Annotated in this window: 51 protein-coding genes, 1 pseudogene and 1 CRISPR repeat array (1 of these 53 only partly in view); of the genes and pseudogenes, 33 read left to right on the plus strand and 19 right to left on the minus strand. The window is 73.7% G+C overall.

From position 1 onward, the window contains the following. Positions 1 to 640 precede the first annotated feature (640 nt). The 8 genes from cas3 to cas2e all read left to right on the plus strand — a co-directional run bounded on the left by cas3 (position 641) and on the right by cas2e (position 10,031). Positions 641 to 3,547, plus strand: coding sequence for a CRISPR-associated helicase Cas3' (gene cas3 / locus ACFQBR_RS16060; protein WP_344179278.1), 2,907 nt, complete (start codon positions 641 to 643; stop codon positions 3,545 to 3,547). A gap of 43 nt (positions 3,548 to 3,590) precedes the next feature. Next, positions 3,591 to 5,252, plus strand: coding sequence for a type I-E CRISPR-associated protein Cse1/CasA (gene casA / locus ACFQBR_RS16065; RefSeq protein ID WP_344179280.1), 1,662 nt, complete (start codon positions 3,591 to 3,593; stop codon positions 5,250 to 5,252). Then, a complete protein-coding gene (casB, locus tag ACFQBR_RS16070; protein WP_344179282.1) occupies positions 5,249 to 5,953 on the plus strand; it encodes a type I-E CRISPR-associated protein Cse2/CasB in 705 nt (234 codons plus the stop codon). The genes casA and casB overlap by 4 nt, the downstream gene beginning before the upstream one ends. 131 nt (positions 5,954 to 6,084) lie before the next feature. Next, complete coding sequence (gene cas7e, locus ACFQBR_RS16075; RefSeq protein WP_344179285.1) at positions 6,085 to 7,272, plus strand: type I-E CRISPR-associated protein Cas7/Cse4/CasC; 1,188 nt, start codon at positions 6,085 to 6,087, stop codon at positions 7,270 to 7,272. Then, positions 7,269 to 7,988: a type I-E CRISPR-associated protein Cas5/CasD gene (gene cas5e, locus ACFQBR_RS16080; RefSeq protein WP_344179288.1), complete on the plus strand. Its 720-nt coding sequence runs from the start codon at positions 7,269 to 7,271 to the stop codon at positions 7,986 to 7,988. The genes cas7e and cas5e overlap by 4 nt, the downstream gene beginning before the upstream one ends. Then, a complete protein-coding gene (gene cas6e / locus ACFQBR_RS16085; protein WP_344179291.1) occupies positions 7,988 to 8,731 on the plus strand; it encodes a type I-E CRISPR-associated protein Cas6/Cse3/CasE in 744 nt (247 codons plus the stop codon). The genes cas5e and cas6e overlap by 1 nt, the downstream gene beginning before the upstream one ends. Beyond that, positions 8,728 to 9,684: a type I-E CRISPR-associated endonuclease Cas1e gene (cas1e, locus tag ACFQBR_RS16090; RefSeq protein WP_344179294.1), complete on the plus strand. Its 957-nt coding sequence runs from the start codon at positions 8,728 to 8,730 to the stop codon at positions 9,682 to 9,684. Before cas6e ends, cas1e begins: the two co-directional genes overlap by 4 nt. Further along, positions 9,681 to 10,031: a type I-E CRISPR-associated endoribonuclease Cas2e gene (gene cas2e / locus ACFQBR_RS16095; protein WP_267945507.1), complete on the plus strand. Its 351-nt coding sequence runs from the start codon at positions 9,681 to 9,683 to the stop codon at positions 10,029 to 10,031. Before cas1e ends, cas2e begins: the two co-directional genes overlap by 4 nt. Positions 10,032 to 10,129: 98 nt before the next feature. Next, a CRISPR array of direct repeats spans positions 10,130 to 11,684; the repeat unit is 29 nt; unit sequence GTGCTCCCCGCGCACGCGGGGATGGACCC. 198 nt (positions 11,685 to 11,882) lie between these two features. On the opposite strand, the gene ACFQBR_RS16100 is transcribed toward cas2e, so the two are convergent. Then, on the minus strand, positions 11,883 to 12,359 hold the full coding sequence (locus tag ACFQBR_RS16100) for a PACE efflux transporter (RefSeq protein WP_344179297.1): 477 nt from the start codon (positions 12,357 to 12,359) through the stop codon (positions 11,883 to 11,885). A gap of 101 nt (positions 12,360 to 12,460) precedes the next feature. On the opposite strand from ACFQBR_RS16100, the gene ACFQBR_RS16105 reads away from it, so the two are divergent. Both ACFQBR_RS16105 and ACFQBR_RS16110 read left to right on the plus strand, forming a co-directional pair. Next, positions 12,461 to 13,402, plus strand: coding sequence for a LysR family transcriptional regulator (locus ACFQBR_RS16105; protein WP_344179299.1), 942 nt, complete (start codon positions 12,461 to 12,463; stop codon positions 13,400 to 13,402). Positions 13,403 to 13,499: 97 nt separating this feature from the next. Beyond that, positions 13,500 to 13,961, plus strand: coding sequence for a PPOX class F420-dependent oxidoreductase (locus tag ACFQBR_RS16110; RefSeq protein WP_267945504.1), 462 nt, complete (start codon positions 13,500 to 13,502; stop codon positions 13,959 to 13,961). Between the two features lie 87 nt (positions 13,962 to 14,048). Here the strand turns inward: ACFQBR_RS16110 and ACFQBR_RS16115 are convergent, their stop codons facing one another. The 6 genes from ACFQBR_RS16115 to ACFQBR_RS16140 form a co-directional block, all read right to left on the minus strand. Next, the gene (locus ACFQBR_RS16115) at positions 14,049 to 14,423 is read right to left on the minus strand and encodes a hypothetical protein (RefSeq protein WP_344179301.1); all 375 of its coding nucleotides are present in this window, start codon (positions 14,421 to 14,423) and stop codon (positions 14,049 to 14,051) included. A gap of 43 nt (positions 14,424 to 14,466) precedes the next feature. Next, complete coding sequence (locus tag ACFQBR_RS16120) at positions 14,467 to 14,868, minus strand: four-helix bundle copper-binding protein (protein ID WP_344179303.1); 402 nt, start codon at positions 14,866 to 14,868, stop codon at positions 14,467 to 14,469. Positions 14,869 to 14,972: 104 nt separating this feature from the next. Then, entirely contained in the window at positions 14,973 to 16,397 is a 1,425-nt protein-coding gene (locus ACFQBR_RS16125) for a cytochrome P450 (protein ID WP_344179306.1), read from the minus strand. An 80-nt stretch (positions 16,398 to 16,477) separates the two neighbouring features. Next, complete coding sequence (locus ACFQBR_RS16130) at positions 16,478 to 18,502, minus strand: CocE/NonD family hydrolase (protein ID WP_344179308.1); 2,025 nt, start codon at positions 18,500 to 18,502, stop codon at positions 16,478 to 16,480. Between the two features lie 12 nt (positions 18,503 to 18,514). Further along, positions 18,515 to 19,831, minus strand: coding sequence for an ATP-grasp domain-containing protein (locus ACFQBR_RS16135; protein WP_344179310.1), 1,317 nt, complete (start codon positions 19,829 to 19,831; stop codon positions 18,515 to 18,517). A gap of 93 nt (positions 19,832 to 19,924) precedes the next feature. Next, the gene (locus ACFQBR_RS16140; RefSeq protein ID WP_344179312.1) at positions 19,925 to 20,920 is read right to left on the minus strand and encodes an aldo/keto reductase; all 996 of its coding nucleotides are present in this window, start codon (positions 20,918 to 20,920) and stop codon (positions 19,925 to 19,927) included. Positions 20,921 to 21,320: 400 nt separating this feature from the next. Between ACFQBR_RS16140 and ACFQBR_RS16145 the strand changes: the two genes are divergently transcribed. The 8 genes from ACFQBR_RS16145 to ACFQBR_RS16180 all read left to right on the plus strand — a co-directional run bounded on the left by ACFQBR_RS16145 (position 21,321) and on the right by ACFQBR_RS16180 (position 27,506). Further along, on the plus strand, positions 21,321 to 21,620 hold the full coding sequence (locus ACFQBR_RS16145) for a hypothetical protein (protein WP_344179314.1): 300 nt from the start codon (positions 21,321 to 21,323) through the stop codon (positions 21,618 to 21,620). A gap of 117 nt (positions 21,621 to 21,737) precedes the next feature. Beyond that, positions 21,738 to 21,986: a hypothetical protein gene (locus tag ACFQBR_RS16150; protein WP_344179316.1), complete on the plus strand. Its 249-nt coding sequence runs from the start codon at positions 21,738 to 21,740 to the stop codon at positions 21,984 to 21,986. Positions 21,987 to 22,260: 274 nt separating this feature from the next. Beyond that, positions 22,261 to 22,908, plus strand: coding sequence for a VOC family protein (locus ACFQBR_RS16155; RefSeq protein ID WP_344179318.1), 648 nt, complete (start codon positions 22,261 to 22,263; stop codon positions 22,906 to 22,908). 210 nt (positions 22,909 to 23,118) lie between these two features. Further along, a complete protein-coding gene (locus ACFQBR_RS16160) occupies positions 23,119 to 23,472 on the plus strand; it encodes a DUF8129 domain-containing protein (RefSeq protein ID WP_344179320.1) in 354 nt (117 codons plus the stop codon). Between the two features lie 235 nt (positions 23,473 to 23,707). Then, the gene (locus ACFQBR_RS16165; protein WP_344179322.1) at positions 23,708 to 24,814 is read left to right on the plus strand and encodes an SDR family NAD(P)-dependent oxidoreductase; all 1,107 of its coding nucleotides are present in this window, start codon (positions 23,708 to 23,710) and stop codon (positions 24,812 to 24,814) included. A 75-nt stretch (positions 24,815 to 24,889) separates the two neighbouring features. After that, positions 24,890 to 25,855: a TIGR03557 family F420-dependent LLM class oxidoreductase gene (locus ACFQBR_RS16170; protein ID WP_344179324.1), complete on the plus strand. Its 966-nt coding sequence runs from the start codon at positions 24,890 to 24,892 to the stop codon at positions 25,853 to 25,855. Positions 25,856 to 25,922: 67 nt separating this feature from the next. Next, positions 25,923 to 26,120 carry a hypothetical protein gene (locus tag ACFQBR_RS16175; protein WP_267945488.1) on the plus strand — a complete coding sequence of 66 codons (198 nt, stop codon included), beginning with the start codon at positions 25,923 to 25,925 and terminating at the stop codon, positions 26,118 to 26,120. A gap of 279 nt (positions 26,121 to 26,399) precedes the next feature. Continuing rightward, a complete protein-coding gene (locus ACFQBR_RS16180; protein ID WP_378553721.1) occupies positions 26,400 to 27,506 on the plus strand; it encodes a glycoside hydrolase family 5 protein in 1,107 nt (368 codons plus the stop codon). A 171-nt stretch (positions 27,507 to 27,677) separates the two neighbouring features. On the opposite strand, the gene ACFQBR_RS16185 is transcribed toward ACFQBR_RS16180, so the two are convergent. The 3 genes from ACFQBR_RS16185 to ACFQBR_RS16195 form a co-directional block, all read right to left on the minus strand. Beyond that, complete coding sequence (locus ACFQBR_RS16185) at positions 27,678 to 30,170, minus strand: ATP-dependent Clp protease ATP-binding subunit (protein ID WP_344179328.1); 2,493 nt, start codon at positions 30,168 to 30,170, stop codon at positions 27,678 to 27,680. Positions 30,171 to 30,357: 187 nt separating this feature from the next. Further along, positions 30,358 to 31,875, minus strand: a complete 1,518-nt coding sequence (locus tag ACFQBR_RS16190; protein ID WP_344179330.1) for an MFS transporter — start codon at positions 31,873 to 31,875, stop codon at positions 30,358 to 30,360. Positions 31,876 to 31,922: 47 nt separating this feature from the next. Next, positions 31,923 to 32,561 carry an NADPH-dependent FMN reductase gene (locus tag ACFQBR_RS16195; protein ID WP_344179332.1) on the minus strand — a complete coding sequence of 213 codons (639 nt, stop codon included), beginning with the start codon at positions 32,559 to 32,561 and terminating at the stop codon, positions 31,923 to 31,925. A 306-nt stretch (positions 32,562 to 32,867) separates the two neighbouring features. Here ACFQBR_RS16195 and ACFQBR_RS16200 point away from each other — a divergent pair, with 306 nt between their 5' ends. From ACFQBR_RS16200 to ACFQBR_RS16250, 11 genes are all read left to right on the plus strand, one after another. Further along, entirely contained in the window at positions 32,868 to 33,017 is a 150-nt protein-coding gene (locus tag ACFQBR_RS16200) for a hypothetical protein (RefSeq protein ID WP_344179335.1), read from the plus strand. 83 nt (positions 33,018 to 33,100) lie between these two features. Continuing rightward, positions 33,101 to 36,391 carry an AfsR/SARP family transcriptional regulator gene (locus tag ACFQBR_RS16205; protein ID WP_378553724.1) on the plus strand — a complete coding sequence of 1,097 codons (3,291 nt, stop codon included), beginning with the start codon at positions 33,101 to 33,103 and terminating at the stop codon, positions 36,389 to 36,391. 391 nt (positions 36,392 to 36,782) lie between these two features. Further along, positions 36,783 to 37,784 (plus strand): substrate-binding domain-containing protein, encoded by a 1,002-nt coding sequence (locus tag ACFQBR_RS16210; protein ID WP_267945484.1) that lies wholly within the window; start codon positions 36,783 to 36,785, stop codon positions 37,782 to 37,784. A 50-nt stretch (positions 37,785 to 37,834) separates the two neighbouring features. After that, positions 37,835 to 39,349, plus strand: a complete 1,515-nt coding sequence (locus ACFQBR_RS16215) for a sugar ABC transporter ATP-binding protein (RefSeq protein WP_344179339.1) — start codon at positions 37,835 to 37,837, stop codon at positions 39,347 to 39,349. 13 nt (positions 39,350 to 39,362) lie between these two features. Further along, the gene (locus ACFQBR_RS16220; RefSeq protein WP_267945482.1) at positions 39,363 to 40,373 is read left to right on the plus strand and encodes an ABC transporter permease; all 1,011 of its coding nucleotides are present in this window, start codon (positions 39,363 to 39,365) and stop codon (positions 40,371 to 40,373) included. 109 nt (positions 40,374 to 40,482) lie between these two features. Continuing rightward, positions 40,483 to 41,568 carry a zinc-dependent alcohol dehydrogenase family protein gene (locus tag ACFQBR_RS16225; RefSeq protein WP_344179341.1) on the plus strand — a complete coding sequence of 362 codons (1,086 nt, stop codon included), beginning with the start codon at positions 40,483 to 40,485 and terminating at the stop codon, positions 41,566 to 41,568. Then, positions 41,565 to 42,797: a hypothetical protein gene (locus ACFQBR_RS16230; RefSeq protein ID WP_344179343.1), complete on the plus strand. Its 1,233-nt coding sequence runs from the start codon at positions 41,565 to 41,567 to the stop codon at positions 42,795 to 42,797. Before ACFQBR_RS16225 ends, ACFQBR_RS16230 begins: the two co-directional genes overlap by 4 nt. Position 42,798: 1 nt before the next feature. After that, on the plus strand, positions 42,799 to 43,554 hold the full coding sequence (locus ACFQBR_RS16235; protein WP_344179346.1) for an SDR family NAD(P)-dependent oxidoreductase: 756 nt from the start codon (positions 42,799 to 42,801) through the stop codon (positions 43,552 to 43,554). A gap of 22 nt (positions 43,555 to 43,576) precedes the next feature. Then, on the plus strand, positions 43,577 to 44,308 hold the full coding sequence (locus ACFQBR_RS16240) for a FadR/GntR family transcriptional regulator (RefSeq protein ID WP_344179348.1): 732 nt from the start codon (positions 43,577 to 43,579) through the stop codon (positions 44,306 to 44,308). Then, positions 44,305 to 45,450, plus strand: a complete 1,146-nt coding sequence (gene dgoD / locus ACFQBR_RS16245; protein ID WP_344179350.1) for a galactonate dehydratase — start codon at positions 44,305 to 44,307, stop codon at positions 45,448 to 45,450. The genes ACFQBR_RS16240 and dgoD overlap by 4 nt, the downstream gene beginning before the upstream one ends. A gap of 8 nt (positions 45,451 to 45,458) precedes the next feature. Continuing rightward, positions 45,459 to 46,328 (plus strand): SMP-30/gluconolactonase/LRE family protein, encoded by an 870-nt coding sequence (locus ACFQBR_RS16250; RefSeq protein ID WP_344179352.1) that lies wholly within the window; start codon positions 45,459 to 45,461, stop codon positions 46,326 to 46,328. Between the two features lie 173 nt (positions 46,329 to 46,501). Here the strand turns inward: ACFQBR_RS16250 and ACFQBR_RS16255 are convergent, their stop codons facing one another. The 3 genes from ACFQBR_RS16255 to ACFQBR_RS16265 are packed head-to-tail and all read right to left on the minus strand — an operon-like array spanning position 46,502 to position 47,536. Beyond that, positions 46,502 to 46,855, minus strand: coding sequence for a DUF1048 domain-containing protein (locus ACFQBR_RS16255; protein WP_344179354.1), 354 nt, complete (start codon positions 46,853 to 46,855; stop codon positions 46,502 to 46,504). Between the two features lies 1 nt (position 46,856). Then, positions 46,857 to 47,213 carry a DUF1048 domain-containing protein gene (locus tag ACFQBR_RS16260; protein ID WP_344179356.1) on the minus strand — a complete coding sequence of 119 codons (357 nt, stop codon included), beginning with the start codon at positions 47,211 to 47,213 and terminating at the stop codon, positions 46,857 to 46,859. Continuing rightward, positions 47,210 to 47,536: a PadR family transcriptional regulator gene (locus ACFQBR_RS16265; protein WP_267950435.1), complete on the minus strand. Its 327-nt coding sequence runs from the start codon at positions 47,534 to 47,536 to the stop codon at positions 47,210 to 47,212. Before ACFQBR_RS16265 ends, ACFQBR_RS16260 begins: the two co-directional genes overlap by 4 nt. A gap of 533 nt (positions 47,537 to 48,069) precedes the next feature. Here ACFQBR_RS16265 and ACFQBR_RS16270 point away from each other — a divergent pair. After that, positions 48,070 to 48,513 (plus strand): hypothetical protein, encoded by a 444-nt coding sequence (locus ACFQBR_RS16270; protein WP_267945473.1) that lies wholly within the window; start codon positions 48,070 to 48,072, stop codon positions 48,511 to 48,513. A 198-nt stretch (positions 48,514 to 48,711) separates the two neighbouring features. Here the strand turns inward: ACFQBR_RS16270 and ACFQBR_RS16275 are convergent, their stop codons facing one another. The 3 genes from ACFQBR_RS16275 to ACFQBR_RS16285 form a co-directional block, all read right to left on the minus strand. Next, positions 48,712 to 49,674: an SDR family NAD(P)-dependent oxidoreductase gene (locus ACFQBR_RS16275; protein WP_344179358.1), complete on the minus strand. Its 963-nt coding sequence runs from the start codon at positions 49,672 to 49,674 to the stop codon at positions 48,712 to 48,714. A 288-nt stretch (positions 49,675 to 49,962) separates the two neighbouring features. After that, complete coding sequence (locus tag ACFQBR_RS16280; protein WP_344179361.1) at positions 49,963 to 50,811, minus strand: NmrA family NAD(P)-binding protein; 849 nt, start codon at positions 50,809 to 50,811, stop codon at positions 49,963 to 49,965. Further along, a complete protein-coding gene (locus tag ACFQBR_RS16285) occupies positions 50,808 to 51,233 on the minus strand; it encodes a nuclear transport factor 2 family protein (protein WP_344179363.1) in 426 nt (141 codons plus the stop codon). The genes ACFQBR_RS16280 and ACFQBR_RS16285 overlap by 4 nt, the downstream gene beginning before the upstream one ends. A gap of 346 nt (positions 51,234 to 51,579) precedes the next feature. Between ACFQBR_RS16285 and ACFQBR_RS16290 the strand changes: the two genes are divergently transcribed. Together ACFQBR_RS16290 and ACFQBR_RS16295 are read left to right on the plus strand one after the other, a co-directional pair. Continuing rightward, entirely contained in the window at positions 51,580 to 52,014 is a 435-nt protein-coding gene (locus ACFQBR_RS16290; protein ID WP_267945469.1) for a hypothetical protein, read from the plus strand. A gap of 323 nt (positions 52,015 to 52,337) precedes the next feature. Continuing rightward, positions 52,338 to 52,610 carry a hypothetical protein gene (locus tag ACFQBR_RS16295; protein ID WP_267945468.1) on the plus strand — a complete coding sequence of 91 codons (273 nt, stop codon included), beginning with the start codon at positions 52,338 to 52,340 and terminating at the stop codon, positions 52,608 to 52,610. A gap of 113 nt (positions 52,611 to 52,723) precedes the next feature. On the opposite strand, the gene ACFQBR_RS16300 is transcribed toward ACFQBR_RS16295, so the two are convergent. The 3 genes and pseudogenes from ACFQBR_RS16300 to ACFQBR_RS16310 form a co-directional block, all read right to left on the minus strand. After that, positions 52,724 to 53,242 (minus strand): hypothetical protein, encoded by a 519-nt coding sequence (locus ACFQBR_RS16300; RefSeq protein ID WP_344179365.1) that lies wholly within the window; start codon positions 53,240 to 53,242, stop codon positions 52,724 to 52,726. A 258-nt stretch (positions 53,243 to 53,500) separates the two neighbouring features. Then, positions 53,501 to 53,685, minus strand: a pseudogene (locus tag ACFQBR_RS16305) (BldC family transcriptional regulator); the annotation flags it as partial. A 216-nt stretch (positions 53,686 to 53,901) separates the two neighbouring features. Beyond that, positions 53,902 to 54,351 (minus strand): ATP-binding protein, encoded by a 450-nt coding sequence (locus ACFQBR_RS16310; protein ID WP_378553732.1) that lies wholly within the window; start codon positions 54,349 to 54,351, stop codon positions 53,902 to 53,904. Positions 54,352 to 54,664: 313 nt separating this feature from the next. Between ACFQBR_RS16310 and ACFQBR_RS16315 the strand changes: the two genes are divergently transcribed. After that, a protein-coding gene (locus tag ACFQBR_RS16315) for a helix-turn-helix domain-containing protein (protein WP_344181818.1) crosses the window boundary here: on the plus strand, positions 54,665 to 55,307 show its 5' portion. The gene runs 164 nt beyond the window's last position; the window shows 643 of its 807 coding nt (coding positions 1-643); its start codon is at positions 54,665 to 54,667; the stop codon falls past the right edge of the window.

Consider the following 55,307-nt stretch of genomic DNA (forward strand, 5'->3'; position numbering starts at 1 on the left):
TCCTGTTCTGCTGCTTCCCGCGCACGCGGGGATGGACCTTGGCCCGGTTCGCGTGTGCGGCCCCCGACTGCCTGCTCCCCGCGCACGCGGGGATGGACCCGTGCCGGTCAGGTGCACGCCCCTCCTGTTCTGCTGCTTCCCGCGCACGCGGGGATGGACCTTGGCCCGGTTCGCGTGTGCGGCCCCCGACTGCCTGCTCCCCGCGCACGCGGGGATGGACCGGACCACGCCTCGGCCGCCATCAGTACACCGGCCTGCTCCCCGCGCACGCGGGGATGGACCCTCGGAGAACGTGAGGTCAGGCGCAGGCATGGTCTGCTTCCCGCGCACGCGGGGATGGACCCGACGCCAAGGCCGCCCGGTCGCGGGACAAGAACTGCTCCGCGCGCATGCGGGGATGGACCTGGCAAAGACCTGTACGCCTGCACTACCCGCGCCTGCTCCCCGCGCACGCGGGGATGGCCCCGTGCCCCCCACCACCCACCCCAGCTACTCCTGCCGCATCCGACAACCACGGGACCAGATACCACAAGAGCCCCGATTCCGTGGCTGAACCCGTGAGTAGCAATTGGCCGAATCTGGTCGGACGAATGTTCGAGAAAGCCCGCGAAACCTCTCGCTGGTTCGGTTCAATACCGGCATGACCCTTCACGGACAGCCCTTGACCTGGGCTGCCATGTTGTCCCCTGCCGCTCGCGCAGTGTGGGCCAAACACGACTTCGAGTCCGACGGCTGGCTTCCGCTGTACCGCCACATGGCCGACAGCGCCGCCGTCGCTACCAAGCTCTGGGACGAGTGGCTTCCCGCCCAGGTGCGCGACCACATCAGCGCCGCGCTTCCGCAGGGCCCCGACGACGCCCGCCTTCTTGCAGTCTGGCTCGCCGCCACCCACGACATCGGCAAGGCCACCCCCGCCTTCGCCTGCCAGGTCGAACACCTCGCGGACGACATGCGCGCGCATGGCCTGGAGATGCCCCTCCAGAAGCAGATGCTCGACCGGAACCTCGCCCCCCACGGCCTCGCCGGTCAACTCATCCTGCGTGACTGGCTCGTGGACCACCACGGCTGGAACCCCCGCGACACCCACCAGCTCACCATCGTCGCCGGCGGCCACCACGGCGTTCAGCCCGGCTACTCGGCCATCGCCGAACTCGACCGGCACCCCCAGCTCCTCCGCACCCCCGGCCACGAAACCGCCTGGTCGACGGCCCAGACCGAACTCCTCGACACCGCCGCCCGGATCACCGGAGTGGACGCCCGCCTCTCCGACTGGAAGTCGCTCAAGCTCCCGCAGACCGTGCAGGTCCTCCTGAGCGCGCTGGTCATCGTCGCGGACTGGATCGCCAGCAATTCCGACTTCTTCCCCTACTTCCCGGGCGAGCGCAGCACCGACCCCGAGCGCACCCGCGAGGCCTGGCGCCTCCTCGACCTCCCCCGGCAGTGGAAGGCCGAGGAACCCGAGGGCACCGCGGCGGAACTCTTCTCTGAACGCTTCGACCTCCCCGAGGGCGCGACCGTCCGCCCCGTCCAGGAGCAGGCTGTCGAGGCCGCTCGGCAGATGTCCGGCCCCGGCCTGATGATCGTCGAGGCGCCCATGGGCGAGGGCAAGACCGAGGCGGCCCTCGCCGTCGCCGAGATCTTCGCGGCCCGGTCCGGAGCGGGCGGCTGCTTCGTCGCCCTGCCGACCATGGCCACCAGCAACGCCATGTTCGAGCGCTACCTCACCTGGCTCGAACGCCTTCCCGGAATGCCGCAGGAAGCCGCCTCGGTGTTCCTCGCCCACTCCAAGGCGTACCTGAACGAGGAGTTCACCCAGCTCATGGGCGGTGGACGCCGCCTGGCCAGCGACACCGACCGCGACGCCGGGGAGAGCGGCTCCGGCAACAAGCCCCACGCCCCTGCGGCCCTGACCGCCCACCGCTGGCTCCGGGGCCGCAAGAAGGGCATGCTCTCCTCCTTCGCCGTCGGCACCGTCGACCAGCTCCTCTTCACCGGCCTCAAGAGCAAGCACCTGGCCCTGCGCCACCTCGCCATGGCGGGCAAGGTCGTCGTCATCGACGAGGCCCACGCCTATGACACGTACATGAACGCGTATCTCGACCGCGCCCTCTCCTGGCTCGGCAGGTACGGCGTCCCTGTCGTCGTCCTCTCCGCGACCCTGCCCGCCCGGCGCAGGCGCGAGCTGGCCGAGGCCTACACCGGCACGTCGGGGGAGGGCTACGACGAGATCGGGAAGGCCCGCGCCTACCCCCTGATCACCACGGCCGAGACTGGTGCCGCGCCCCGCCTGCACACCCCCGCCGCGTCCGGCCGCGCCACCGACGTCGTCGTGGAACCCCTGGCCGACGACCTGGGCGTTCTCACCACACGTCTGGAGGAGGCCCTGTCGGACGGCGGTTGCGCCCTGGTTGTACGCAACACCGTCGCGCGCGTCCACGAGGCCGCCGCGCACCTGCGCGCCCACTTCGGCGACGACACGGTCACCGTCACCCACTCGCGCTTCCTCGCCCTGGACCGCGCCGCCAACGACGACGCCCTGGTGGCCGACTACGGGCCGCCCGCCAAGGTCGCTGACCTCGGCGGGGAGCGCCCCACCCGCCACATCGTGGTCGCCAGCCAGGTCGTGGAGCAGTCCCTGGACGTCGACTTCGACCTCCTAGTCACCGACCTCGCCCCCGTCGACCTCATGCTCCAGCGCATGGGCCGCCTGCACCGCCACCCGCGCGGGCCGGACCAGTCCGACCGGCCCGAACGCGTGCGCTGGGCCCGCTGCCTGGTCACCGGCGTGGACTGGGGAGAGGCGCCGCCCAAGGCGGTCCGGGGCTCGCGGACGGTCTACGGCGAGTACGCCCTCATGCGCGCGCTCGCCGTGCTCCGCACCCGCCTGGAGGCGGAGCCCGCCGACGCTGACACCGCCCGCACCGTCCGCCTCCCCGACGACATCAGCCCCCTGGTCCAGGACGCCTACGGCGACGGGTCGATCGCCCCCGACACCTGGGACGAGGTGATGGCCCAGGCCCTCAGGGCCCACGAGACCGAGCAGGCGCGCAAGGGCGAGAAGGCCCAGACCTTCCTGCTCAAACCGGCCGCCCGGGACGGGCGGGCGCTCATCGGCTGGATCGAGGCCGGGGTCGGCGACGCCGAGGACACCCAGGCCGGCAAGGCCCAGGTCCGCGACACCCGCGACAGCCTGGAGGTCCTGGTCGCCCGCCGTGCCGCCGACGGCACCGTGACCACCGTCCCCTGGCTGGCCGACGGGCGCGGCGGGTTGGACCTGCCCACCGACAGCGCTCCGCCGCCCGCCGCCGCGCGGGCCCTGGCCGCCTCCGCGTTGCGGCTGCCCTACCAGTTCACGTTCCCCAAGGAGCTGGACCGGGCCATCGCCGAACTCGAGACCGACCTCGTCCTCGCCTGGCAGACCAAGGACGCCCACTGGATCGCCGAGGAACTCGTCCTCTTCCTGGACGAGGACGACCGCGCCGAACTCGCCGGATTCCGGCTGCACTACACCCCGACCGACGGACTGGAGGTCCACCGTGCCGACTGACGCCTCCGGGCCAGCGTCACCCTCACCAGACGCGTCCCCGCCGATGCCCCCGCCCTCCTTCGACCTGACCGGCCGTCCCTGGATCCCCGTCCAGCGGCTCGACGGGACCGAGGCCGAACTCTCCCTCACCGAGGTCTTCGAGCAGGCCTCGCAGGTTCGGCGCCTGGTCGGGGACGTGCCCACCCAGGACTTCGCCCTCCTGCGGCTGCTCCTGGCCGTCCTGCACGACGCGATCGACGGCCCGGAGGACATCGACGACTGGGCCGACCTGTGGAACGGCGGCGAGGGCGACCTGCCCGCGGACCGCGTCCGCGACTACCTCGGCGAGCACCGCGACCGCCTCGACCTGCTGCACCCGACCGCGCCCTTCCTCCAGGTCCCGGACCTGCGCACGGCCAAGGGCGAGTACTCCTCGCTGGACCCGATCGTGGCCGACGTGCCCAACAACGCACGCTTCTTCACCATGCGCGCGCACGGTGCCGAACGCCTGGGCTTCGCGGAAGCCGCCCGCTGGCTCCTGCACGCCCACGCCTACGACACCTCGGGGATCAAGTCCGGAGTGGTCGGTGACCCCCGGGTCAAGGGCGGCAAGGTCTACCCGCAGGGCGTGGGCTGGTCCGGGAACCTCGGCGGGGTCTACGTGGAGGGCGACGACCTGCGCGCGACCCTCCTCCTCAACCTGCTGCCCCGCGACACCGACAACCTGCGCTCGCGCCCCGACGACCTCCCGGCCTGGCGCCGGCCTCCGGCCACCGCCGAGGCCCTCGGGGGAGCGGAGGCGCAGACCCGCCCCCACGGCCTGCGCGACCTCTACTCCTGGCAGAGCCGCCGGGTCCGCCTGCACCACGACGGCGAAGCCGTCCACGGCGTCCTGCTCGCCTACGGCGACCCGCTGACCCCGCGCAACAAGCACGACCGCGAGCCCATGACCGCCTGGCGGCGCAGCCCCGCCCAGGAGAAGAAGCTCGGTGAGGAGCAGGTCTACCTGCCCCGGGACCACGACCCGGCCCGCAGTGCCTGGCGCGGTCTCGCCGCTCTGGTCACGGGCCGTGTCCGGGGCGCGGAACAGCGCCGCGAGGCCGCCAAGGTCGTGCGCCCCCGGGTTCTGGACTGGATCGCGCGCCTGACGGTGGAGGGGTTCCTGGACAAGGACTTCCTCATCCGCACGCGCCTGGTCGGTGCGGTCTACGGCACCCAGCAGTCGGTCATCGACGAGATCGTCGACGACACCGTCGCCATGCCCGTGGTCCTGCTGAACGAGCAGGACAGCACCCTCGGTCAGACGGCCGTCGACGCCGTCAACGACGCCGAGGAGGCGGTCATGGTCCTGGGGGACCTGGCCACCGCCCTGGCCGAGGCGGCGGGCGCGGAGGCCGAGGCGCCCCGGGCCACCGCCCGCGACCGGGGGTTCGCCGCGCTGGACGAGCCCTTCCGCAAGTGGCTGCGCGACCTGCGCCCCTCCGACAACCCGCTCTACCCGGCCGAGCAGCGCCGCCAGTGGCAGCTCACGGCACGCCAGATCGTGTCCGGCATCGGTGACGACCTCCTCGACTCCGCCAGCGAGGCCTCCTGGACCGGGCGGGTCGTCGCCGCCAAGAACGGCCCGGTCTGGCTCACCGCCTCCCGCGCCGACCTGCGCTTCCGCTCGGGACTGCGCAGGGCGCTCCCCATGGCCACCCCCGACGACCCGGAGACACAGCAGTGACCACCACCAGCACAACCAGCCCCACACGCAAGGGCGCCGCCGCGAACACGGCCTACGTGCCCGACCTCCGCGAGGTCGGCACGTTCGTGGACGAGCGCGTCCGCGCGCTCCAGGGCGGCTACCTCAAGGACCTCTCCGCGGCCGTCTCCACCCTGGCCAAGCTGCGCCGGGGCGCGGGCAAACCCATCGAAGCGGTTCCGGAGCTGGTGGGGCTGACCCTCGACCACCGCTTCTACGAGACCTTCCCGGTCGAGGACCCCCGCACCGAGGCGGCCGAGGCCGCCGCCCACGAGGCGCTCACCCTCTACGCGCTGCACCAGCAGTCCAAGAGGGAGCGGGGCATGCACAAGCGGGGCAGCGGGCTCGGCGGCGCGGTGCGCCGCCTCATGCCCGGCGGCGACATCGACGAGCCCCTGCGCAAGAGGTTCGTGCAGGCCGGGAGCGCCGCCGACCACGCCACCCGCCTGGACCGGCTCCGCGGCATCGTCAGCCTCCTGCGCACCGAGGACATCCCGCTCGACTACGGGCTCCTCGCCGACCAGCTCCACGACGCCCGCACTCCGGCGGGGGCCGCCCGGGTGCGCCGGGCCTGGGGGCGCGGCTTCCAGGCCCACCGTCCCGAGCGTGCGGACGGCGCCGCCTCGGATGCCGAACCCGGCACCCCGGACGGGGACGGCCCGGACGCCGCCCCGGAGAGCTGAACACCGCCGCCCCCGGCGGACCGCACAGGCCGGGGGCGACCAGTAGATCCCTCGCGCTGCCCCGGCAGCGCTGTCAGCCGACCCCTCCCACGTGCCCTGACGGGCACCGACAAGACGACGAGGACACCACCATGAGCCGCACCATTCTCGACGTGCACGTGTTGCAGACCGTGCCGCCCAGCAACCTCAACAGGGACGACACCGGCGCCCCCAAGACCGCCGTCTACGGCGGGGTCAAGCGCTCCCGCGTCTCCAGCCAGGCGTGGAAGCGCGCCACCCGGCTCGCGTTCGACGCCCTCCTCGACACGCAGGAGCTGGGTACCCGGACCAAGCGCGTCGCCGAGCTGATCGCCGCCCGCATCCGTGAACTCGACCCCTCCGTGGAGGAGGCCGAGGCTCTGGTTCTCGCCGCGGAGACCGTGCAGACGGCCACCGGTTCCAAGATCGAGGTGCCCAAGCGCAAGGCCGACGCCGCGAAGAGGAACGGCACGAAGGAGCCCGCCCCCGAGTCCGCCTACCTGATGTTCCTCAGCGCCCAGCAGCGGGACGGTCTGGCCGCACTCGCGCTGGAGGGCCGCGAGGACATCAAGGCGTTCCTCAAGGAGAAGGAGAACAAGGCGCGCGCCAAGTCCGTCGCCGACACCCGGCACTCGGTAGACATCGCCCTGTTCGGGCGCATGGTCGCGGACGGCGCCGACATCAACGTGGACGCAGCAGCGCAGGTCGCCCACGCCATCAGCGTGCACGCCGTCGAGAACGAGTCCGACTACTACACGGCCGTGGACGACCGGAACCCCGACGAGGAGACCGGCGCCGGCATGATCGGCACCGTCGAGTTCAACTCCGCCACCCTGTACCGGTACGCGGCCGTCGACGTCGACCTGCTCAAGAAGAACCTGGGGGAGGGGCTGCGCGAGGACGAGCCCGTCACCGAACCGCTGCGCCGCGCCGTCGAGGCGTTCGTGCGCGGGTTCGTGGAGTCGCTGCCCACCGGCAAGATCAACACTTTCGGCAACCACACCCTGCCCGACGCGGTTGTCGTCAAGTTGCGCGACTCCCGGCCGATCAGCTTCGTGGGGGCGTTCGAGGAGCCGGTGACGTCCGGGGCCGGACACGTGGCCGAGGCCAGCGCCCGCCTGGCCGACCACGTCTCCCAGGTCGAGCGCGCCTACGGGGCCGAGGACGGCGTGGACACCTGGGTCGTGCACGTGGGGGAGCGCACCGCCAAGCTCTCCGGCCTGGGCTCCGTCGTCTCCCTGCCTGAACTGGTCACCCAGGTCGGCGCGGCCGTCGCGCAGCGTCAGGCGCCGACGGCATGAGTGCCCTGCCCCTCGTCCTGGCCGGCCCCCTCCAGGCGTGGGGGTCGGCGTCCCGGTTCGCCCGCCGGGGCACCGAGAACGCCCCCACCAAGAGCGGGGTCGTCGGCCTGCTCGCCGCCGCCCTCGGACGCGACCGCACCGCCGACCTCTCCGACCTGGCCGCGCTGCGGTTCGGCGTGCGCGTGGACCAGCCCGGCGTGCGCGTGCGCGACTACCAGACCGCCAAACACCTGGTCACCGGGGTCTCCATGCCGGTGTCGGAGCGCTTCTACCTGTCCGACGCGGTGTTCGTGGCAGCGGTCGAGGGCGACCCCGAACTGGTCGCCGACCTGTACCGGGCCGTCCGCGAGCCCGTGTACCTGCCCTACCTGGGCCGGCGCTCGTGCCCGCCCGCGCGGCCCGTGGACCTGGGCGCCCCCGTCGACGGCACGGTCGAGGACGTCCTGGAGCGGACGCCCTGGCAGGCCAGCCGCTGGTTCCAGCAGCAGCGGCGGTGGAAGGGGGAGGAGTTGGTGGAGCTCAGCACCCTCGTCGACGCCGCCCCGGGGCAGACCCGGGCCGACACCCTGCGCGACCTGCCGCTCAGCTTCAACCCCCTGCACCGGCGCTACGCCCTGCGGGCGGTGACCCCGGGGGCGGTCCGCGTGCCGAACCCGCTGGTCCGCCGCGCCGCACCCCCCGACCACGACCCCGTGTCCGCACTGGGAGGCAGCTGATGTACCTCACCCGATTCCGGTTCAACACCAACAGGCCGGGAAGCAGGAAGCTGCTGTCCTCGCCGCAGGCCGTGCACGCCGCCGTGCTGGGCGGCTTCCCGGACCTGCTCCCGGGCGACCCCGGGAACCACGGAACCGTGGGGGAGCCGCGCGTGCTGTGGCGGGTGGACCGCAACGCCAGGGCGGAGGTGCTGCTGTACGTCGTGAGCCCGGCCGCGCCCGACCTGACCCACCTGGTGGAGCAGGCGGGGTGGCCCAAGGCGGAGGGGGACGGATGGCAGACCCACGACTACGGCGGGTTCCTGGGCAGGCTGGAGGCGGGGCAGACGTGGGCGTTCCGGCTCACCGCCAACCCCGTGCACAGCATCCGGCGCAAGGACGGGGAGCCGACCAAGGTCACCGCCCACGTCACCCCCCGTCACCAGGCGGGGTGGCTGCTGCAGCGGCAGGAGGCGAACGGTTTCGAGATCGTGCGCAGGCCGGTCGACCAGCAGTTGATTCCGGGCGAGGACGAACACGAGCTGGTCGTCCACGGGCGTGACACAACAGGGTTCGACAAGGCCAACCCCCGTCCCGAGAAGAAGGGGAGGTCCCGAATGCGCGTCCCCCTGGTGACCGCGACCTTCGACGGCAGGCTGACCGTCACCGACCCGGACGCCCTGCGCCGCGTGCTGTGCGCCGGCCTGGGACGGGCCAAGGCGTACGGCTGCGGCCTGATGACCCTGGCGCAGGTGGGCCGATGACCACGGTGAGCAAGCGGCGCGCCTCCACGCCGCGCGAACTGACCAGGGTCGGCGAACGGCTCTCCTTCGTCTACCTGGAGCGGTGCGTCGTCCACCGCGACGACAACGCGATCACCGCCGAGGACGGCGAGGGCGTGCGGCACATCCCGGGCGCCACCATCGGCACCCTCCTCCTCGGGCCCGGCACGAGGGTGACCCACCAGGCGATGAGCGTCCTGGGTGAGTGCGGGGCCAGCGTCGTGTGGGTGGGCGAGCAGGGGGTGCGCTTCTATGCGGCCGGTCGCGGCCTGACGCGCTCATCGCACCTGGTGGAGGCCCAGGCGAAGGCCTGGGCCAACCGGCAGAGCCGCCTCGACGTCGCGCGGGCGATGTACCGGATGCGGTTCCCCGACCTGGACGTGGAGCGGTTCGGCCGCCAGGAACTCCTCGGAAAGGAGGGAAAGAGGGTCCAGGCGTGCTACCGGGCCGAGGCGGGGCGGACGGGTGTGCCCTGGCACGGGCGGCGCTATACGCCGGGACACCACGACAACTCCGACGCGCCGAACAAGGCGATCACCTCGGCCGCCCAGTGCTTCTACGGGGTGGCGCACGCGGTGGCGACGGCGCTCGGGTGCAGCCCGGGGCTGGGCTTCGTCCACTCGGGGCACGAACGGGGGTTCGTGATGGACGTCGCCGACCTGTACAAGGTGGAGATCGGCATCCCGGTGGCCTTCGACGCGGCGGCGCAGGGCGAGGAGGACGTGGACGGGGTGACGCGTCGGCTGCTGCGGGACCGCATCAACCAGGAGAAGCTGCTGGATCGGTGCGTCGACGACATCAAGAGGCTCCTGCTGGGTCAGGGGCACGACGCGGACGACGGCCAGGAGGATGAGGCGGACGCGGTCGGACTGGTGGGCGACCGGGGCGAGCTGCTCGAAGCCGGGCGCGACTACTCCCACGAGGTGGTCTGGTGACCGTCGTCGTCCTCACCAAGTGCCCGCCGGGGTTGCGGGGGTTCCTCACCCGATGGCTGCTGGAGATCTCGGCCGGGGTGTTCATCGGCAACCCGTCGCGGAGGGTCAGGGAGGCGCTGTGGGCGGAGGTGAAGGAGTACGCGGGGAACGGCAGGGCGCTGCTGGCGTACAGCAACGACTCCGAGCAGGGGTTCACCTTCGAGACCTTCGAGCACCACTGGCAGCCGGTGGACCACGAGGGGCTGACCCTCATTCACCGTCCCCGCAAGGCGGCGGTCGAGGCCGCTCAGGTGCCGAAGACCGGGTGGAGCAAGGCGTCGAAGCGGCGGCGTTTCGGGGGAAGGTGAGCTTTGTGTCCGGTATGAGCGTTGTGGGTCCGGTGTCTGTTTCTCGAGAAGTTGGAAAATCGGTCGCTTGCCACTGGTAAGTTGCCAGGTCGTTGACTGTGCTCCCCGCGCACGCGGGGATGGACCCAGGATCCTCCGCGGCTCCCCGCTCGGACGGTCGTGCTCCCCGCGCACGCGGGGATGGACCCCCCTCGAGGGCCGCCTCGTCCAGCCGGACGAGAGTGCTCCCCGCGCACGCGGGGATGGACCCGCCGCGCACGGCCCGCGACCGGACAACACACGGTGCTCCCCGCGCACGCGGGGATGGACCCTCGGCTTGGGCCTGGTGGGCGTCGAGGGCGCGGTGCTCCCCGCGCACGCGGGGATGGACCCCTTCTGCAGGTAGCCGTTGCCCCACAGGGCCTGTGCTCCCCGCGCACGCGGGGATGGACCCTGAAGAAGGCTCGGACCGACGCGGGCATGACCGTGCTCCCCGCGCACGCGGGGATGGACCCTTCTCCCACAGCTCATCGGTGGCGACGAACCGGTGCTCCCCGCGCACGCGGGGATGGACCCACTATTGCGCACCCCGTAACACACATGTCCGGGTGCTCCCCGCGCACGCGGGGATGGACCCGCCCCCGACTACCCGCTGTGGCAGGACACCGTGTGCTCCCCGCGCACGCGGGGATGGACCCTGGTCGGCGGCGTCGATCTGCCCTCCGCTGGCGTGCTCCCCGCGCACGCGGGGATGGACCCTTCTCGCAGGACCCCTCCAAGCTGCCCGACGAGTGCTCCCCACGCACGCGGGGATGGACCTTATCCGCCAGGGCACCGACAGGAGCCGAGGCCCTGCTCCCCGCGCACGCGGGGATGGACCCGCGGGCCCGTCCCAGCGAACGACCGTCTCGCCCTGCTCCCCGCGCACGCGGGGATGGACCCGGGCCGGAGTGGCGCATCAGGACGGTCATACACTGCTCCCCGCGCACGCGGGGATGGACCCGGTGATCCGCACCGACCGCCACGACGGCCGACCTGCTCCCCGCGCACGCGGGGATGGACCCCCATGAACACCCGCGATATCGCCCGCGTCGCCCTGCTCCCCGCGCACGCGGGGATGGACCTCGGTCATCCTTCGCCAGGAGGTTGACGAAGCCCTGCTCCCCGCGCACGCGGGGATGGACCCTTCGCCTGGTCTATGATCAGCTTCCGCTGAGTCTGCTCCCCGCGCACGCGGGGATGGACCCCGCGGGCGCGGCTTCGGGGGGCCCTGTAGGGGCTGCTCCCCGCGCACGCGGGGATGGACCCTCCGAGCAACGCCTCAAGCGGAAGCTACGCGAGTGCTCCCTGCGCAGGCGGGGATGGACCCAGGCGGAGGAACGCCTCATCGCGCACGTTGTGGTGCTCCTCGCGCACGCGGGGATGGACCCGAGGAGCGGTCGATTCCGTACTTGAAGAAGATCTGCTCCCCGCACGCGCGGGGATGGACCTTTGAAGCCGGCGAGCAGCTTGTCCACCTGTGCCTGCTCCCCGCGCATGCGGGGATGGACCCACGCTTCTGAACCAGCACTTCCCCGCCGACCGCTGCTCCCTGCGCACGCGGGGATGGACCTCGGCCGTCGGGCGGCTCGGCCCATACGGTGCCCTGATCCCCGCGCACGCGGGGGTGGACCCCCGGACAACGCATCCATTTAGGAGAGAGCCCGCTGCTCCCCGCACGTGCGGGGATGAACCCCCATGGGAATGCCCTGGCAAGACCCGCTCGTGCTGCTCCCCGCGCAGGCGGGGATGGACCCTTCACTGCGGCTTCGTCCTGGTCGTCCTGAGCTTGCTCCCCGCACCTTGTGGGGATGGCGACCACCCCGGTCGCCCTCAGGAGCGTTCCGAGGAGGGCACGGACTCCTGGACGGGAGCCCCCGGAACAGGCTCCGCGATTGCCGAGGACGGCAACCCGAAGATCTTGTCGAAGGCCCAGTTGTAGCCGAACGTGTAGAACGGGATGTAGACGATGAACACCAGGTCCAGCAGGAACGCCTGGACCAGGCTGATGTCCAGCCACCACGCGATGAGCGGGATCAGGTAGCACACCAGCGTCAGCTGGAACGCGACCGCGTGCAGGATTCTGCGCCTCACCGTGCGCTCGCGGCTGACCTGTCGGCGCTCCCACGCCTCGAACAGGTAGTTGAAGGCCATGTTCCACAGCGCCGCCACGGTGGCGATCATGATCGCGAGCGGGGCCGTCGTCCCCGGGCCGCTTCCCGTCAGGGCCGTCATCACGGCGGTGCCCACGGCGAAGCCGATGACCTCGTAGCCGCCCACGTACACCAGCTTGCGCTTCAGACCTTGCACTTCGCACTCTTTTCGGGATCTTCCGGATGCAACAGGGTCCGACGCTAACGTCAGCTACGGTGATGGAAAAAGTCAGCTTCTTTCAGATCGGTTGACAGAACGTGGGCCTCTCCAGCGACAACATCGACCTCTTCCTCGCCGTGGTCGACCACGGCTCCTTCTCGGCCGCCGCACGCGCGCTGAAGCGGGTCCCCTCGGCGGTGAGCATGGGCATCGCCAACATCGAGGCCGAACTCGGCTATCCGCTGTTCGACCGCTCACGGCGCGAGCCGGTGCCCACCGCGCGGGCGCAGGCCCTCGTGCCGCACGCCCGGCTGGTCGCGAGCAGGCTGCGCCTGCTCCAGGCCCACGCGGTCGAGCTCTCCGACGACCTGGAGAGCACGCTCACGGTCGGGGTGTCGGCGGGGGTCGACCACCGGCCGCTCCTGGACGCGGTGGCGGAGATCGCGGCGCGCCACCCCCTGCTCTCCGTCGAGATCGCCGACGCCCCGCAGGACGACGTCCGGGAGCAGCTGCACTCCGGAACCGTGGACCTGGCGCTGATGTTCGCCCGCACCCGCAACGACCGGGAGGAGGTGTTCCTCAACGTGGCGGAGGAGACGTTCGTGGCGGTGGCGTCCGCCTCCGTGGAGACCTTCGGGATCCCCGCCGACCTGCGGCGCCTGGAGGACCTGGCCGGGGCGCGCCAGATCGTGGTGTCCAGCCTGGAGCGGCAGCTGACGGAGCGTCGGCTGGTCGTCTCGGACGCCTACTGGCGCGCGAACTCGGTGGAGACCGCGCTCGGCCTGGTGGAGCGCGGGGTCGGCTGGGCCAACCTGCCGCTGCCGGTCGTGCGGGCCAGGGCCGCGGCCGGGGCGGTGCGCGTGATGGAGTTCGAGAACCTCAGGAACGGCCTGGCCATGCCGGTGCAGCTGGTGTGGCTGCGCGGCAGCCCGCTCCGCAAGGCGGCGGGGGAGCTGGTCGACCGGATGGGCCGGGACTGGCGCGTGCGGGACCGGCCCCGGCAGGGCGTTCGGCCGCACCAGGCCCCGCCCGGTCCGTGACACGGTCTGCCAGGGCCTGGTTCGCCCCTGGGCGGAGCACTAGGCTGACCCGGTTCGTGAGCGGAACGCGGACACCCTGAGCAGCGAAAGCGAGAAGATGAGCCCTTCGATCGCCACCAACACCAAGGTCGACCTCGACGGTCTGCTGGAGTTCGCCCGCCCCCGCCACCGGGGGCTCCTCATCACCCGCCGGGCCGACGGCGGCCCCCAGGCCTCGCCGGTCACCTGCGGGGTCGACACCGAGGGCCGCATCGTGGTCTCCACCTACCCCGAGCGCGCCAAGGCCCGCAACGCCGGCCGCGACCCGAAGGTGAGCATCGTGGTGCTCTCCGAGGACTTCGACGGCCCGTGGGTCCAGATCGACGGCGACGCCGAGGTCATCGACGGGGAGGAGGCGGTGGAGCCCCTGGTCGAGTACTTCCGGGTGATCTCCGGCGAGCACCCGGACTGGGACGAGTACCGCGAGGCGATGCGCCGGCAGGGCAAGGCCCTGGTCCGGATCACCCCGAGGCGCTGGGGCCCGGTCGCCACCGGCGGGTTCCCCGCCGACCGCGTTTGACACGGCGCAGGGCCGCGCGGACCGGTGTCCGCGCGGCCCCCCGTGCCTTGACCCGGCGGCCCCGGCCCCGGCCCCGCGTGTAGGCCACTACCGCTCCGGCGGTCCGCCCTCCCGGCCGGGTCCCCCGGGGCCTTCCGGCCCGCCTCCGCGCCCGGAACCCCCAGGTCCTTCCGTCCCCCCGGACCCTTCCGGCGGCTCCCCGCCCTCACCCGGGTCCCGTCCCGGCGGGCCGCTCCCCGGCGGGGCGTCGGCCCCGCCGCCCTCCTCCGGAGGACCCCCTTCCCGGGACTCGCCCCAACCGGTCGGGTAGCGCCGGCCGTCCGGCCGCTCCTTCCAGTAGTCGGGCGAGCGTACGGCCCGCTGCTTGCGGATCGTGTCCCAGCGGATGACCCACAGCACGAAGAAGAACACCACGACCGGCAGGGCCGCGACCACCGCGACCACGGCCACCCCTGTCGGCATCGGCCCGTCCATCGCCTCCCCTTCCGTCGGCGCCCCCGCGGCCTCAGATAGCGGCCAGCAGCTCCCGGCACGCCTGCTCGCAGCGGCGGCACGCCTCCGCGCACAGGCGGCAGTGCTCGTGCTCCCCGGCGTGCCTCTCGCACTCCTCGGCGCACTTGCGGCACGCCTCCGCGCAGGCCTCCAGCAGGAGCCGCAGGACGTCGTCCTCCTCGCCGGTCCGGCGGGAGACCGCGCGGCCGGTCACGGCGCACATGTCCGCGCAGTCCAGGTCGGTGCGGACACAGGCGACCAGGTCGGCCACCGTCTCCTCGCCCAGGCAGGCGTCCGCGCACACCGTGCACACCTGCGCGCACTCCCCGCAGGCCTCGACGCACGCGGTGATCTTCGCGCCGACCCCCTCGGGGTCCTCCGGGTGGGTGTACAGGATCTGTCCGACGGTGCTCATGGCCCCTCCTCAGTGGTCCGCCCGGGCTCGGCGCCCGGGCGGGTTCGGTCTCGGTCGTGCTCGGAACCGGGTGAGGAGGGGCCCCGTCCGGGTTCGTCGTCGGCTCAGGCGCCGCGTCCGGGCAGGGTGAAGCGCAGGGCGAAGTGGTTCAGCGAGGCGGGGAGGCCCGACGCGGGGAGCGGGCCGCGCGCGTCGACACGGGTGAGGTCGCGGTCCCGCACCAGGGAGCGCAGGAACAGCGACAGGGTCAGCGGCACCACCTCGCGCCCCGCGCACCCGGCCGGGCCGTAGCTGAAGGGCAGGATCCCCGGGTCCTCCTCGGCCCGGCCGTCGATCCACACCTCCGGCGCGAACTCGTCGGCGTACGGCAGGCGAGAAGAGTCGCGGTGGAAGTAGGCGCTCATGACCACGAACGCCGTCCCGGCGGGGAACACGCGGTCCCGCCACACGGTCTCGCGGTTGCTCTCCCGCAGCACCGCCAGCGTCGTCGGCCACAGCCGTACGGACTCCAGCACCGTCGCGCGCAGCAGCGGCAGGTCCAGCCCCCCGGTCTCCTGGATCTCCTCCCGGGCCGCGTGCGCCCCCGGGCTGTACGACGTCAGGAGCGCCAGGGAGCGGAACGCGGCGATCGCCGCGGCGTCGAACGCGAACAGCCAGTGGGCCGCCTGGTCCTCCGGGTGGGACCCGGCCTCCCGGGACAGGCCCGCAGCGAGGCTGCCGGGCTCGGCCCGGTCGACGGCGCGGCCCACCCGGTCGAGGAACTCCGCCCTCACCTTTCGGTGCACCGGCGCCGCGTACGACCAGTTGCCCCGGGCCCTCAGCCGGCGCAGCAGTTCGGTGGTCCGGACGTCCCCCGCCGCGGAGGCGCCGAACACCACCCGCCGGGCCAGCGCGTCGAAGGACGCGGAGAACCGGTTCCAGTCGAGGACGCCGCCGTCCCCCAGCGCGGCCAGCAGGGCCCGCGCCTCCTCGTCGGCCTGGGCCGCGATCACGTCCCCGTCGGGGTGGAGTACGCGGCCGGTGGCCAGGGCCTGCTCGTTGGAGGTCCGCCGGTGTGGCCGCTCCTCGGGTTCGGAGACCAGGACCGCGTGCGGCTCGAAGTGCGACAGCGCGCCGCGCTTCTCGCGCCCGCCGGACGAGAACGGGTCCGGGGTGCCCTCCAGCAGCGTCCTCACGTCGTCGGCGGCCAGCACCAGGGCGGCGTCCCTGCCGGCCAGGCGCAGCGGCAGCGGCCCGTCGCCGTGCCTCTCGCGCAGGCCTCGCAGGGTGGAGACGATCCCCCGGTCCGCCTCCAGTGCGCTGACCAGGCCCTCCATCAGGGGGCGCCGTACGAGCACGCCCCGCGCCAGGGTGGGGAGCAGCACCGTCGACAGGACGCGCGCGGTCTCGGCGGCGTCAGGGCCGTCCAACTCCGCTTCGACGGCGCCCTTCGCCGTCCCCGCCTCTGCCGCGAGTGCCTGCGCCGTTCCGGCGCCGCCCTGCGTGTCCTCCCCGGTGCCGCGGTCCCGCGAGCCCCCTGACCCTGTCACTTCGCCCCCTGCGGTGTGAGTTTCCGCGCGGTCGCTCCCCGGCGTCATGGCCCTCCCCTCGTTCCGGACCCGGATCCCCGTCAGATGTGGTCCCTGGGCACGCTCTCGCTCCACTCCCTGGAGAAGATCCGCTCGTCCCCCTCGAACGCGTCCAGGGTCGCGTATACCCGGAACTCCGTCTCGGTGCACTCAAGGGAGGTATGGGTCTCGGTACGGGTGCTCCAGTCCCCGCGGGCGAACCGCATCGTCCACGTGGACCGGCCCCGGGCGGACGTGAAGTCGTCCGCCACCGACTCGTACAGCTCGTAGGCCCGCCGTCCGACGTCCAGGTCGATGTCCTCGAAGTGGAGGATCCCTCCGTCCTTGACGATCTCCAGGGACGAGCGGGTGTCGACCATGTCCCGCTGGACGCTCCAGCGGTGGTCCGGGGTCTCCCGCCGCGTGGTCTCGATCTGCGGTGTCCCCTCGGGCTCGCCGAAGGGCTGCGGGTGCAGTTCCTCGTCCTCGGGCACGGGCCGCACCGGCAGGTGCAGCGCGCTCCCCCCGGGGTGGACGGTCATCAGCACCGGGCGCGGCGGCGGCCAGGCCAGGGGCCAGTACGACGTGGACAGCGACAGCCGTATGCGGTGGCCCGCCGGGAAGACCTGGGCGACGCCGTTGAGGGTGACCTTCACCCGGCAGCGCTCACCCGGCTCCATCGCCCGCGGCGTCTCGTGGCCGTCCCGGTGGGTGAGGTTGAGCAGGCCGAAGGTCACGCGGGTGGCGCTGCCGTCGGGCGCCACGTCGCACAGGCGGGCGGCGACCATGGCCACCGGCTCGGTGACGGAGAGCTCGAGTTCGACCTCTGCCTCACCGAGGATCTCGACGTCCTCGGTGAGGACGTCGCTGTCGAAGACCAGGGAGCCGCCGTCCTCCTCGCGCTGGTCGTAGGGCAGGTCCGGCGGGGCGTTGTACGAGGCCCACTTGCCGGCGAACTGCCCGGTGGTCAGCGGCGACCGCAGGGTCAGCGACTCGGCGCTGACCTTCTCCCCGGGGCTGCCGATGCGGTACCTGGCCAGCGGCAGCCCGGTCCGCTCGATGCCGGGGGAGGGCCACGAGTCCTCGCGCACCCACCGGCCGGGGCGCTCCTGGTAGGAGGTGGACGGCGGAACGCTGTCCTGCATCCACGCCCACAGGGAGGGGCCCTCGTCGACGCCGTTCTCCTCGCCCTTGAGCCAGTGGTCCAGCCAGCGCACGACCTCCTGGAGGTAGCCGATGGCGGGGCCAGGCACGCCCATGTGCGGGTAGCGGTGCGACCAGGGGCCGATCAGGCCGCGGCTGGGCACGTCCAGGTTCTCCAGGACGCGCAGGACGGCGTTGGAGTAGCCGTCGGCCCACCCGCTGGAGGCGAGGACCGGGCAGCGCACGTCCGTGTAGTCGTCGCACACCGAGGCGTGCCGCCAGTAGTCGTCGCGGCGCTGGTGCCGCAGCCACTCCAGGACCCACGGCTCGGTGGCCTCCAGGCGCTCGCGCCACATGTCGCGCCAGCTCTCCCCCACGACGGCGGGGTCGGGCGGGCAGGTGCCGAACGCGAACATGGTCCCGGCCTCCGCCAGGTTGTCCGAGAGCAGGCACCCGCCCATGTAGTGGAAGTCGTCGCCGTACCGGTCGTCGGTGAAGGAGCTGATCACGATCGTGCCCAGGCTCGGCGGCTGCCGGGCCGCGACCTGGAGGGCGGCGAACCCGCCCCAGGACAGACCCAGCATGCTCGTGCTGCCGTCGCACCAGGGCTGGTCGGCCAGCCAGGCCAGGACCTCCTCCGCGTCCTGCTGCTCGCGTTCGAGGTACTCGTCGACGAGCACCCCCTCCGAGTCGCCCGTGCCCCTCAGGTCGACGCGGACGCAGGCGTAGCCGTGCCCCGCGATGTAGGGGTGGTGCTGGGAGTCGCGCACGGCCGTCAGGTCGCGCCTGCGGTAGGGGATGTACTCCAGGACCGCCGGTACCGGGGTCGCGTCGGAGGAGGTGGGACGCCACATCCTCGCGGCCAGCCGGACCCCGTCCGACATGGGGATCCAGAAGTGCTCGTCGGAGCGGACCGCGTGCGGCAGGGAACTCACCACGTGCATGTACGGTCCTCCTCAGCGATCGGTGCCCTGGTCGGTGCCCCGCCCGGGCGTCATGTCCTCTTCCGCGAACTCGAACCTCAGCGCCTCGACGCAGCGCTCGTACTTGGCGCGCATCGCGGTCTCGTCCTCGGCGCCGATGGCGATCTTGGCGAGTTCGTAGGTGTAGCTGTCCTGGGCGCCCATGTCGGAGAGCCGCCGGCCCTCCTCCGGAACGATCTCGATGCTCACACCCGGCAGGGAGCGCTCCAGCTCCGCCACCTCCTCCTCGGTGGGCACGCGCACGGGGACGCCGTCGTCGCCGAAGCGCCGGTGGTACCACTCCGCCGCCACGGCGAACTCGCCCCGGGCCTCGGCGGTCATCCGGGGGTCCCTGCCCAGGCTCAGCAGCAGCATGCGCTCGTGGTTGGAGACCCCGTCCACCAGCTCGAACAGCTCGGCGTGGGACTGGGAGTGCCGGGGGTTGACCTCCAGGAGGTTGAGGCCGTCCTCGACGGGGTCGTAGAAGAACTCGACGCTGAACGTGGAGTTGTCCAGCCCGACCTGGCGGATGACCCGCTCGGAGACGTCGGCCATGCGCCCGCGGACCTCCTCGGAGAGCCCCGAGGGGTACTGGTGGCGCAGGAAGGCGGGGCTGCCGGGGTAGTCGACCGAGTCGAGGGACGCGTAGACGACGACGTCGCCCCGGTACACGAAGCCCTCGACGGCGGCCTGCACGCCGTGCAGGGCCCCCTCGGCCAGACAGGTGCGTCCGCCCACCTCCGAGATCTCCGGGGGCAGGTCCACCCGGGAGAGGATCTGCTCGAAGGGGCGGCCGATGCGGTCGATGCCCTCGCGCAGTTCGGAGACCGCCTCGCCGAAGTCCTTCTCGTCGAGCACGTGGAAGGCGAGCTCGGAGGAGGCCGACTTCACGGGCTTGAGCCACATGGGGTAGCCGGGAGGGTCCGGCACCGTGGGGTCGCCGTTCAGCTCGACGAGGGCGAAGGGCGGGTACTCGTCGATGACCTTGCGCTGCTCCAGGCGGCTCCAGTACTTGTGCTCGCACTTGACCACCGACTCCAGGCTCGCGGAGGGGAGGCCGCGGCGCTCGCACAGGATCGGCACGAGCAGTGTCACGGGGAAGTCCCAGTAGCCGCAGATGGCGTCGACGGTGTCGGGGAAGTCGTCGAGGACCTTCTCGGCCTTGTCGATCAGCTGGTCGATGTCGACCTCGCCGGTCTGGAGCTCGTCCAGGCTCAGCAGCTGGTGGAAACGGCAGTCGCGTCCGGTGGGGGTCCGGCGCAGGATCTCGTGGTTCCGCTCGTCCAGTCCGACGACGAAGACGTTCTTCACGGGGCGCACCACCTTTTCTCATCAGGGAAATGATGCTGGTGGTGCGCCTACCCGTGTGAACCGTTACAAACCCGAAATGTGACGAGGCGCTCTTCAGACGGCGGTTGCGTACCGGTCGATCTCGGCCAGTTCGGAGGCGTCGAAGTCCAGGTTCCCGACCGCGGCCACGTTGTCCTCCAGCTGTCCGATGCTGCTCGCGCCGATCACCGCCGACGTCACCCGCCCGCCGCGCAGCACCCACGCCAGCGCCGTCTGCGCCAGCGTCTGGTCCCGCCGCCCGGCGATCGCGTCGAGGGCGCGCACCCGCTCCAGGACGTCCCCGGTGACCCCCTCGGCGTTGAGGAACGGACTGCTCCCGGCGGCGCGCGAGCCCTCCGGGACGCCGTTCAGGTACCGGTCGGTCAGCAGGCCCTGGGCGAGCGGGGAGTAGGCGATCGAACCGGCGCCCACCTCGTCCAGCACGTCGAGCAGGCCGTCCTCCACCCACCGGTTGAACATCGAGTACGACGGCTGGTGGATCAGCATCGGCGTGCCCAGGTCCCGCAGGATCGCGGCGGCCTCGCGGGTCTGCCCGGGGGAGTAGTTGGACACCCCCGCGTACAGGGCCTTGCCCTGGCGCACCGCCGTGTCGAGCGCGCCCATGGTCTCCTCCAGGGGCGTGTCCGGGTCGGGGCGGTGGGAGTAGAACACGTCCACGTGGTCCAGGCCCATGCGTCCCAGGCTCTGGTCCAGGCTGGCCAGCACGGACTTGCGCGAGCCCCACTCGCCGTACGGGCCGGGCCACATCAGGTACCCGGCCTTGGTGGAGACGACGATCTCGTCCCGGTACCGGCCCAGGTCCCCGGCGAGGATCCGGCCGAAGTTCTCCTCGGCGGCCCCCGGCGGCGGTCCGTAGTTGTTGGCGAGGTCGAAGTGGGTCACGCCCAGGTCGAACGCCCGCAGCACGATCTCCTTCTGCCGAGCGAGGTCGCGGTCGTGTCCGAAGTTGTGCCACAGGCCCAGGGAGAGGGCGGGCAGGCGCAGACCGCTGCGCCCCACCCGCCGGTAGGGCATGGAGTCGTACCGCGTGGGGGCGGCGACGTAGGTCATGGGTCATTCCCCGTTCTCGTGGCCGGACGCCGCTCGTCCGGCGTGCGGAGGCTACAGCGCGGACGCGGGTCCGGGCGCGAGCGCCCCCCGCGTGGCGGGTCCGGCGCCGTCCGGGAGGGCCGGCCCGGGGCCGTGGTGGCGCCGGTGCGGCTCGAACGCCGGCGGACGGGTGTCCGCGAGCGGGTCCGAGGCAAGCGCGCAGCGCGTCCGCGCGGGCCAAGAGACGCCAAAACGCCCCCAAGACTACTTTGAGTGATTTTGTGAGTGCATACGGTTACGAGGCGGGCGTCGTGGACATCTATTCCGCGGGGGCCGTTCACCGAATCCGGCCCTCGCATCCGGCTCCTGCGACGCTCCGCCGACATGTCGGAGCGCCAGGCCACAACGAGAGGGAACTCGTATGAACCGCAAGACCGTGACCCGCCTCGCCTTCGCCGCCATCGTGGCCCCCGCCCTCGCCTTCGGCGCCCCGGCGGCGGCCATGGCGGACAGCTTCTTCGCTGCCGGCATGAGCGAGGCCGGCCCCCACGGGGCCTCCCAGGCGGGCGTCATCGCCGGGGCCACGAGCGGCCACGGGAGCGACCACGAGGACGGCAAGGGCGGCAAGGGCGGCAAGGGCGGCAGCTTCTACATCAAGAAGTGGAACGAGGCCGGCCCCCACGGAGCCTCCGAGGGCGGCGTGGTCAGCGCTGCCGGCTAGGGCGCCCCGGCCGCGGGCCCTCGGGCCCGCGGCCGGACCCGGGTGAACTCCGGCGCGGCGACGAGAGAGCGCCGCGCCGGAGCCTTTTTCCGTCTCAGAACATGATTGGCAGGAACGATGCTTCGTTCGTCCCGCGCCCTGGTCACGACCGCCCTCGCCCTGGGCATCGCCCTGGGCGCGCCCGCGGTGGCCTCGGCCGACGCCCGATTCCACAGCCAGGACGCCTTCGCCGGGCCGAAGGGGGCCAGTATCACCGTGGTCCGCAGTGTGGTCACCGACGACGGCAGGGTCTCCTACGAGAAGGTGACCTACACCGCCGGTCCCAAGGGCGCCGGGGTCTCCAGCGTCCGCAGCGGCGCCAGGTGACACCGGGGGCGCGCCCGTGCCGGAGCGGAGGCTTCCCGGCCGGGCCGTCCCGATGACGGTCGGCCCCGCCTCCCCGGAGGCGGGGCCGGTCTTCGGTGTGCGGGGAGCGCAGTCGGCCCGGTACCGCGCGGGCGGCGCCCCGCCCGCGGGCGGCCCGGCGGGCACGGGACCGTGTCGACCGCGCACATCCCGGTGCCGCCCGCACCCCGTTCCCGCGGGCCGTGGTGTCCTTGGGGGCCGGAACGTCCGGCCGACGACGACGAAGGACCAGCGGATGAGCTTTCCACCCACGCTCGACCACCTCGTGTACACCGTGCCCGACCTGGCCGGGGGAGCGGCCGCGTTCGAGGCGCGCACCGGCGTGGCCCCCGCGCGCGGCGGCTCCCACCCGGTCGGGACGGCGAACGCGCTCGTCGCGCTGACCGTGGACGGGGCCCGCGCGCCGTACTACCTGGAGATCATCGGGCCCGACCCCGAGCGCGACGACCCCGGCCCGGTCCGCGTGTTCGGCATCGCCGGCCTGGAGGGGCCCCGCCTCGCCGCCTTCGCGGTCCGCGTGGACGGCGGCCTGGAGGCGGCGGTGGGGCGGGCCCGCGCGGTCGGGCACGACCCCGGAGGGATCGAACCGTGGTCGCGCGCCACCCCCGGGGGAACGGTCCTGCGCTGGCTGCTCGCCAGACGCGAACTGCCGGCCTATCCCGCACCGGTGCCGTTCCTCATCGACTGGGGGCGGACCCCGCAGCCCGGTCTGGGCGACCTGCCCGCCCTCGAACTGGTCTCCCTGCGCGCGGAGCACCCCGACCCCGGCTCGCTGGAGCCGGCACTGCGGGCCCTGGGCGCGGACCTGGAGGTCGCGACCGGTCCCGCGCCGCTCTTGGAGGCGGTCCTGCGCGGTCCGCGGGGGGAGTTCGTGCTGCGCTGACAGGCCGGGCCGCGGCGCACGCCGCGGCCCGTAAGGGCCCCTCCACGAGGGGGCGCCCCGTCCCGCCCCGGGCGCCGCTTCCCCAGGTCGGGGGCCCGCCCGTCCCCGTCCTCCGGCGCCTTTCCGCGGCCCTCCCGCCGGTTTCACGCGCCCCGGCCCGGGTAGCCGAACCCCTACACCCCATCGTCGAGCAGAAGGGGAGTGAACGCGGTGAACGAGGACACACCCCCGATCGAGGGCTACGAGGGACTGCCGATCGCCACGCTCCAGCACAGGGTCCGATCGCTGGACGCGGAGCAGATGCGACGGCTCATCGCCTACGAGGAGGCCCACGCCGACCGGACCGGCGTACTGGAGATCCTCAAGAACCGGCTCCACGGCCTGGAGGAGGGCGCCGAGCCGTCCGGGGGGTCGCAGCAGTTCCAGCCGGAGCGGCCGGGGCCGGCCGCCGGGGGGTCTCCCGTGAACACGGACACGGTCGCGCCCCAGGCGAGCCCGCCGCCGCACGGCGTGCCCGCCCAGCCCGCCAAGCCCAAGGGCGACTACCAGCCCGGCAACCAGTAGGCGGTCGCGAGAGGCCCGGGTCCGGGGGACGCGGGGGCGCCCCCGGGCCCGCACCCGCGCCCGCAAGGCGGGAGCCCGGTTTTTCCCATGGGTTCCCACCTGCGGTTTTCGTCCGACGGGCGGCGGGTAGCCGTATACCCACATCCCCCGACCGGCGTACAGCGAACACGGGGAGTGACATGACGGTGGTGCCACGTACACCCACGGAGACCGGCGACCCCGGGGGGAGGGCCCGGTGATCCGCTGGAAGCCCGTCCTGGCCCTGGCCGGAACCCGGTGGGCGGTGTCCCGGCTCCGGAGCGGGCACGAGCCCCGGCCGCGCCGCCGCGCGGGGGTCGTGCCGTGGGCGGTGGCCGGGGCCGCGGTCGGCCTGACCGCCGCCGCCGTGAGCCGGAACCGCACCACGCTCCTGACCGGACGCGTCGTGCTGGTCACCGGCGGGTCCCGCGGGCTCGGCCTCCAGATGGCCCGGGAGTTCGGCTCCCGCGGCGCGTCCGTCGTCGTGTGCGCGCGCGACCGCGACGAGCTCGACCGCGCCGTCGCCGACCTGGTGCGCAGGGGGGTCACGGCGCACGGCGTCCGGTGCGACGTCCGCGACGCCGGGCAGGCCGAGAGGATGGTCGAGGAGGCGGCGGCGCGCTTCGGCCGCCTCGACATCGTCGTCAACAACGCGGGCATCATCCAGGTCGGGCCGCAGTCGGTGCTGACCGAGGACCACTTCCGCGACGCCATGGAGACGATGTTCTGGGCGCCCCTGCACATCTCCCGTGCCGCGCTCGGCCCGCTGGAGAGGACCGGGGGACGCCTCGTCACCATCACCTCGATCGGGGGCCACCTCAGCGTCCCGCACCTGCTGCCCTACTCGTGCGCCAAGTTCGCCGAGGTCGCCCTCTCCGAGGGGCTGGGCGCCGAGGTGGCGGGCCGGGGCGTGAAGGTCACCACGGTGGTGCCCGGGCTCATGCGCACCGGGTCCCACAAGGCCGCGGTGTTCACCGGCGACCCCGAGCGCGAGTACTCGTGGTTCTCCCTGGGCGCGGGCCTTCCGCTGGTCTCGGTGAGCGGCGAGCGCGCGGCCGCCCGGATCGCCGAGGCGACCGCCCGGGGCCGCAGCCACCTCGTGCTCACCCCGCTGGCCCGCGCGGTCATCGTCGCCCGCGGGCTCTCCCCGGCCCTCGTCCAGCGAACCATGGGGATCATGGCGCGGCTCCTGCCCGCCCCGCCCGAGCATGTCGAGGAGCGGCCCGGCAGGGAGGCCGACCACGGCCTCGTCAACCAGGCGCTCAAGGCGCCCACCGCGCTCAACGAGCGCGCGACCAGGAGACTCAACCAGAAACGGGAGTAGGCGGCCGGGTGCGGGCCCGTGCCGCAGACGGCGCTCGGGCCCGGCCCGCCGCGACGGCGATCGGGGGATGGCGACGTGACGCGTTTCGGATACTTTCTCGCCAGCGAGGAACACGGTCCCGCGAGCCTGGTCCGCCAGGCGCAGGGGGCCGAGGAGGCCGGGTTCGACGCACTGTGGATCTCCGACCACTTCCACCCGTGGCTGGACTCCCAGGGGGAGAGCCCGTTCGTGTGGTCGGTCGTCGGCGCGATCGGCCAGGCCACGTCGCTGCCGGTCACCACGGCGGTGACCTGCCCGACCACGCGCATGCACCCGGCGGTGGTGGCGCACGCCGCCGCCACCTCGGCGGCCCTGGTCAGGGGCGGGTTCACGCTGGGGGTCGGCACGGGGGAGGCGCTCAACGAGCACATCCTCGGACTGCCCTGGCCGCCCGCCGCCCAGCGCATCGCCATGCTGGAGGAGGCCGTCGAGGTGATGCGCAAGCTCTGGACGGGCAAGCTCGTCACCCACCGGGGCGAGTACTACGACGTGGACACCGCGCGCCTGTACACGCTGCCCGAGGAGCCGCCGAAGGTCTACATGTCCGCGTTCGGCCCCAAGGCGACCGCGCTGGCCGCGCGGGAGGCGGACGGCCTGATCCAGGTCGCCCCCAGCCCGGAGACCGTCGAGAGGTTCCGCTCCGAGGGGGGTGCGGGCAAACCCGTCCAGGGCGGGCTCAAGGTCTGCTGGGACCGCGACGAGGCCCGGGCCCGGCGCCTGGTCCACGAGCGGTGGCCCAACGAGGCCCTGCAGGGGGAGGCGGCCCAGATCCTCCCCCTGCCCCGCCACTTCCGGCAGCTCACCGAGGGGCTGGTCACGGAGCAGATGGCGGCGGAGCAGGTGACCTGCGGGCCCGACCCCGAGGCGCACCTCGCCGCGATCAGGCCGTACCTGGAGTCCGGGGTGGACGAGGTGTACGTCTGCCAGGTCGGCGACGACCAGGAGGGCTTCTTCGAGTTCTACCGGAAGGAGATCCTGCCCCGGCTCAGGGCCGGGGGCTGAGCCGGCCCGGCGCGCGGGCGGCCCGCCCGCGCGCCGGGCCCGCAAGGACGACCAGTGAGGAGGAGACATGAACGCACGCACCCGTGACGGCACTCCGGCCCCTGCCGCGCGCTACCCGGACCCGATGCCGCCGATGCCGCCGGACCCGTTCCCCCCGACCCCGATGCCGGACCCCCCGTCCCCGCCGGATCCGCTGCCGGAGCCCCCGGGGCCCGCGCCCACGCCCGAGCCGCCCGGCCCGGAACCCGAGCCCGAACCCGCCTGAGGACGGGCCGGTCCCGGGAGGGGTCGAGCCCGCGGACGCGCCGCTCCCGGCGCGCCCGCGGGCTCCGCGCTGTCCGCGGTCCGCCGCCGCGGCCGGTCGCGGGGAGCGCGGCGGGCCCGGGCGGTGGGGCGCACGGGAAGGGTGCGTATTCGTCGCGTAAGGGGGATTGACCGCTCCGTGACCGAAGTCTAGGTTGCGAGAAAAGAAAAGACTCCTTCCGGTTCGGTGCGACGTCCTCCCCCGGACCGCGCCGGGCCGCCACCCCGCTGGAGGAAGCCCGTGGCGCACCACCCCCCGTCCCCCGCCCGCACACGCCGGACCCCCGCCGGCGCCGCGCTCGTGGGAGCGCTCCTGCTCGCCGTGGCGCTCCTCGTCCTCGCGGGGGCGCACGGCCCCACGGGGGCGGCCCTGGCCTCGACCGGGCAGACCCGGGCGCCCTCCGGCCCCGAGACCTCCGCGGGCCCCGCGGACACCCACGGGCAGCTCACCGTCTGCGGCGTCAAGCTCTGCGACAGCAACGGCGACCCCGTCCAGCTCACCGGGATGAGCTCGCACGGCCTCCAGTGGTACAGCGACTGCCTCACCGACGGATCGCTGGACGCGCTCGCCCACGACTGGAACGCCGACGTGCTGCGCGTGTCCATGTACATCCAGGAGGACGGCTACGAGACCGACCCGCGCGGGTTCACCGACCGGGTCCACGAGCTGATCGAGGAGGCCACCGCCCGCGGCATGTACGTCATCGTCGACTGGCACATGCTCACCCCCGGCGACCCCAACCACAACACCGAGCGCGCCCGCACCTTCTTCTCCGAGATCGCCTCGGTGCACGCCGACAAGGACAACGTCCTGTACGAGATCGCCAACGAGCCCAACGGGGTCTCCTGGGACGCGATCAAGGGCTACGCCGAGGAGATCATCCCGGTCATCCGCGCCGAGGACCCCGAGGCCGTCGTGCTCGTCGGCACCCGCGCCTGGTCCTCCCTGGGCATGTCCGAGGGCTCGGACCACACCGAGATCACCGCCGACCCGGTCGACGCCGACAACATCATGTACGTCTTCCACTTCTACGCCGCCACCCACGGCTCCTACCGGGAGGCGTTCCGGGCCGCCGCCCAGGAGCTCCCGCTGTTCGTCACCGAGTTCGGCACCCAGCAGGCCACGGGCGACGGCCCCAACGACTTCGCGTCGGCCCAGGCCTACCTCGACCTCATGGAGGAGGAGCAGATCAGCTGGGTGAACTGGAACTTCTCCGACGACTTCCGCTCCGGCGCGGTCTTCGAGACCGGCACCTGCGCCGCCGGAGGGCCCTGGACCGGCACCGACTCCCTCAAGCCCGCGGGCGAGTGGATCCGCGACCGGATCCGGGAGAGCGGCGCCGCCTGACCCCCGCCGCGCGGCGGCCCCCTGCCGGGGAGGCCGCCGAACGCGGCGGGGACCGCCCCGGGCGGTGAGGGGGCGCACCGGGAGAAGGGTGCGCCGCCTCCCGCCGGGGGCTCCGGGCACGCGGGGGCGCGCCGCGACCGCGGCGCGCCCCTCCGGCCGTCCCGGCCCGCCTCAGAAGGCGGGGGCGGTGGAGATCCGCAGGTCCCCGTCGTCGCCCGCGTCCACGATCACCCGGTCGCCCGGGACGACCTGCCCGTCCAGCACCATGCGCGAGAGGCGGTTGCCGACGGTGCGCTGGATCGTGCGCGCCAGCGGCCGGGCGCCGTACGCGGGCTGGTACCCCTGCTCGGCCAGCCACGCGACCGCCTCGTCGGTGAACCGCACCGTGATGTCCTTCGCCCTGAGCCGCTGTTCGAGGCTCTCCAGCATGAGCCGGGTGATCTGGGCCAGCTCCTCGTTCCCGAGCTGCTTGAAGACGATGACCTCGTCGATCCGGTTGACGAACTCGGGCCGGAACTCCTCGCGCAGCCGCCGCATCACCCGCTGCTCGGTGTCGGGGTCCATCTGGCCGTCGGCGGTGAAACCCATCGGGCCGCCGCCGGTGATCGCCTCCGACCCCAGGTTGCTGGTCATGACGACCACAGTGTTGCGGAAGTCCACCGTCCGTCCCTGGCCGTCGGTCAGCCGTCCGTCGTCCAACAGCTGCAGCAGCAGGTTGAACACGTCCGGGTGCGCCTTCTCGATCTCGTCCAGCAGGAGCACGGAGTAGGGGTTGCGGCGCACCGCCTCGGTGAGCTGGCCCGCCTCCTCGTAGCCGACGAACCCGGGAGGCGCGCCGGTCAGGCGGCTGGTGGTGTGCCGCTCCTGGAACTCGCTCATGTCGATGCGCACCATGGCGTCCTCGGACCCGAACAGGGCCTCGGCCAGCGCCCGGGCCAGCTCCGTCTTGCCCACGCCGGTCGGCCCCAGGAACAGGAAGCTGCCCACCGGCCGGTCGGGGTCGCCCAGCCCGGCCCTGGAGCGGCGGATCGCCTCGGAGACCGCCGTGACCGCCTCGTTCTGGCCGATCACCCGCGTGTGCAGCACCTCCTCCAGGTTGACCAACCGGTCCCGCTCCTCCTGGGTGAGCTGGGAGACCGGGATGCCGGTGCTGCGGGAGACCACGTCGGCGATGTCGTCGCCGGTCACCTCCGGCACCGCGGAGCCGGTGCCGCGGGCCTGGTGGATCGAGCTCCGGGCGGCGGAGATCTCGTCGCGCACCGCCGACGCCCGCTCGTAGTCCTCCTCCTGGACCGCCCTGTCCTTCTGCTCCTCCAGCTCCTTGAGCCTCTTCTCCAGGTCCCGCAGGGAGGAGCTGGAGGTCTTCAGCCGCAGCCGCACCCGGGCGCCCGCCTGGTCGACCAGGTCGATGGCCTTGTCCGGCAGGAACCGGTCGGTGACGTAGCGGTCCGACAGCTCGGCCGCCGCGACCAGGCTCTCGTCGCTGAACCGCACCTGGTGGTGGGCCTCGTAGCGGTCGCGCAGGCCGCGCAGGATCTCGACGGTGTCCTCCACCGACGGCTCGGGCACCTGGATCGGCTGGAAGCGGCGTTCGAGCGCGGCGTCCTTCTCGATGTTCTTGCGGTACTCGTCCACCGTGGTCGCGCCGATGACGTGCAGCTCGCCGCGGGCGAGCGCGGGCTTGAGCATGTTCCCGGCGTTCATCGACCCCTCGGCGGCCCCAGCGCCCACGATCGTGTGGATCTCGTCGATGAAGATGAGCAGGCCCTCGGACTGCGCGCGGATCTCGTCCACGATCGCGGTCAGGCGCTCCTCGAAGTCGCCCCGGTAGCGCGTGCCCGCCACGATCCCGGCCAGGTCGAGCTGGACCAGGCGGCGTCCGCGCAGGGTCTCGGGGACGTCGTCGTCGAAGATGCGCTGGGCGATGCCCTCGGCGATCGCGGTCTTGCCCACGCCGGGGTCGCCGATGAGCACCGGGTTGTTCTTGCGGCGCCGGGCGAGCACCTCGATGCACTGCTCGACCTCGTCGTCGCGGCCCACGACCGGGTCCAGGCGCCCCTCGCGGGCCAGCGCCGTCATGTCGGTGCCGTACTCGTCCAGGGTGGGCGTGGCCGAGGGCTCCTCCTCGCCCCGGTCGGCGGCGGGCACGGGGCCCGCGGCCTTCTGCAGCGCGGGCGGCGTGATCCCGGAGTCGCGCATGAGCTGGCTCACCGGGCTGTCGGGGTTGACCGCCAGGGCGAACAGCAGGTGCTCGGGCGTGATGCTGGAACTGCCGGTGGCCCGTGCGATCTGGAGCGCGTCCAGCAGGGCCCTCTTGGCGGACGGGGTGAGCCTGGCCGATCCGCGCACCGTCCGGGGCGCCTGCGCCACCGCCTGGTCGATCACCGCGGTGAGCTGGTCGGTGTTGGCGTCGGTGCGGCCCATCAGCTCGCGCGTGGGCTGGTGGCGCAGCAGGGACCACAGCAGGTGGACCGTGTCCACGTCGGCGCCGCCGGCCTCCAGGGCGCGGCGCACCGCGGCGTCGGCCACCTCCTGGGCCTCGACGCTCATCAGCTTGGACAGATCCACGCGGCGGACCGGGCCCCGGGCCCCGAGGAACCGGGCCAGGAACTCGTCGAAGGACCCGGGGTCGCTGCCGCGGTCGTCGGGAAAGTCGTGTGTCATCTCGTCTCGTCCCCCGTGCGTGTGGTGGCGTGCCATCGCCAAGTAGTTGCTCGGTAACTCTACGTGAATGACCCTGAATCGGGCGTCAGTGTCCTCCGGTGTGGCCGGGCCGTCGGGGCCCGCGGCCACCGGCCCTCCGGCCGTGCCCGGCGCCCTTCCGGCGGATGCGCGACGATCGGTCCCCTCCTCAGATCCGGTGCCGCCACAGCAGTGCCGACACAGCCGCCATCGGGACCACCAGCACCGCCGCGGCGATCACGGAACTCGTCCGCAGCGCGGCCTCCAGGGCGGCCCCGGCCGCCTCGGCGAGGGCCGTCCCCGCGGCCCCGCCGAGGTCTCCGGCGATCCCCATGGCGGCGCCCACGCTGTCGCCGGCCGCCCCGTCGGCGCTCCCGGGAACGCCCGCGGGCCAGGCCCCGGCCAGCGTGGTCCGGTACACCGCCAGTCCCACGCTACCCAGCAGGGCCAGACTCAATGTCTGCCCCATCCCGGCGGCCACGTCGTTCACGGCCGAGGCCGACGCCGTCTGCTCCAGCGGGACGGCGGACAGCGCCACCTGACTGCCCAGCGTCAGCGCCGGCCCTCCGCCCAGGGACAGCAGGGAGGTCCCGGCGACCAGCCCCCACAGCGAGCCCTGGCCGGCCGCGACCGCCATCACCGCCAGGCCGGCCAGGGCGACGGGCATCGAGGCCGCCAGCACCTGCCCGACGCTGCCCCACCGGAGGAACGCGGGGGTGAGGACGGTGCCCGCCAGGCCCGCCGCGGCGGGCAGGACCAGCAGCAGCCCCACCGCCCCCGGGGAGACCCCGAGGACCGACTGGAGGAACTGCACGAGGAAGAGGTTCGGGCCGCCCGCCACGAACAGCATCAGCAGGCCCAGGCACACGGCGACGCCGAACCCGCGTGCGGCGAACATGCCCGGGTCCAGGAGCGGGTCGTCCGTCCGGCGCTGGCGGCGCAGGAAGAGCCACCCCAGCACCAGGCCCGCCCCCACGGCCGCCAGGAACGGGGGCTGCGGCCCCCTCGCCGCGATCTCCTGGAGCCCGAAGACCGCCAGGACGAGCGCGCCCGCCGAGAGCAGGACGCTGGCCGGGTCGAGCCGTCCCGCGGCCGGGTCGCGGTACTCGGGCAGCAGGAGCGGCAGGGCCGCCAGCGCGAGGAGGGCGATGGGCACGTTGACCAGGAACAGCGCACCCCACGGGAAGAACTCCAGCAGCACCCCGCCCAGCGGCGGTCCCAGGGCCATCCCGACCGAGAACGCGCTCAGGTTCAGCGCCACCGCGAGCGAGAACTGCCGGGGGTCGGTGAACATCTGCCGCAGCAGCGACAGCGCGGAGGGGGCCAGGGTCGCCGCGGCCAGGCCCAGCAGGGCCCGGGCGGCGATCAGCGTCCAGGCGTCGGGGGAGAACGCGGCCGCGGCCGACGCCGCCCCGTAGACGGCCAGGCCGGTCAGCAGCAGGCGCCTGCGCCCCACGCGGTCGCCCAGGCGCCCCAGCGTCAGGACGAACCCCGCGCCCAGCAGCTCGCCCACGTGCAGGATCCACAGCGACTGCGAGGCGGACGGCAGCAGGTCGGCCCCGATCGCGGGCATCGCCAGGTACAGCACCGACACGTCGTTGGCCATCATGAAGATCGGGAGGGTGAGGATCGCCAGCCCCAGCCACTCCCGCCAGGTGGCGCGCCGCTGTGGTGTCTCGACGGTCATGGAACCCTTCTCTCCGGTGGGTGGGTGGGTGGGGCGGACGGGACGGCTCAGGCCGGGTAGGGGACGCGCCCGCGGTGGGCGCGCAGGGCGTGCGCCCACCAGGTGAGCTGGGCGAGCATGTCGGCGGCGGCCTCCTCCGCCCCCTCGGGGGAGCGCGGCCAGCCGCCGTCCGCGTCGAAGCGGTCCCAGAAGTTCGGGAAGCACACCGTGCTGCGGACCGTGGTGGCCTGGAGCTCGGCGAAGACCAGCCGCAGCTGCTCCACGGCGCGCAGGCCGCCCGAGACGCCGCCGTAGGAGACGAACCCGACCGGCTTGGCCCGCCACTCGTCGAAGAACCAGTCGACGGCCGTCTTCAGGGGCGCCGGGAAGCTGTGGTTGTACTCGGGCGTGACCACGACGAACGCGTCGGCGGCGGCGATGCGCGGGGCCAGGGCCCCGACCTCGGCCGGAAGGGGGGAGCTCTCGACCAGGGTGTCGGGCAGGCGGGCCGCGGCCAGGTCGACCACGTCGACCTCGACTCCCGCGTGCGTCTCGGCGCGGCCGGCGAACCAGTCCGCCGCGGTCGGGCAGAACCGGCCCTCGCGGGTGCTGCCGACGATGACGGCCACCCGGACGGGTGCGGTGTCCGGGTTCCCGTGGGTGTCGGCGCTGCTCCTCGTGTCAGGGCCGTCCGTGGTGCGGGGCATGATGGCCCACCTCCTGTGCTGTCCGGTGTCGGTCTGCCGTGCCCCCACACTCGGCCACCCCGCCCTCGGTCCGGCCCCGCACCGCACTCGGTCCGCACCCGGTCCGCTCCGGTCCGCCCACGGCCGCTGTCGGCCGCACCACCCCCTCACGCTCCCCGGTGGCGGGCGCGGACGGGCCGGCGGGCGCGGAGGGGGCGCCGGTTCCCGCGCGGCACGCCTCCCCTGCTCGTCGTGGGCGCCTGCGCGACTCCGGGGACCCGTCTTGTTACTCTGAGTGACAACAGTCGTCTCCGCAGGAGGAGTCCCATGAGTCGTGTCCTGGCAACCCTGGCCCTGTCCGCCGCCCTGGTGGGGGCCGCGATCGCCCCCGCCGCCGCCAACGACCACGCCGGCCTCGGGGTCGTGTCCCACGTCATCCCCGCCGTTCTCTTCGGCGGCCAGACCCCCCAGGCCTGACCGGGGGACACCTGGACGACCGGCCCCGCCGACTCCTCGGCGGGGCCGGTCGTGTCGTCGGCCCGCTCGGCTACGGTGACCCCATGCGCTTTGGTGTGCTGGGCCCCGTCACGGTCTGGACCGGGGAGGGCGGGGCCGTCGGGATCCCCGAACGCAAGGCCCGTGTCCTGCTCGCCGTGCTGCTCGCGCACCGGGGGCGGCCCGTGCCGGTGGACGCGCTCGTCGAGCGGCTGTGGGAGGGGGAGGCGCCGCCCGCCGCCCCCGGGCGCGCGCTGCAGCGCAAGGTGTGGGCGCTGCGCCGGGCGCTGGAGGCCGCCGAGCCCGGGGCCCGCGACCTGGTCCGCCACCGTGAACCCGGCTACCTGCTCGACGCACCCGCCGACGCCGTGGACGCGGACCGCTTCCTGGGCCTGGTGGAGGCCGCCCGGCGGCAGGGGGAGACGCGCGCACGGCTCCGGCTCCTGGACGAGGCGCTCGACCTGTGGCGCGGGCCCGCCTACGCCGACATGGCCGACGAGGGGTTCACCGCGCCGGTCGCGGCCCGCTGGGAGGAGCTGAGGCTGGCCGCCCTGGAGGAGCAGGCCCTCGCCCGCCTCGACCTGGGAGAGCACCGCCGGGCGCTGGACGGCCTGGCCGGGCCGGCCGCCGCCCACCCGCTGCGCGAGGGCCTGGTCGCGGCGCGCATGCGCGCCCTGTACGAGGGCGGGCGCCAGGCGGAGGCCCTGGCCGTCCACACCGCGCTGGCCGCACGGCTGCGGGAGGAGCTGGGCGTTGACCCGGGCCCGGAGGTGGCGGAGCTGCACGGCCGCATCCTCCGGCAGGAGCCCGCAGCCACGGGCGGTGCCCCGGCCCCCGACGCCCCGGCGCCGGCGGCGTCCCCCGCCCCGTCCGCGGCGGGACGTCGGACACCGCTCCGGCTCCTGCCGCCGCAGCCGCTCACACCCCTCCTCGGCCGTGACCGGGACGCCGCCCGGGTGCGCGCCCTGCTCGCCGCCGGTCGCCTGGTGACGCTCACCGGGGTCGGCGGGGTGGGCAAGACACGGCTGGCCACCGCGCTCGCGCACGACCTGGCCGGGGAACACCGGGACGGAGCGGTCATGGTCGGCCTGGCCGCGCAGCGCCCGTCCGGTACGCGCACCGCCGGCCCGGGCCCCGCCGCGGCCCTCGTCCGCGCGCTCGGCCTGCGCGACGACCGCGACGACGACGCGGACCGGCTGGCCGCCGTCCTGGACGACCACGAACTCCTCCTGGTCCTGGACAACTGCGAGCACGTGGTGGAGGAGGTCGCCGACCTGGTCACCGACCTCCTGGGCCGTGTTCCCGGCCTCCGGGTGCTCGCCACCGGCCGCGAGCCCCTCGGCGTCGAGGGGGAGGTCGTCCACGCCGTCGAACCCCTGGCCGTGCCACCGGTCGGCGCAGACCCCGGGCGGGTGGGGGAGGCCGGGGCCGTGCGGCTCTTCGCGGAACGCGCGGCGGCCTCCTCGCCCGGCTTCGCCCTCACCGCGGACAACGCCGCCGACGTCGCCCTCCTGTGCCGGCGCCTGGACGGCATCCCCCTCGCCCTCGAACTCGCCGCCACGCGCGTGCGCACCCTCGGCGTCACCGGTGTGCTCTGCCGGCTGGACGACCGGTTCCGCCTCCTGTCCACGGCCCGGCGCCACCTGCCGCCGCGGCAGAGGACGCTGCGCGCCATGATCGACTGGAGCTGGGACCTGCTCGAACACGACGAGCGCGTCCTGCTGCGCCGTCTGGCCGTGTTCAGCGGCGGATGCTCGCCCGCGGACGTCGAGGCCGTCTGCTCCGGGAACGGGATCGACCCGTCCGACGTCCTGGACCTGCTCTCCCGCCTGGTCGACCGGTCCCTGGTCGTCGCCGAGGACGCCCCGCCCGCCGGGCGCCGACTTCGGCTCCTGGAAACCATCGCCGACTACGCGTGCGAGCGCCTGTCCGGGGCGGGGGAGGCCGAGGAGGTGCGCCGCCGGCACGCCGTCCACTTCACCGGTGTGGCGGAGCGGTGCGCCGCGACGCTCTTCGGCCCCGGCCAGGCGGAGGGGCTGCGGGCGCTGGACGCCGAGGCGGGCAACCTGGGCGCCGCCCTGGAGGAGGCGGCGGCGCGGGGGGAAGCCGAACTCGCCCTGCGCCTGGCCGTCGCCCCCGCCTGGTACCGGTACCTGCGGGGACGCTACCGAGACGGGCTCCGGGCCATCACACTGGCCCTGTCCGCAGGCCGCGGCGGAGCCGCCGCGGGGGTCGCCATGGCGGAGTCGACCGCGGTGGTGTTCGCGATCCTCGCCGATACCGGGGAAAACCACGTCCGCAGGGCAGGGGAGGTACTGGAGGCCTTCGACGGCGCTCCCGACGGGGACGCCGCCCTCGAACGGGCCCGCGCGGCCTGGATGATCGGCTTCGTCCTCTACAGCAGGGGCGACCAGGAGGCCAGCGAGGAGCTGGTGGCCCGGGCCCTGCCGGTCTTCCGGGAACGCGGCGACCGCTGGGGCGTGGCCGCGGCCCTCGCGGCCCGGGCCTCGCACGCCCTCGGACGCGGCGACCTGGACGCGGTGGAGGGCCGGGCACGGGAGGCCCTGGGGCTCTTCCGCGAACTGGAGGACCGCTGGGGCCAGATGAACACCCTGGTCACGCTGGCGGTCCGCGCCGAGGTCCGGGGCGAGTACGCCGAAGCCGCCCGCGACCGCGCGGCGGCGCTGGAGATGGCGGAGGAGCTGGGGCTGTGGTCCGAGGCGGCCGGCGCCGTGGCCGGGCTGGGCCGGATCGCCCTGCTGGAGGGCGACCACGCCCGCGCCGACCGGCTCCACCTGCGCGCCCTGGAGATGGTCCGGGGCCAGGGCGACGTGGCGGGGGAGCAGTACGCCCGGCTGGGGCTCGGCCTGGGAGCCCGCCGTCGGGGACGGTGGGACGAGGCCGAGAGGTACGTGCGCCCGATGGCCGCGTGGTCCCTGCGGGTGGGCTGGGCGCCCGGCGCCGCGCTCGCCCTGGCCGAACTCGGGTTCGCGGCGGAGCAGCGGGGAGACGCCGCCGAGGCTCTGCGCCTGCACAGGGAGGGGCTGGAGCAGGCCCGCCGCAACGCCGACCCGCGCGCGCTGGCGCTCGCCCTCGAAGGGGTGGCGGGCGCCCACACCCTGGCCGGGCGCCACGGGGCCGCCGCCCGCCTGCTCGGCACGGCCGAGGCCGCCCGGGAGGGCGCCGGGACGCCCCGGCCTGCGGCCGAGCGCTCCGACGTGGACCGCGCCGCCGCGCGTGCCCGCGCGGCCCTGGGGGAGGAGGCGTTCGGGCGGGCGCTCGCCGAGGGGCGCGCCCGGAAGGTCGCCGACCTGTTGGACGGATCCGGCACCCACCCCGACCTCGCCGGGGACTGACCGGGCGCACGCTCCGCCCCTGCGGAGGCCGCTCTCCTCCCGGCCGGTCCGTGCTTCCCCCGCGATCCCGCGCCCCGCGCCTCCGCGCGCCCGGCGCCTTCCGCCCGCCCCCGGTGCGGCCGCGCCCTCCGACGCCCAGCGCGCGGCCCCCCGGCGCCCGGATCCCCGGCCCCGACGGCACTCCGCCCGCGTGTCCTCCCGGCCGGAGTGCGCTCCTCGTCGTCACCCGGGGTTACGCTGCCGTCTCCTTCTGGTCGCCTCCACTTCTGGAAAAAATAATTAATTAGTATTTATTCTTGACGTTACCTGCGTCACGGTGGCATGCTCTCAGCGAGCCACAGAGGTGTCCGCGCAGGTGAGAGCGGGCGCTGACATATCAGGGAGGTCCCCCATGGAGAGACGACCGCGGCGCTTCCGCGGGCGCGCGCTCGCCGCACTGGCGGTAGCCGTGTGCGCGGTGACGCTCGCAGGGTGCGCCGGAGGAAGACTCGGCGAGGACGGCCGCATCGGCGTCGTCTACATGGACGCCCAGGGCTACTACGCCGGGGTCCGCCAGGGCATGCAGGACCACGCCGAGGAGTCCGGGCGCGAACTCCAGCTCCTCGAGCTCAACGCCCGCGGCGACGCCTCCGAGGAGAGCACCTTCGTGGACGTGACCGCCTCCGCGGGCGTCGACGTGCTCGTCCTGTCCCCGGTCTCGGCCACCGCCTCCATCCCCGCCCTGCGGCTGGCCCACGAGAGCGGCATCCCCGTCGTCTGCTACAACACCTGCATCGAGGACGAGGCCGCCCGCGAGTACGTCACCTCCTACATCCTCGGCGACCCGCACGAGTTCGGCCGCCTGCTGGGCGAGGCCGCCGCGGAGCACTTCGAGGCCGAGAAGGTCGACGACCCCAAGATCGCCGTCCTCAACTGCGAGTTCGTCGAGGTGTGCGTCCAGCGGCGCGAGGGCTTCGAGGAGGCGCTCTTCGACCGCCTCCCGGACGCCGAGATCGTCGCCAACCAGCAGGGCGCCACCATCGACGAGGCCGTCGACGTGGGCGAGCGCGTCCTCACCGCCCACCCCGACCTCGACGCCTTCTACGGCGAGGCCGGCGGAGCCACCATGGGCGCGGTCCGCGCCGTGAACAGCAGGGGCCGCGACGGCGACGTCGTCGTTTTCGGCAGCGACATGTCCACCGACGCCGCCCGCGCCCTGGCCGACCACACGGTCCTCAAGGCCAACGTCGACATCTCCGGTATCGCGGTGGGCCGCATGGCCGGGCAGACGGTCGAGGACATCATCGCGGGCGAGGAGGGCGGCGAGTTCGTCACCAACGCCCCCATCGACCTCTACACCACGCCGGAGGACGGCTCCCGGTGGCTGGAGGAGCACCCGGACGGCATCCCGTGACCGGCGACCCGCACCCCAGCCATCCCACCCGTCCCACCAGTGGAGCACCCATGAGCGACACCTCCCCGGTAGCGGCCGACGCGCCGGTCGTGGCCCGCACCCGGGCCGCCACCAAGACCTACCCCGGGGTCAGGGCCCTGGACGGCGCCGACTTCGAGGTCCGCGCCGGAGAGGTCCGCGCGCTGCTCGGCCGCAACGGAGCCGGAAAGTCCACCCTCATCCGCATGCTCTCCGGGGTGGAGACCCCGGACACGGGCGAGGTCGAGATCGACGGCACGCCCCTCGGGGAGGGCGGCGTCCGCCGGGCCGCCGAGCTCGGCGTGGGCACCGTCTACCAGGAGCTCAGCCTGGTCCCGCAGCTGTCCGCCGCCGAGAACCTCTACCTCGGGACGTGGCCCACCACCGCCGGGCGCGTCGACCACGCCGCCATCAGGAACGGCGCCCGCGAGGCCTTCGCCGAACTCGGCGTCGACATCGACCCCGCCGCCGCGGCCGGCGACCTGCCCCTCGCCCAGCAGCAGCTCGTGGAGATCGCGCGCGCCCTGCGCTCGCGCCCCCGCCTGCTCATCCTGGACGAGCCGACCAGCGCCCTCGCCGCGGGCGAGGCCGACATCGTCCTGGAGGCGGTCACGCGCGTCGCCGCGAGCGGCGTCGGCGTCATCTACGTCAGCCACCGCCTGGACGAGATCCGCCGCGTCGCCGACACCGTCACGGTCATGCGCGACGGGACCGTCGTGGAGACCGTCCCCGTCAAGGGGGCCACCACCGCCCGGATCGTCTCCCTCATGCTCGGCCACGACGAGCAGGAGCAGGAGAGGCCCGGCGGTAAGGTCGACCGCTCCGGGACCCCGCTGCTGTCCGTGCGGGGCCTGTCCGTCCCGCCCAAGGTCGGCGACGTCTCCTTCGACGTCCACCCCGGCGAGGTCCTGGGCCTGGGCGGGCTGATGGGCTCCGGCCGCACCGAGATCCTGCGCGCGCTGGCCGGTTTCACCCCCGCCACCGGGACGATCGAGGTCGAGGGCACGCCCGTCGCCAGGCCCACGCCGCGGACCATGAAGCGCCTCGGCGTCGGCATCACGCCCGAGGACCGCAAGGGCGAGGGCGTCGTCCCGCTCCTCGGCGTCTCCGAGAACATGGTGATGACCTGGTTCGGCGGCGCCTCCAGGGCGGGCACGGTCCTGCCCTCCCGGGTGTCGGCCATCGGCGGCGGGCTCATCGAGCGCTTCTCCATCAAGGCCGCACGCCCCGACACACCGATCGTCAACCTCAGCGGCGGCAACCAGCAGAAGGCCGTCATCGGCCGCTGGCTGCACGCCGGGAGCCGCATCCTGCTCCTGGACGAGCCCACGCGGGGCGTGGACGTCGAGGCCAAGGCCCAGATCTACCGCATCGTGCGCGAACTGGCCGCCACGGGCGCGGCGGTCGTCTTCGTCTCCAGCGAACTGGAGGAGCTGCCCCTCGTGTGCGACCGCGTGCTCGCGCTGCGCGGCGGACGCCTCGAAGGCGAGTTCACCGGCGACGACATCACCCTGGACAACATCATGGCCGCCGCGATGGCGGCGTGAACGGCGAGGAACTATGACCACCACCACCCAGGTCACCGGCGAGGCGGTCTCCGCCCGCGGCGACCTCATCGGCCGCTTCGGCCCCCGTCTCAACGAGATCGGCCTGCTGGCCGCCATCGTGCTCCTCTACGTCGTGCTCGGCTCCACGGCCGCCGGGTTCCTGAGCCTGGACAACCAGCTCGGACTCCTGCGCAACGCCGCGATGATCGGCATCGCCGCCTGGGGCGTCACCCTGGTGATCGTCGCCGGCGAGATCGACATCAGCATCGGCCCGGCGGTCGCCTTCGCGTCCGTCATCGTCGCCAAGGGCGCCACCGAGTGGAACATCGGCGTGGGCGGGGCGATCGTCCTCACCCTCGTGATGGGCGTCCTGTGGGGAGCCCTCGCCGGGTGGCTGCGCGCCCGGTTCAACGTCCCCTCGTTCATCACCACGCTCGGACTGTGGAGCGTCCTGGGCGGCCTCGCCCTCTACATGACCGACGCCCTGCCCGTCCCGCTCCCCGAGAGCGCCGTGTTCGACGTCCTGGGCGGATCGGTCCTGGGCGTGCCGACCTCCGCGGTGATCATGCTGGTCCTGTTCGCGGTCTTCGCGTACGTCTCCCGCTACACCGCCTACGGCCGCTCCGTCTTCGCCACCGGCGGCAACGCCGCTGCCGCCCGGCTCGCCGGGATCAACGTCTCCCGGGTGCGGATCGCGCTGTTCGCCACGACCGGCCTGCTCGCCGCCATCACCGGCGTGCTCATGGCGGCCCGCCTGGGGTCGGGCAACGGCGGCGCCGCCGCCGGGCTGGAGTTCGACGTCATCGCCGCCGTCGTCATCGGCGGCACCGCCCTGGCGGGCGGGCGCGGCTCGCTCGGCGGGACCTTCCTCGGCGTCATCTTCATCACCGTCATCGCCAACGGGCTGGTCCTGCTCGGGGTCAACTCTTTCTTCCAGGACGTGGTGCGCGGCCTCATCATCGTGGCGGCCGTCCTCGTCAACGTCATCATCAGCAGGCGCGAGTCCGCCCACAGACTCACCTAGCGGAGCGCCCGCGGGACCGCACGGTCCCGCGGGCGCCCCACCCGAGCCGGGGCGGCCCGCCACGCCGCCCCGGCCGTACGCCGTCCGCACGAAGAAACGGGGGAGACCCATGAACGCGACCACCGAACCGCTCCCGGACACCATGCCCGGGGTGCGCCTGCCCGGCGACTCCACCGCCGTCGTCGACACCCTGCCCGTGCCCGAGCCCGGCCCCGGGCAGGTCCTGCTGCGGGTCGGCGCGTCCGGCATCTGCGGCAGCGACATCGGGTTCATCTACCACGAGCACAAGACCCACCGGGGCGTCGACGGCCCCGCCTACCGCGGCGTGGTCGCCGGCCACGAGCCCTCCGGCACCGTCGTGCAGGCGGGCCCGGGCTGCCGCCGCTTCGGCGCCGGGGACCGCGTCATCGTCTACCACATCGCCGGCTGCGGGCTCTGCGACAACTGCCGCCGCGGGTTCATGATCAGCTGCACCGACCCCTCCCGCGCGGCCTACGGGTGGCAGCGCGACGGCGGCCACGCCCGCTACCTGCTGGCCGACGAGTCCACCTGCGTGCCCCTCCCCGACGAGCTGTCGTTCGTGGACGGGGCCCTCATCGCGTGCGGGTTCGGCACCGCCTACGAGGGGCTGCGCCGGATCGCGGTCAACGGCGACGGCGACCTCCTCGTCGTCGGACTGGGCCCCGTCGGGCTGGCCGCCGGCATGATCGGCCGCGGCATGGGCGCCGCCCGCGTCATCGGCGTCGAACCCTCGCAGGTGCGCCGCGACTGGGCCGCCGGCCTCGGCGTCTTCGACGCCCTGGCCTCGCCCGAGGAGGCCGCCGAGACGGTCGGCCGCGCCACCGGCGGACGCGGCGCGGCCACCGTCATCGACTGCTCCGGATCGCGCCCCGGCCGCTCCCTGGCGCTGGAGAACGCCGCCGAGTGGGGGCGCGTGTCCCTGGTGGGCGAGGGCGGGACCCTGGAGACGGAGGTCTCCGACACCCTGCTGCACAAGCAGCTCACCCTGTACGCGTCCTGGGTGACCTCCCTGCCCGCCATGGCCGAGCTGGCGCAGAACCTGGTGCGGTGGGGGCTGAGCCCCGAGCGCGTGGTCTCGGACCGCTTCGCGCTGGCCGACGCGGACGAGGCCTACCGGCTCGCCGCGGGCGGCAGCCGGGGCAAGGTCGTCCTGGTGGACGGGGACCGGTCGTGACCGGGGCCGTCACGGTCGAGCGCGACGCCTCCGGGGCGCACGAGCTCGTCGTCCTCGACAACGGACTGCTCAGGGTGACGGCCGCACCCGCGCTGGGCGGGCGGATCCTGTCCGTCCGCCACCTCGGGCGCGAGCACCTGTACCGCAACCCGCGCCTGCTGGGGGAGGACCTCCAGCCGCTCCCGGGCGTCGTGCTCGGCCCGGTCGGCGGGCCGATGAGCGCGTGGCACAACGTGGGCGGCGACAAGACGTGGCCCGCGCCCCAGGGGTGGGACGGCCCCGGCCAGTGGGCCGGACCGCCCGACCCGGTCCTGGACTCGGGGGCCTACGCCGCCGAGACCTCCACGGCCCCGGACGGCTCGGCCACCCTCACCATGACCAGCGGCGACGACCCGCGCTCGGGGCTGCGCCTGGTCCGGCGCCTGACCCTGGAGCCGGGGGCCTCCGGCTACCGCCTGGAGCTGGAGGCGGTCAACGCCTCCGGGGTCCCGCGCGAGTGGGCCCTGTGGAACGTCACCCAGATCGACGGCGGCGACGGACCCGGCGGCGCGGACGGCGGGACGCCCGCGGACGCGCTCGGCCACGGGGTCTACGTCGGTGTGCGCGGCGGGGGCCCGCACACCGTGCCCCTGGTCGCGGGCGACGCCAACCCCGCGACCGCCGAGCACACCCCCTCGGTGGTGCGCGTGCCCGCGCAGGACGTCGTCGGCAAGGTCGGCTTCCCCACCGCCTCGGGCTGGCTGGCCCACGTGGGCGCGGCCGGCACCCTCACCCAGCGCTTCGCCGTGGACGAGGGCGCGGCCTACCCCGACGAGGGGTCGCGGGTCGAGGTGTGGCTGGAGTACCCCGTCGAGCAGCCCCTGGAGCACCTGGGCGGCCTGCGCCCCGTCGACAGGGTGGTCGAGTGCGAGGCGCTGGGCCCGCTCACCGTCATCGCCCCGGGCGCGAGCACCGCCCTCACCGTCGAGTTCGGCTTCGGCACGACCGCCGGACCCGTCCTGGGGGTGACCCCGCAGGGCTACTGGTCGCAGCCGCCCGGCCCCGGGACCGGGCCGGACGCGGACCCGTCCCCTCCCGCGGTCTTCACGGCCCTGCGGGAGGGAACACACGACGGGGGCGCCCCGGCGGGGGAGCCCGCAGGACCCCGGCCGGGAACCGCCCACGGTCCCGGCACGCCCGCGTCCGCCGACCGCGCGCGGACCCACGACCACCACCCGGACCAGGAGTGACATGACGAACAGCAGGCACGACGGGGTCACCGCCGTGGTCACCGGCGCGGCCCAGGGCATCGGCGAGGCCACCGCCCGCCGCCTGGCGGACGAGGGCGCCGCGGTGGTGCTGGCCGACCTCTCGCCCCGTGTGGAGGAGGCGGCCGAGCGCGTGCGCGCGGCCGGGGGCCGGGCCGTCGCCGTCCGCGCCGACGTGTCCGACGAGGGCGACTGGGCGCGCCTGGTCGGGACCGCCCGCTCGGAGTTCGGCCCGGTGGGGATCCTGGTGTCCAACGCCTACACCGTCGAGGTCGCCCCGGCCCACGAGACCACGCTCGCCTCCTGGGAGCGCCAGCTGTCGGTGAACCTCACCGGCGCGTTCCTGGGGATGCGCGCCTGCCTGGACGACCTCACCGCCCAGCGGGGCAGCGTCGTCCTCACGTCGTCCGTGCACGCCTGGTTCGGGCTGCCCGGCCGCCCCGCCTACGCCACCACCAAGGGCGGCCTGACCGCACTGACCAGGCAGCTCGCCGTCGAGTACGGCCCGAGCGTGCGCGTGAACTGCGTCCTGCCCGGACCCATCCTCACCTCCGCCTGGGACGGGGTGGACGAGGAGGACCGGCGCGAGAGCGTCGCCCAGACCGCCGCCCGGCGCTTCGGCGACCCCGCGGAGGTCGCCTCCGCCATCTCCTTCCTCGCCTCCGCGGAGGCCTCCTACGTCACCGGGGTGAGCCTGCCGGTCGACGGAGGGTGGAGTATCTACAAGGCGTCGTCGTGACGCACCGGAAGGGGAGGAACTGATGGCGGCCTACTCGGGGCGCGGGGTCCACGGCCAGACCGTGCGGTTGCTGGGGGAGCGCGTGCTCTCCGGCCGGATCGCCGAGGGCGAGACGATCGACCTGGCCGCCCTCAGCGACGAACTCGACCTCAGCCTCACCGCGATCCGCGAGGCGATCAAGGTCCTCGCCGCCAAGGGCCTGGTCGGCTCCCGGCAGCGCAAGGGGACCTTCGTGCGGGCGCGCGCGGACTGGAACCTGCTCGACCCCGACGTGGTCAGGTGGCAGATAGCGGCGGGCGCCGGGGACGTGTTCTTCCGCAACCTGGCCGAACTCCGCGAGGCCCTCGAACCGGCCGCCGCCCGCCTGGCCGCCCTGCGCGGGACCGCGGAGGACGTCGCGGCGCTGCGCGCGGCCGTGGCGGACATGGCCGAGTCCGGGGAGGCCACCCCCGAGGCGGCGGCCGACGCCGACCTGCGCTGGCACCGCGCCCTGCTGGCCGCCACCCGCAACGAGCTGTACACACGCACGGACGTCTTCTTCGCGGCCGGGCTCTCCGAGCGCGACCGCCTGGTGCACGGGGGAGCCCACAAGGACCCCGTGCCCAGCCACGCCGCCGTCACCGAGGCGGTCGCGGCCGGCGACCCGGCCGCGGCGGAGCAGGCCATGCGCTCCCTGCTCGACCAGGCCAGGGAGGACCTCCTCCGCGCCACCGGAGAAGGCGCACACGACGACGATCTGGAGAAGCCCCAGTGAGGATCACCCGCATCGAGACGTTCCTCGTCCCGCCCCGGTGGCTGCTGTGCCGCGTCGAGACCGACGACGGGGTCGTCGGCTGGGGCGAACCGGTGGTGGAGGGCCGCGCCGAGACCGTGCGGGCCGCCGTCGGGGAGCTGTCCGACCTCCTCATCGGCGAGGACCCCACACCCGTCGAGCACCACTGGCAGCGCCTGACCAAGGCCGCGTTCTACCGGGGCGGCCCCGTGCTCTCCAGCGCGGTCGCCGGACTCGACCAGGCCCTGTGGGACATCGCGGGCAAGCGCCTGGGGGTCCCCGTCCACCAGCTCCTGGGCGGCCCGGTCCGCGACCGGGTGCGCGTCTACGGCTGGGTCGGGGGCGACGACCCGGCGGAGCTGGCCGACGCGGTCTCCGCGCGGGTGGAGTCCGGCCTCACCGCCGTGAAGATGAACGCCTCCGGCGTCATGGGCCGCTCCGCCACCGTCCGCGAGATCGACGCCATCGTGGACCGCCTGGCCCAGGTGCGCGACGTCCTCGGGCCCGACCGCGACGTGGCGGTCGACTTCCACGGCCGGTTCAACGCCGCCACCGCCCGCCGGGTCCTGCCGCTGCTGGAGCCGCTGCGCCCCATGTTCGCCGAGGAGCCGCTCCTGCCCGAGTACGGGCACCTGCTCCCCGACATCGTCCGGTGCAGCCCGGTGCCGATCGCCACGGGCGAGCGCCTGTACAGCAGGACCGACTTCCTGCCCGCGCTCCAGGCCGGGATCGCGGTGGCCCAGCCCGACCTGTCCCACGCCGGCGGCATCTCCGAGGTGCGGCGCATCGCCTCCCTGGCCGAGACCTTCGACGCGGTGCTCGCCCCGCACTGCCCGCTGGGCCCGGTCGCCCTGGCCGCCAGCCTCCAGGTCGCCTTCGCCACCCCCAACTTCCTCATCCAGGAACAGAGCATCGGCATCCACTACAACAAGGACGCCGAAATGCTCGACTACGTCGTGGACGCCGGAGTCTTCGCCTTCCCGGACGGGAACATCCACCGTACGGACGCCCCCGGGCTCGGAGTGGAGGTGGACGAGGACGCGGTGCGCCGCGCCGACCGGGTGGGGCACCGGTGGCGTCCGCCGGTGTGGAGTCACGAGGACGGATCTTTCGCGGAATGGTAGGGGGACCGATGGAACCGGTGGTCAGTGTCTGGAGCGAGGACCGCTTCGAGCTCGGGGAGGGGCTGCGCTGGGTCGGCGGCGACCTGCTCATGGTGGACATCCTCCGGGGCCGCCTGCTGAGACTGGCCCCCGGGGACCCGGGGCCCGCCCACGAACTCGCGGCCCTCGACGTCCCCCTGGGCGCGGTCGCCCCGGTCCGGCACCGCGCCGGCGCGCTCGTGGCGGCGGCGGGCACCGGCATCGCCCTGCTGACGGGCACCGGCGGCGGTTCCGCCGCCGTGGAGTGGCTGGGCCGCCCCGAGGACGGCGCGGCCACGCCGATGCGCATGAACGACGGCTGCTGCGACCCGCACGGACGGTTCTGGGCGGGGTCCATGGCCTACGACGGCACCCCCGGTGCCGGGTCGCTCTACCGGGCCGACCCCGCCGGAGGGGTCACCCGCGTCCTGGACGGCTACACCGTGCCCAACGGCCCCGCCTTCGCCCCGGACGGCTCGGTGATGTACCTGGCCGACAGCGCGGAGGGGCGCATCGACGCCTACGCACTGGACGCCGAGGGCCTGCCCGGGGAGCGGACCGTGCTGGCCCGCGTCGGGGAGGGCAGCCCGGACGGCATGCAGGTCGACGCCGAGGGGCACCTGTGGGTCGCGGTCTGGGGCGGGGGGCGCGTGCACCGCTACGCGCCCGACGGCACGCTGGACCGGGTGGTGGAGGTCCCCGCCGCGCAGCCCACCAGCGTGTGCGTGGTCGGGGACGATGAGCCCGTGCTCATGGTCACCTCCGCGACCGTGGGCCTCACGGACCCGGGGACCGGCGACGGCGCGGTGTTCGCGCTGCCGGTGGAGGTCCCCGCCGCGCCCGCGCACCACTTCGGCTGAGCCCCCGGGCCCGGGGCCGGCCGGCACACCCGCCCCGCCCCGGGCCGTCCGGTCCCCGCCCGCCGTGCCCTCTGAGCTCCCGTGCGTGCGTTCGCGCTGCGGGGCCTGCGCCGTCCCCGCGCCCGGGGACCGCAGGGCCGCTGCCGCACCCGTCCGGGGCCGCGGTGGAGGGCTCAGCCGCGGCCCCCTCCGGGACCGCCCCCCTGCCCGGCCGCGCCGGACCCCTCGCCGACGGACTCCTGGTAGAGGTCCGCGTAGGTGCGCGAGTCCTTGACCAGGTCGTCGCAGAAGGCGGCGACGTCGTCGCCGATGAGTTCCAGGACCCCCTTGCCGGCCGCGGCGCCCTCCTCGAAGAACTCGACGATCCCCGGAAGCAGGTCGCCGTCGGCCAGGTCGACCGGTCCGACCTTGAAGAAGTACCTCTGGATCTCCTTGTAGACGATCCGGTAGTCCGGCGGAAGCGCCTTGACCCGCGCCACGTGCGCCCGCCACTGCCTCTTGCCCTCGATGATGTCCTGGACGCCCACGTCAGCCTCCCAGCCTGCCCAGTTTCCTTGCGACGTTGCGGTTCAACTGCTCGCGCCACCGGTCGCGGTGGTTCCGGGACCCCTCTCCGCCGGCCAGTGCCGCGCAGAAGCCCGCGATGTCGTCGCCCAGCACGTCATGGATGTCCTGCCCGTCCGCCGCCGTCTCCTCGAGCAGCCCCAGGGCGTTGTCGAGGATCGGCACCAGGTTGCGGCCGGTGAAGTCCGAGTAGGGGAAGAGGTGGGCCTTGATCTGCTCCCACGCCGCCCGGTGGCCGTCCGGCAACGCCTCGGCCCGGACCTCGAACGCCTTCCACTCCCTCGTGAGGTCGCTGCCCGTCATGGTCTCCCAGAGGTTCATCTCCCACCCTTCCTGAGCTCGTCGACGCGTGAGGAGAGGTACTCCCACTTCGCCCAGAACGTCGCGAGTTCCGCGCGCCCCGCGTCGTTGAGCGCGTAGAACTTGCGCGGCGGCCCCATCCCGGACGGTCGTTTGGTCACCTGGACGAGCCCGTTCCTCTCCAGGCGCAGGAGGATGGTGTAGACCGTCCCCTCGACGACGTCGGCGAAGCCGAGTTCGTTCAGCCGCCGCGTGATGGCGTAGCCGTAGGTCTCCTCGCCGCCGATGATCTCCAGCACACAGCCCTCGAGCGTGCCCTTCAGCATCTCCGTCAGGTCGTCCATGGCGGAGCCCTCCGGCCTCTCCTTGGTACTACGTGTCATTAGGTACCACTACAAAGTAGCACAGGGTAGAGGATCCCGTTCCGCGGACGGGGGTGAAGGCCACGGCCGCCCCTTCGCGACACGGGGGCCGGGACGGGAACAGGGACGGCGAAGCCCCGGGACGCCCTTTCTCCGGGACGGCGGCCTGCCCGTCGCCGCGGACCGGACGGACGACGGGTGTTCGTTGCGTGCTCCCGCGGGTACTTTCCGTAGGGGCGGGTCCGCCCCGCCCCGGGCCGCCCGGCCCGGCGGACACCCCTTCCGCGACGTACCGCCCCCTGCCCCCGGCGGTCGGTGACCCCCGCTCCGCACAGACGCCGTCCGCGGCCACCGCCGACGGCCGGCGCGACCCGGCGCCTCCCCCTTCCGCGAGGCGTCCGGCCACCGCTGCCACGCTCCCGACCCGTATCCCACGGGGAGTGCCGACGCGCTCCGGACGACAGCACCTCGGCCGGGACGCCCGCGACCTCCCCCGCCCCCGAGAGGAAGACGACATGCCCCGACACCGCCGCTTCGAGAAGGACCGGGCCCAGACCCTCACCCCCGGCGAGTGGACGTCGCTGGAGTTCGAGACCGTGGTCGACGCCGACCACGGCGGCACCTCCACCGGCAGCCTGTACAGCCTCGTCGGCGTCAACGAGCCGGACGGCGCCCTCTACGACTTCTCCGTGGGGGTGACCATCAGCGACCTGTCCGCCGGGGCGGAGGTGCAGATCCGCGCCACCGAGTACGAGCCGGACGGCGACGGCGGGTGGCGGTACGCCCGCAACCGGCCGGTCGACAGCCCCGTGCAGGCAGGGGGGAACGGCCACTTCACCTACACGTGGAAGGGCAACCTGGCCAAGGGGCGGCGGGTGCGGGTGCGCCTGGCCCAGCAGGGCGACACCGCCGCGACGATCGTGTCGGCCACCGCGGACGTCTTCTACTGGCCCAAGTAGCGCCGCGGAGCGGAAGGCCGGACCCCCGGGGACCCGGAGGTCCCGGAGGGTCCGGCGCCGGAGCCCTCCCGTGGCGCGCCGTCGCGGGAGGGGCGCTCCGTGTCCGGCGCGGCCCGGGCACTGCGCATGGGCTCCGCGGAGAGCCGATGCGGCGCCACCGCGAGCCCTCTGCGTGCGGCGGGGCCGGTCGAGTCGTCGTCACGCACCGACCGTGGGACCGGGGTCGGGGTCCGGGGCGATGCCGGTGGCGGAGGCCGTGGCCTGCCACAGCCCGCTCGCGAGCACGGTGTCCCGCGCGGTCGCCGACCGGCGGGCGGGACCGGCCGGACCGCGGGTCTCGAACGGCCCCGTCGGGCCCAGGTAGCTGCCGCCGGGGACCGGGCCGGTGGCCGCGAGCAGCTGGGGGCCGATCCCGGCGGCGACCGGCTGGGAGAGGTAGCGGTCCGGCAGCACGAACAGTCGGTCCTTCCACGTGCCCCCGCGGGCGAGGGCGTTGTTCAGCAGCTCCGATGCCGTCAGTCCCGGGTGGGCGGCGACCGACAGCACGGGGTCGTCGGCGAGGCGCAGCCGTCGGTCGAGCTCGGCGGCGAACAGCAGGTTCGCGAGCTTGGAGGCCCCGTAGGCGCGCGTCGGCGAGTAGCGCCGGCGCTCCCAGTGCAGGTCGGTGAGGTCGAGTCCGCCGGTGCGGTGTCCCAGGCTCGACGTCGTCACCACCCGGGAGGGCCGCCCCGGGGTCCCGGCCGACCGCAGCGCGGGCATCAGCAGCCAGGTCAGCGCGGCCGGACCGAGGTGGTTGGTCCCGATCTGCAGCTCGAACCCGTCGCGGGTCCGTTCGTGCGGTCCGAGCGACACGGCGGCGTTGTTGACCAGCACGTCGACCCGGTCGCCGGTGCGTTCGCGGATGTCCGCGGCGGCGGCGCGCACCGAGTCGAGGTCGGCCAGGTCGAGCAGAACGGCCTCGGCCGATCCCGGGCCGTCGATTCCTGCCCGCACCCGCTCGACGGCCGCCTCTCCGCGCCGGGCGTCGCGAACGGTCATCAGGAGCCGGGCCCCGGCTCCCGCCAGCGCACCGGAGAGGGCGAGGCCGAGGCCGGAGGTCGTCCCGGTGACGACGATGGTGCGGCCCGTGAGGTCGGGGAGGTCGTTGGGCGGAGGCGCCATGGGTTCGTGTCTCCTGTTCGGATGGTCTTGCCCGCCCGAGCCGGCCGACGCGGCGCCGCACACGGTTCGCCCGCGCCCACCGGTGCTGTTCCGGAGGCGGTAGGCAGCCCGGGCGGGCGGCGCGCGCGGACATCGTCCGCGGACAATTCATGTGACGGTGTCACTTGAACTACGGTCCCCCATACGGATGACGCTGTCAAACGGATGGGCCGTGTGACGCTGCCCGAGGGCGGGGAGCCGGACGACGCGGTGGGCGCGGGAGCCCGGCGGTCCGCCGCGTCCGCGGTCTCAGCCGCGCCGTTCCGCCTCCCGTTCGAGGAGGGCGCGGAAGGAGCCCGGGGGCCGTCCGGTGACGTGCAGGACGGTGTCGGTGACGCGGTCCTCCGCCCCCTCGGAGATGGCGTGGTCCATGTCGGCCAGCAACGCGGCGAACGCGGGCGGCATCTGCGCCGAGAGGAGGTCGCGCATCTGCTCGCGGGTCAGGCGGCGGTGCTCCACGGGCCGGCCGGTGACCCCGGTGACGGCCGCGGCGATGTCGTCGTGGCTGAGCGCCTCCGGCCCGGTGAGGACGAGATCGGTGTCGGGGGCGTGTGCGTCGGTCAGGGCACGGGCGGCGACGGCCGCGATGTCCTCGGCGTCGACGAAGCCGATCCTGCCGTCGCCCGTGGCGGTCCGGATGACGCCCTCCTCGCGGATGCCGGCGGCGTGCACGTGTGTGCCGGTGAAGTTCTGCATGAACCACGAGGGCCGCAGCACCGCCCACTGCCCGAACAGGTCGGGCAGGGCGCGGTGCACCTGTCCCACCGCGGGGCCGTCCTCGGGGACGGCCGAGGAGCTGAGGAGCACCGCGCGGCGCACGCCGCAGGCGCGGGCCAGCCGGAGGAACGGCAGCATGACCGCCGCCGGACCGGGGTCGCCCACGGGCGGGACGAGGTAGACGCGGTCGGCGCCGCCGAGCGCGGCGGCGTGGGTGGCGGGGTCGTACCAGTCGAAGCGGACCGGTTCCGCGCCGGGGACCGGGGCGCCGCGGCGGCTCGCGGCCCTGACGCGGTGTCCGGCGGCCGCCAGCCGGGCGGCGGTGCGGCTGCCGGTGGTGCCGGTGGCGCCGATGACCAGGGTGGTGGAGGTGGCGGTCATCGGCTGCTCCCGGTGAAGTCGGCGCCGGTTTCGAGGACGGCGAGGGGGTTCCAGTAGTCGCGGTAGGAGGAGATGAGCCCGTCCCGGACCGTCACGACGGCGATGTAGGTCATGTCGAAGGGGCTCCCGCTCTCCACCAGTCGGCCGACGCCGCGCATCTCGGCCACGACGGTCTCGGGCTCGGCGGTCAGGTGGATCCGCAGCTCGGGGAAGTCGTGCAGGTCGATGTGGTCCGGGTAGCGGCTCATGTACGCGGCGACGGCATCCCTGCCCTCCAGGCGCTTCGGCCATCCCCCGGGGGCGAAGGGGAACTCCATGAGGCCGTCCTCGGCCCACAGGGCGACCCATGCGGCGATGTCCTTGTCCAGCAGGAGCCGCAGGCCGTGGCGGTGGAGATCCGCCGGGGAAGTCGGTGCGGACACGGGTGTCCTCCCTCTCGCTCGAAGTATTCGGACCGTGGGTCCGTTTAAAACATACGGACTGGCGGTCCGCTTTGCAAGTGCGGGAGCGGCCGGGCGGTGGGCTCCCCGTGGGGCCTGGCTCCCGTGCGTCTGCTCGGCGCAGCCCTTCTTGGGGTGCGCGTTACCCAGGCATTACTCCAATTGGTAATATGACGATCACTCTGAGTGGCGATGGAGTGCTGTGCCGCGGCCTGTCCGCGGTCCGACGCAACCCCTCGTCCCGCCCGGAGCCGCACCCCGTCGTCCCTCTCCCGGAACGGAGCAACCCCGCATCCCCCACACCCGCCTGAGACCCGTGAAAAAGGACATGAGCAACCGTCAGCCCGAACCCCACGTGAAAGAACTCCACGCCACGGCCCAAGCACTGTGGCGCGCCGTCTACGAAGCCAGCGCCGTGGTCTTCGCGGAGCGCACCGTGCACCAGGCACGGCTGGCTGATCTCGACGCCGCCCAGCAGTGGGCCCGGACCCGGGTCGCCTCCGCCCGCAGGGAGCTGGTCAGGGCCTTCGACGCCAGGGACGCCGTACGGGTCGAAGCCGCCCAACGGCACCTGCGGGAGTGCGAGGACGAGGAGGTGCACATCGACCTCGCGGTGACCGCCGAGGCGCGCGCCCTCGTCCGTACGGGACTGGCGGAGCTGAATTCGACCCTGGAACAGGTCTGCCGCGCCCTCGACGCCGACCGGAGGGTGCAGGAGGCCGTCGCCCGCGAGCACGGGGTGCGGCCGGGCGCGAGGGCCTGAGCGGGGAGGCCCGGCGGCGGTCCGGCGGCGGCCCGACTGCCTCGCCGGGCCGCCCCGCCGGACGCGGAGCGCGTCCCCGCCGTGTCTCGCGCTCCGGGACGGCCGGGTCCGGCCGCCGGCCTCCGCCCGGTCAGGCGCGGGGTGTCCCCGGGCCGCGGCGGTCCGGGGGCTGCCGCCCCATGCCGTGACCAGGCCCCGCGCATCGTCTGCCGACCGAGCTCCGGGGGCACGGCCCTCCGGATCTGGCGTTCCCGATTGTTTGCGCTCCTCCATTCGGGAGAGGTTCAACTACCTGGGGTAATAAAAGGGAACGGAAGGTAGTCATGCGTCGTTTCGCCACCACTCTGACCCTCGTCCTGCTGTGCGGCGCCGCGCCGGCTGCGTCCGCGCACGCCGCGGCCATCCACACCTGCGCCCGGATCGTCTTCGACGAGGCGAGAGCCGTGGCCGAGGGGACGGACTGCGAGAGCAACGGGGAGTCCAGCCCGGGGGAGATGCACTCCGAGGAGGTCGGCACGAGGTACGCCTGCGAGGAGATCACCCCGTCGGCCGACCGTGCGGACGCCACGGGCGCGGGGTGCCGACCGCTCTCCTGACCGCGGTCGCGAGGGGGCCGCGTCGGTCCGCTCCCCGGTGGTCGCCGTCCCGGCCCGCCGCCACGGCGAGACCGGGGCCCGAGGGCAGGCCGTTCCGCTTGCCGCCGGGCGGCTCAGCCGTCCGAGGCGGGGCTCCACGACACCCGTACCAGGCACTCCACCGATTCGGGCGGCGGACTGAACCCCGCCGTGCGGGCCTCCTCCGGGGTCATCCACAGGATCAGGTCGGGGAGGTCGTCCTCGTCCTCGTAGGCGGACGCCACCGCGCGGACCCGGTCCGCGTCCAGGTCCGGGCCTCCGCGCACGAACCCCGCCGCCCGCCGGATGATCCTCATGCCGTCCGGCACCAGGTGGTCGAGCGCGGGGACGCCGGCCTCCGCCACCCGCGCGATCTCCTCGGAGGGAGCGTTTCGGGCAGGGGCCGCTTCGACGGGATCCTCCCCGGTGGCGACGTCGGCGCCCGGCACCTCGTGGCCGCACGGCTCGTACCGGGCGCGGGCGTGGGAGAACGCGGCCGGTTCGGAGCCGGGCAGGGCCGAGTACCTGGGGGAGCGGTGAACTCGGACGGCTGGGGTGCCGCATGTAGGGCAGAGGATCATGGTCCGCCGGTACCCGTCAGGTGTGGTGCTCATGCGGAACGGCCCTTCTGCGGGGGCCTCAAACTCGCTGGTCGAGGACCGAAACCCCGTGCGTCGCCGAGGTGGCGCACGGGGCGGTTCCTGCGGACGCGGGCGGCATGCCTGTCATGTGCCGGGTGTTCGCCGAAGCTTCTTGTCCTGTGTGTGCAGGGTGGTGATGAGGTCGTCGATGTGTGCGGCGGTGGTGTGGGCTCCGGTGTCGGTGGCCAGGTCGCGGGCTTCTTGGAGGGTCTGGAGGAGGCGTCCGTGGTCGGGGCGTGCGTCGAGCAGGGTGTGGAGCTGGGTGCGGGGGTAGCGGCGGTGTCCGCCGAGGGTTTTGACCGAGGCGAGGCGGCCGTCTTTTTCCCAGCGGGCGACGGTCTGGGGTCCACGCGGAAGAGGCGGGCGACCTCTCCGGGGGTGAGCAGGGCCTCGGCGCTCTCGACGAGTGCGGGCAGGGGTGCGGTGGGCACGGTGGTTCTCCGTCGGTGTCGATCGGCGGTTGTCGGTTGTCGGTTGTGGGCGGCCGGTGGCCGGTGGCCTGTGGAGCGGGCTCGGGGCCGGACCGGGGAAGTACGTCCGGCCCCGAGCGGGTGGGGCGGGGCCGCCGGCCCCCCTTTTTTGGCGGCGGCCCCGCGGCCCGGTGGTGGTGTGCCACCGGGCGGGGGAGTGGTTCAGCAACCGAAGACGGCGCGGACGGTGATCGCTCCGCAGGGGGCCTGGGTCCAGTCCCAGTAGGCGCACACGGCCTCGACCAGGCGCAGGCCGTTGCCGCCGACGCGCAGGGGTGCGGGGGCGGGGACGGCGGGGAGTGTGGGGGCGCTTCCGGGGGTGGGGCCGTTGTCGGTGACGTGGAGTTCGAGGTGGCGGCGGGTGCGGTGGATCTCGATGCGCACGGTGCCGCCGGGCAGGCCGGAGGCGGTGTGTCGTAGGGCGTTGGCGGTCAGTTCGGTGACGGTCAGGGCCAGGGGGTCGGTCAGGCCGGGGCGGGAGCGGGTGGCGTGGGCGGCCCACTGGCGGGCGGCCCTGATGTGGCTGGGGTGGGGGCCGATGAGGATGCCCGATGTCGTGGGGGTTCCGCACAGGCGGCGTGGAAGTGCGGGGGGAGGGGCGGTAGGCTGCATTCGTTTCATCTCGGGGCTTTCGAGGTGGGACACAAGCTCCGGCGACCGCTCTCTCACTTCGGTCGCCGGAGCTTTTCTGTGTCAAAAGGTTGGTTTTCGCGTCAATTGGGAGGAAGGCGAGCAATGTCTCTCCCCTTCGGCGAAGAGGGGGCTGGCGGGAGTGGAAAATGATGCCGTTCTCCGATCCGCAGACAACCGCCGGTTCTGTTACGACTATGCCCAGTCCCAGCTCAGGGGGCTACCAATACAACTGAAGAGGGGTGGCTACTCAGAACCTGTTGCGGAAAGGAGCTGCGTGTAGTTTCCTTGCTCCATGGCTGACAAGATCCACCAGGAGTGGAAACCGTTTGGTGTCAGGGTTCGGGAGCTTCGCCGTCAGGCTGGGGTTTCACAGGCCGAACTCGGTCTGCGTCTGAAACTGACCGGCGGCATGGTCGGCCACCTGGAGCGGGCGACGCGTATCCCCAATAGGGATCATGTACGCACAATGGACACGGAGTTCGCTACAGATGGTGAGTTGGATGCCTTGTGGCTGGAGGTAGTCCAGGGGAAGTCGGTATTGCCCTGGTTCAGGGACGCCTTGGAGATGGAGCGCCGGGCGGAATCCATCTCGGAGTACCACCCGATTCTCATCCCCGGCCTGCTGCAAACCCGCAGCTATGCCCGTGTGCTCATCACGGCAAGGCAGTTGCGGAAGACCGCCGAGGAGATCGAGGAGGTGGTGGAGCTCCGAGCGAACCGGCTCCCGACGATTCGGCCATCCCGGCCCGCTCTGTGGTTCGTGGTGGAGCAGAGTGTGGTCAACCGTGTTATCGGTAGCGAGGAGGTCATGCGGGAGCAGCTCCAGCACATCATCACGTTGGCCGAAGAGGACACGATCCGTTTTCAGATCATCCCCGACGATGTGCGCCACCACTGCGGGCTGTGTTCCCCGTTCCGGTTGATGAGCATGCAGA

This window comes from Nocardiopsis tropica (genome assembly GCF_042660575.1).
GTDB lineage: Bacteria > Actinomycetota > Actinomycetes > Streptosporangiales > Streptosporangiaceae > Nocardiopsis > Nocardiopsis tropica.

What these genes read in the sequence shown, in the direction of transcription:
- cas3 (WP_344179278.1), top strand. Translation starts at nt 641, where the DNA reads ATGACCCTTCACGGACAGCCCTTGACCTGGGCTGCCATGTTGTCCCCT.
- casA (WP_344179280.1), top strand. Translation starts at nt 3,591, where the DNA reads ATGCCCCCGCCCTCCTTCGACCTGACCGGCCGTCCCTGGATCCCCGTC.
- cas7e (WP_344179285.1), top strand. Translation starts at nt 6,085, where the DNA reads ATGAGCCGCACCATTCTCGACGTGCACGTGTTGCAGACCGTGCCGCCC.
- cas5e (WP_344179288.1), top strand. Translation starts at nt 7,269, where the DNA reads ATGAGTGCCCTGCCCCTCGTCCTGGCCGGCCCCCTCCAGGCGTGGGGG.
- cas6e (WP_344179291.1), top strand. Translation starts at nt 7,988, where the DNA reads ATGTACCTCACCCGATTCCGGTTCAACACCAACAGGCCGGGAAGCAGG.
- cas1e (WP_344179294.1), top strand. Translation starts at nt 8,728, where the DNA reads ATGACCACGGTGAGCAAGCGGCGCGCCTCCACGCCGCGCGAACTGACC.
- ACFQBR_RS16110 (WP_267945504.1), top strand. Translation starts at nt 13,500, where the DNA reads ATGAGCCCTTCGATCGCCACCAACACCAAGGTCGACCTCGACGGTCTG.
- ACFQBR_RS16115 (WP_344179301.1), bottom strand. Translation starts at nt 14,423, where the DNA reads ATGCCGACAGGGGTGGCCGTGGTCGCGGTGGTCGCGGCCCTGCCGGTC.
- ACFQBR_RS16120 (WP_344179303.1), bottom strand. Translation starts at nt 14,868, where the DNA reads ATGAGCACCGTCGGACAGATCCTGTACACCCACCCGGAGGACCCCGAG.
- ACFQBR_RS16130 (WP_344179308.1), bottom strand. Translation starts at nt 18,502, where the DNA reads ATGCACGTGGTGAGTTCCCTGCCGCACGCGGTCCGCTCCGACGAGCAC.
- ACFQBR_RS16140 (WP_344179312.1), bottom strand. Translation starts at nt 20,920, where the DNA reads ATGACCTACGTCGCCGCCCCCACGCGGTACGACTCCATGCCCTACCGG.
- ACFQBR_RS16145 (WP_344179314.1), top strand. Translation starts at nt 21,321, where the DNA reads ATGAACCGCAAGACCGTGACCCGCCTCGCCTTCGCCGCCATCGTGGCC.
- ACFQBR_RS16150 (WP_344179316.1), top strand. Translation starts at nt 21,738, where the DNA reads ATGCTTCGTTCGTCCCGCGCCCTGGTCACGACCGCCCTCGCCCTGGGC.
- ACFQBR_RS16155 (WP_344179318.1), top strand. Translation starts at nt 22,261, where the DNA reads ATGAGCTTTCCACCCACGCTCGACCACCTCGTGTACACCGTGCCCGAC.
- ACFQBR_RS16175 (WP_267945488.1), top strand. Translation starts at nt 25,923, where the DNA reads ATGAACGCACGCACCCGTGACGGCACTCCGGCCCCTGCCGCGCGCTAC.
- ACFQBR_RS16185 (WP_344179328.1), bottom strand. Translation starts at nt 30,170, where the DNA reads ATGACACACGACTTTCCCGACGACCGCGGCAGCGACCCCGGGTCCTTC.
- ACFQBR_RS16190 (WP_344179330.1), bottom strand. Translation starts at nt 31,875, where the DNA reads ATGACCGTCGAGACACCACAGCGGCGCGCCACCTGGCGGGAGTGGCTG.
- ACFQBR_RS16195 (WP_344179332.1), bottom strand. Translation starts at nt 32,561, where the DNA reads ATGCCCCGCACCACGGACGGCCCTGACACGAGGAGCAGCGCCGACACC.
- ACFQBR_RS16200 (WP_344179335.1), top strand. Translation starts at nt 32,868, where the DNA reads ATGAGTCGTGTCCTGGCAACCCTGGCCCTGTCCGCCGCCCTGGTGGGG.
- ACFQBR_RS16205 (WP_378553724.1), top strand. Translation starts at nt 33,101, where the DNA reads ATGCGCTTTGGTGTGCTGGGCCCCGTCACGGTCTGGACCGGGGAGGGC.
- ACFQBR_RS16210 (WP_267945484.1), top strand. Translation starts at nt 36,783, where the DNA reads ATGGAGAGACGACCGCGGCGCTTCCGCGGGCGCGCGCTCGCCGCACTG.
- ACFQBR_RS16215 (WP_344179339.1), top strand. Translation starts at nt 37,835, where the DNA reads ATGAGCGACACCTCCCCGGTAGCGGCCGACGCGCCGGTCGTGGCCCGC.
- ACFQBR_RS16220 (WP_267945482.1), top strand. Translation starts at nt 39,363, where the DNA reads ATGACCACCACCACCCAGGTCACCGGCGAGGCGGTCTCCGCCCGCGGC.
- ACFQBR_RS16225 (WP_344179341.1), top strand. Translation starts at nt 40,483, where the DNA reads ATGAACGCGACCACCGAACCGCTCCCGGACACCATGCCCGGGGTGCGC.
- ACFQBR_RS16235 (WP_344179346.1), top strand. Translation starts at nt 42,799, where the DNA reads ATGACGAACAGCAGGCACGACGGGGTCACCGCCGTGGTCACCGGCGCG.
- ACFQBR_RS16240 (WP_344179348.1), top strand. Translation starts at nt 43,577, where the DNA reads ATGGCGGCCTACTCGGGGCGCGGGGTCCACGGCCAGACCGTGCGGTTG.
- ACFQBR_RS16250 (WP_344179352.1), top strand. Translation starts at nt 45,459, where the DNA reads ATGGAACCGGTGGTCAGTGTCTGGAGCGAGGACCGCTTCGAGCTCGGG.
- ACFQBR_RS16260 (WP_344179356.1), bottom strand. Translation starts at nt 47,213, where the DNA reads ATGAACCTCTGGGAGACCATGACGGGCAGCGACCTCACGAGGGAGTGG.
- ACFQBR_RS16265 (WP_267950435.1), bottom strand. Translation starts at nt 47,536, where the DNA reads ATGGACGACCTGACGGAGATGCTGAAGGGCACGCTCGAGGGCTGTGTG.
- ACFQBR_RS16270 (WP_267945473.1), top strand. Translation starts at nt 48,070, where the DNA reads ATGCCCCGACACCGCCGCTTCGAGAAGGACCGGGCCCAGACCCTCACC.
- ACFQBR_RS16275 (WP_344179358.1), bottom strand. Translation starts at nt 49,674, where the DNA reads ATGGCGCCTCCGCCCAACGACCTCCCCGACCTCACGGGCCGCACCATC.
- ACFQBR_RS16280 (WP_344179361.1), bottom strand. Translation starts at nt 50,811, where the DNA reads ATGACCGCCACCTCCACCACCCTGGTCATCGGCGCCACCGGCACCACC.
- ACFQBR_RS16290 (WP_267945469.1), top strand. Translation starts at nt 51,580, where the DNA reads ATGAGCAACCGTCAGCCCGAACCCCACGTGAAAGAACTCCACGCCACG.
- ACFQBR_RS16295 (WP_267945468.1), top strand. Translation starts at nt 52,338, where the DNA reads ATGCGTCGTTTCGCCACCACTCTGACCCTCGTCCTGCTGTGCGGCGCC.
- ACFQBR_RS16300 (WP_344179365.1), bottom strand. Translation starts at nt 53,242, where the DNA reads ATGAGCACCACACCTGACGGGTACCGGCGGACCATGATCCTCTGCCCT.
- ACFQBR_RS16310 (WP_378553732.1), bottom strand. Translation starts at nt 54,351, where the DNA reads ATGCAGCCTACCGCCCCTCCCCCCGCACTTCCACGCCGCCTGTGCGGA.